Origin of the sequence: Halalkalibacter hemicellulosilyticusJCM 9152 (genome assembly GCF_000513115.1) — a bacterium.
GTDB classification, from domain to species: Bacteria; Bacillota; Bacilli; order Bacillales; family Bacillaceae_D; genus Halalkalibacter; species Halalkalibacter hemicellulosilyticus.
This window is the reverse complement of record NZ_BAUU01000024.1, coordinates 1-57,671: the sequence shown is the minus strand read 5'-3', so window position 1 is coordinate 57,671 and position 57,671 is coordinate 1. Positions and strand designations below refer to the sequence as shown.

Annotated in this window: 46 protein-coding genes and 3 pseudogenes (1 of these 49 running past the window's edge); 15 read left to right on the top strand and 34 right to left on the bottom strand. The window is 40.7% G+C overall.

Going from position 1 to position 57,671, the window contains the following annotated elements; all coding sequences use genetic code 11:
- The 3 genes from JCM9152_RS15020 to JCM9152_RS15010 all read right to left on the bottom strand — a co-directional run.
- Positions 1–9,104, bottom strand: the 5' portion of a protein-coding gene (locus JCM9152_RS15020; protein WP_035345917.1) for a Cna B-type domain-containing protein. Its footprint begins 751 nt before the window's first position; only the first 9,104 of its 9,855 coding nucleotides appear in the window; its start codon is at positions 9,102–9,104; its stop codon lies off the left edge, out of view.
- A gap of 821 nt (positions 9,105–9,925) precedes the next feature.
- Complete coding sequence (locus JCM9152_RS15015; protein ID WP_035345915.1) at positions 9,926–11,032, bottom strand: response regulator; 1,107 nt, start codon at positions 11,030–11,032, stop codon at positions 9,926–9,928.
- 432 nt (positions 11,033–11,464) lie between these two features.
- On the bottom strand, positions 11,465–12,604 hold the full coding sequence (locus JCM9152_RS15010) for a response regulator (protein ID WP_035345913.1): 1,140 nt from the start codon (positions 12,602–12,604) through the stop codon (positions 11,465–11,467).
- A gap of 329 nt (positions 12,605–12,933) precedes the next feature.
- On the opposite strand from JCM9152_RS15010, the gene JCM9152_RS15005 reads away from it, so the two are divergent.
- From JCM9152_RS15005 to JCM9152_RS14960, 10 genes and pseudogenes are all read left to right on the top strand, one after another.
- Entirely contained in the window at positions 12,934–14,721 is a 1,788-nt protein-coding gene (locus JCM9152_RS15005) for a sigma-54-dependent transcriptional regulator (RefSeq protein ID WP_035345911.1), read from the top strand.
- Between the two features lie 611 nt (positions 14,722–15,332).
- Positions 15,333–16,619 (top strand): four-carbon acid sugar kinase family protein, encoded by a 1,287-nt coding sequence (locus tag JCM9152_RS15000; RefSeq protein WP_035345909.1) that lies wholly within the window; start codon positions 15,333–15,335, stop codon positions 16,617–16,619.
- Complete coding sequence (gene dapA, locus JCM9152_RS14995) at positions 16,620–17,510, top strand: 4-hydroxy-tetrahydrodipicolinate synthase (protein WP_035345907.1); 891 nt, start codon at positions 16,620–16,622, stop codon at positions 17,508–17,510.
- A 12-nt stretch (positions 17,511–17,522) separates the two neighbouring features.
- Entirely contained in the window at positions 17,523–18,689 is a 1,167-nt protein-coding gene (locus JCM9152_RS14990; protein ID WP_035345905.1) for an iron-containing alcohol dehydrogenase, read from the top strand.
- Between the two features lie 15 nt (positions 18,690–18,704).
- Complete coding sequence (pdxA, locus tag JCM9152_RS14985; RefSeq protein WP_035345903.1) at positions 18,705–19,709, top strand: 4-hydroxythreonine-4-phosphate dehydrogenase PdxA; 1,005 nt, start codon at positions 18,705–18,707, stop codon at positions 19,707–19,709.
- 14 nt (positions 19,710–19,723) lie between these two features.
- On the top strand, positions 19,724–20,467 hold the full coding sequence (locus JCM9152_RS14980; RefSeq protein WP_035345901.1) for an SDR family NAD(P)-dependent oxidoreductase: 744 nt from the start codon (positions 19,724–19,726) through the stop codon (positions 20,465–20,467).
- Between the two features lie 25 nt (positions 20,468–20,492).
- A complete protein-coding gene (locus tag JCM9152_RS14975) occupies positions 20,493–21,581 on the top strand; it encodes a sialidase family protein (protein WP_035345899.1) in 1,089 nt (362 codons plus the stop codon).
- A gap of 25 nt (positions 21,582–21,606) precedes the next feature.
- The gene (locus JCM9152_RS14970) at positions 21,607–22,665 is read left to right on the top strand and encodes a TRAP transporter substrate-binding protein (protein ID WP_035345897.1); all 1,059 of its coding nucleotides are present in this window, start codon (positions 21,607–21,609) and stop codon (positions 22,663–22,665) included.
- Between the two features lie 193 nt (positions 22,666–22,858).
- A complete protein-coding gene (locus JCM9152_RS14965) occupies positions 22,859–23,356 on the top strand; it encodes a TRAP transporter small permease (RefSeq protein WP_035345896.1) in 498 nt (165 codons plus the stop codon).
- A pseudogene (locus JCM9152_RS14960) lies at positions 23,353–24,653 on the top strand (TRAP transporter large permease). Before JCM9152_RS14965 ends, JCM9152_RS14960 begins: the two are co-directional and overlap by 4 nt.
- A 334-nt stretch (positions 24,654–24,987) precedes the next feature.
- On the opposite strand, the gene JCM9152_RS14950 reads toward JCM9152_RS14960, so the two are convergent.
- The 24 genes and pseudogenes from JCM9152_RS14950 to JCM9152_RS22680 form a co-directional block, all read right to left on the bottom strand.
- On the bottom strand, positions 24,988–25,635 hold the full coding sequence (locus tag JCM9152_RS14950; protein ID WP_035345889.1) for an HAD-IIB family hydrolase: 648 nt from the start codon (positions 25,633–25,635) through the stop codon (positions 24,988–24,990).
- Positions 25,629–25,772: an HAD family hydrolase gene (locus JCM9152_RS23760; RefSeq protein WP_162232049.1), complete on the bottom strand. Its 144-nt coding sequence runs from the start codon at positions 25,770–25,772 to the stop codon at positions 25,629–25,631. Before JCM9152_RS23760 ends, JCM9152_RS14950 begins: the two co-directional genes overlap by 7 nt.
- A complete protein-coding gene (locus JCM9152_RS14945; protein ID WP_035345887.1) occupies positions 25,765–27,240 on the bottom strand; it encodes a bifunctional metallophosphatase/5'-nucleotidase in 1,476 nt (491 codons plus the stop codon). The genes JCM9152_RS23760 and JCM9152_RS14945 overlap by 8 nt, the downstream gene beginning before the upstream one ends.
- The gene (locus JCM9152_RS14940; protein WP_035345885.1) at positions 27,237–27,797 is read right to left on the bottom strand and encodes a glycerol-3-phosphate responsive antiterminator; all 561 of its coding nucleotides are present in this window, start codon (positions 27,795–27,797) and stop codon (positions 27,237–27,239) included. The genes JCM9152_RS14945 and JCM9152_RS14940 overlap by 4 nt, the downstream gene beginning before the upstream one ends.
- Positions 27,766–28,950, bottom strand: coding sequence for an MFS transporter (locus tag JCM9152_RS14935; RefSeq protein ID WP_035345883.1), 1,185 nt, complete (start codon positions 28,948–28,950; stop codon positions 27,766–27,768). Before JCM9152_RS14935 ends, JCM9152_RS14940 begins: the two co-directional genes overlap by 32 nt.
- A complete protein-coding gene (locus JCM9152_RS14930) occupies positions 28,944–30,278 on the bottom strand; it encodes an ABC transporter substrate-binding protein (protein ID WP_052015996.1) in 1,335 nt (444 codons plus the stop codon). The genes JCM9152_RS14935 and JCM9152_RS14930 overlap by 7 nt, the downstream gene beginning before the upstream one ends.
- Positions 30,279–30,291: 13 nt before the next feature.
- Positions 30,292–31,113: a carbohydrate ABC transporter permease gene (locus JCM9152_RS14925; protein ID WP_035345880.1), complete on the bottom strand. Its 822-nt coding sequence runs from the start codon at positions 31,111–31,113 to the stop codon at positions 30,292–30,294.
- A gap of 21 nt (positions 31,114–31,134) precedes the next feature.
- Positions 31,135–32,013, bottom strand: a complete 879-nt coding sequence (locus JCM9152_RS14920) for a carbohydrate ABC transporter permease (RefSeq protein WP_201768795.1) — start codon at positions 32,011–32,013, stop codon at positions 31,135–31,137.
- A 670-nt stretch (positions 32,014–32,683) separates the two neighbouring features.
- Entirely contained in the window at positions 32,684–34,471 is a 1,788-nt protein-coding gene (locus tag JCM9152_RS14915; RefSeq protein ID WP_052015994.1) for an L-fucose isomerase, read from the bottom strand.
- Between the two features lie 33 nt (positions 34,472–34,504).
- Positions 34,505–35,469, bottom strand: a pseudogene (locus JCM9152_RS14910) (phosphoglycerate dehydrogenase).
- Between the two features lie 18 nt (positions 35,470–35,487).
- A pseudogene (locus tag JCM9152_RS14905) lies at positions 35,488–36,716 on the bottom strand (TRAP transporter large permease).
- A 55-nt stretch (positions 36,717–36,771) separates the two neighbouring features.
- Positions 36,772–37,275, bottom strand: coding sequence for a TRAP transporter small permease (locus JCM9152_RS14900; RefSeq protein ID WP_035345878.1), 504 nt, complete (start codon positions 37,273–37,275; stop codon positions 36,772–36,774).
- Between the two features lie 77 nt (positions 37,276–37,352).
- Positions 37,353–38,387 carry a TRAP transporter substrate-binding protein gene (locus JCM9152_RS14895; RefSeq protein ID WP_035345876.1) on the bottom strand — a complete coding sequence of 345 codons (1,035 nt, stop codon included), beginning with the start codon at positions 38,385–38,387 and terminating at the stop codon, positions 37,353–37,355.
- A gap of 24 nt (positions 38,388–38,411) precedes the next feature.
- Positions 38,412–39,323: a dihydrodipicolinate synthase family protein gene (locus JCM9152_RS14890; protein WP_035345874.1), complete on the bottom strand. Its 912-nt coding sequence runs from the start codon at positions 39,321–39,323 to the stop codon at positions 38,412–38,414.
- Between the two features lie 142 nt (positions 39,324–39,465).
- Complete coding sequence (locus JCM9152_RS14885) at positions 39,466–40,467, bottom strand: LacI family DNA-binding transcriptional regulator (RefSeq protein ID WP_035345872.1); 1,002 nt, start codon at positions 40,465–40,467, stop codon at positions 39,466–39,468.
- Between the two features lie 180 nt (positions 40,468–40,647).
- On the bottom strand, positions 40,648–40,833 hold the full coding sequence (locus JCM9152_RS14880; protein WP_035345870.1) for an aspartyl-phosphate phosphatase Spo0E family protein: 186 nt from the start codon (positions 40,831–40,833) through the stop codon (positions 40,648–40,650).
- A 202-nt stretch (positions 40,834–41,035) separates the two neighbouring features.
- Entirely contained in the window at positions 41,036–41,371 is a 336-nt protein-coding gene (locus JCM9152_RS14875) for a LytTR family transcriptional regulator DNA-binding domain-containing protein (RefSeq protein ID WP_035345868.1), read from the bottom strand.
- Positions 41,372–41,551: 180 nt separating this feature from the next.
- Positions 41,552–41,713 (bottom strand): hypothetical protein, encoded by a 162-nt coding sequence (locus JCM9152_RS22685; protein ID WP_156314999.1) that lies wholly within the window; start codon positions 41,711–41,713, stop codon positions 41,552–41,554.
- A 762-nt stretch (positions 41,714–42,475) separates the two neighbouring features.
- Positions 42,476–42,778: a hypothetical protein gene (locus tag JCM9152_RS14870; RefSeq protein ID WP_035345866.1), complete on the bottom strand. Its 303-nt coding sequence runs from the start codon at positions 42,776–42,778 to the stop codon at positions 42,476–42,478.
- 134 nt (positions 42,779–42,912) lie between these two features.
- Complete coding sequence (locus JCM9152_RS14865) at positions 42,913–43,560, bottom strand: plasmid pRiA4b ORF-3 family protein (RefSeq protein ID WP_235715731.1); 648 nt, start codon at positions 43,558–43,560, stop codon at positions 42,913–42,915.
- Positions 43,561–44,038: 478 nt separating this feature from the next.
- Complete coding sequence (locus tag JCM9152_RS14860; RefSeq protein WP_035345864.1) at positions 44,039–44,911, bottom strand: Rpn/YhgA-type helix-turn-helix domain-containing protein; 873 nt, start codon at positions 44,909–44,911, stop codon at positions 44,039–44,041.
- Between the two features lie 309 nt (positions 44,912–45,220).
- Positions 45,221–45,355 (bottom strand): hypothetical protein, encoded by a 135-nt coding sequence (locus tag JCM9152_RS23755; protein WP_268870743.1) that lies wholly within the window; start codon positions 45,353–45,355, stop codon positions 45,221–45,223.
- Between the two features lie 52 nt (positions 45,356–45,407).
- Positions 45,408–45,566: an HTH domain-containing protein gene (locus tag JCM9152_RS24145; RefSeq protein WP_081728069.1), complete on the bottom strand. Its 159-nt coding sequence runs from the start codon at positions 45,564–45,566 to the stop codon at positions 45,408–45,410.
- Positions 45,567–45,928: 362 nt separating this feature from the next.
- Positions 45,929–46,123 carry an LPXTG cell wall anchor domain-containing protein gene (locus JCM9152_RS22680; RefSeq protein ID WP_158318445.1) on the bottom strand — a complete coding sequence of 65 codons (195 nt, stop codon included), beginning with the start codon at positions 46,121–46,123 and terminating at the stop codon, positions 45,929–45,931.
- A gap of 697 nt (positions 46,124–46,820) precedes the next feature.
- Between JCM9152_RS22680 and JCM9152_RS14855 the strand changes: the two genes are divergently transcribed.
- The 5 genes from JCM9152_RS14855 (at position 46,821) to dnaB (ending at position 50,329) form a co-directional block, all read left to right on the top strand.
- Positions 46,821–47,096 (top strand): helix-turn-helix domain-containing protein, encoded by a 276-nt coding sequence (locus JCM9152_RS14855; protein ID WP_052015992.1) that lies wholly within the window; start codon positions 46,821–46,823, stop codon positions 47,094–47,096.
- Positions 47,097–47,384: 288 nt separating this feature from the next.
- Positions 47,385–47,864, top strand: a complete 480-nt coding sequence (locus tag JCM9152_RS14850; RefSeq protein ID WP_235715730.1) for a competence protein ComK — start codon at positions 47,385–47,387, stop codon at positions 47,862–47,864.
- Positions 47,865–47,920: 56 nt separating this feature from the next.
- A complete protein-coding gene (locus JCM9152_RS14845; protein ID WP_052015991.1) occupies positions 47,921–48,715 on the top strand; it encodes a DnaD domain-containing protein in 795 nt (264 codons plus the stop codon).
- A complete protein-coding gene (locus JCM9152_RS14840; RefSeq protein WP_035345862.1) occupies positions 48,712–49,047 on the top strand; it encodes a replicative helicase loader/inhibitor in 336 nt (111 codons plus the stop codon). Before JCM9152_RS14845 ends, JCM9152_RS14840 begins: the two co-directional genes overlap by 4 nt.
- Positions 49,040–50,329 (top strand): replicative DNA helicase, encoded by a 1,290-nt coding sequence (dnaB, locus tag JCM9152_RS14835; protein WP_035345860.1) that lies wholly within the window; start codon positions 49,040–49,042, stop codon positions 50,327–50,329. The genes JCM9152_RS14840 and dnaB overlap by 8 nt, the downstream gene beginning before the upstream one ends.
- A gap of 73 nt (positions 50,330–50,402) precedes the next feature.
- Here dnaB and JCM9152_RS21465 read toward each other — a convergent pair whose 3' ends face one another.
- The 7 genes from JCM9152_RS21465 to JCM9152_RS23405 form a co-directional block, all read right to left on the bottom strand.
- Positions 50,403–52,448, bottom strand: coding sequence for a DUF6792 domain-containing protein (locus JCM9152_RS21465; RefSeq protein ID WP_052015989.1), 2,046 nt, complete (start codon positions 52,446–52,448; stop codon positions 50,403–50,405).
- A 27-nt stretch (positions 52,449–52,475) separates the two neighbouring features.
- Positions 52,476–53,090, bottom strand: coding sequence for a YvcA-related protein (locus JCM9152_RS14825; protein WP_052015988.1), 615 nt, complete (start codon positions 53,088–53,090; stop codon positions 52,476–52,478).
- A 245-nt stretch (positions 53,091–53,335) separates the two neighbouring features.
- Positions 53,336–53,956 carry a YvcA-related protein gene (locus JCM9152_RS14820; RefSeq protein WP_052015986.1) on the bottom strand — a complete coding sequence of 207 codons (621 nt, stop codon included), beginning with the start codon at positions 53,954–53,956 and terminating at the stop codon, positions 53,336–53,338.
- 787 nt (positions 53,957–54,743) lie between these two features.
- On the bottom strand, positions 54,744–56,021 hold the full coding sequence (locus JCM9152_RS14815) for an IS110 family RNA-guided transposase (RefSeq protein ID WP_035345858.1): 1,278 nt from the start codon (positions 56,019–56,021) through the stop codon (positions 54,744–54,746).
- A 108-nt stretch (positions 56,022–56,129) separates the two neighbouring features.
- A complete protein-coding gene (locus JCM9152_RS14810; RefSeq protein ID WP_035345931.1) occupies positions 56,130–57,068 on the bottom strand; it encodes an IS3 family transposase in 939 nt (312 codons plus the stop codon).
- A complete protein-coding gene (locus tag JCM9152_RS23410) occupies positions 57,065–57,202 on the bottom strand; it encodes a hypothetical protein (RefSeq protein ID WP_235715729.1) in 138 nt (45 codons plus the stop codon). The genes JCM9152_RS14810 and JCM9152_RS23410 overlap by 4 nt, the downstream gene beginning before the upstream one ends.
- Entirely contained in the window at positions 57,177–57,578 is a 402-nt protein-coding gene (locus JCM9152_RS23405) for a transposase (RefSeq protein ID WP_173402080.1), read from the bottom strand. Before JCM9152_RS23405 ends, JCM9152_RS23410 begins: the two co-directional genes overlap by 26 nt.
- Between the last annotated feature and the right edge of the window lie 93 nt (positions 57,579–57,671).

Here is a 57,671-nt window from a genome sequence, read left to right as displayed (position 1 = left end):
TCTGAATGATAGCCTGGAACATCGTGCTCTGTCACAGTGTATTCATACGCTATACCTTCACGATCAAACTTAGCTAGATCCGTAAACGTATGCTCCCAATCCGTCTGAGCAGTGATTTCTGCTGTATCGACGACAACACCATTTCGTAGTAAGTTCACAAAGATTTCTTCTGGACGATCCCCTGGATGATCATCACGCCATGTCTTTGCTACCTCTACATCAATTGTGCCAACTCGTAAATTCGTAATCTCATAGCCGTCAATCGAAGCCTCATAGCCAGCTACTTCTTCCTCTTCTACTGTGTACGTATACTCCACACCTTGATCATCGTATTTCGCCAAGTTCGTAAATGTATACGCCCAATCATCAGCTGCTGTTATCGTTGCTTCAGTTACTACTTCTCCATTTTGCAGCAAGTAGACCGTAATCGATTCTGGACGATCTTCACCTTCACCATCAATCCACTCTTTCGTCACCTCAACAGACGTTGTGCCGACTCGGAGGTTCGTGATGTCGTAACCGTCTACTGTCGCTTCATAACCGTCTACTGGCTCTTCTTCTACCGTATAGACGTAAGCTACCCCTTCGTCATCAAACTGATCTAAATCTGTGAAGCTGTACTGCCAATTCGTATCCCCCGATACCTCTTGAACAGCTATCACCTCACCATTTTGCAAAAGATTTACTTCAATGGTTGCTGGTCTCTCATCTGAGTTGTCATCGAGCCATGTTTTCGTTCCTTCCACATCAATCGTTCCAACACGGAGATTTGTAATCTCAAAACCGTCGATCGACGTTTCGTATCCAGCTACTGGCTCTTCTTCGATCGTGTACGTATATTCAACACCCTGATCATCGTACAATGGTACATCCGTAAATGTATACGCCCAATCATCAGCGGTTGTTATCGTTGCTTCAGATACTGCTTCTCCATTTTGCAGCAAGTACACCGTTATCGATTCTGGACGATCTTCACCCTCACCATCAATCCACTCTTTCGTCACTTCAATCGACGTTGTGCCAACTCGGACGTTCGTGATGTCATAGCCGTCTAATGGCTCCTCTTCCACTGTATAAGAGTAAGCAACTCCTTCGTCATCAAACTGATCTAAATCTGTGAAGCTATACTGCCAATCCGTATCCCCCGATACCTCTTGAACAGCTATGACCTCACCATTTTGTAGAAGATTCACTTCAATCGTTGCTGGTCTCTCATCTGAGTTGTCATCGAGCCATGTTTTCGTTCCTTCGACATCGATCGTTCCTACTCGAAGATTTGTAATCTCAAAGCCGTCGATCGACGTTTCGTAGCCTGCTACTGGCTCTTCTTCTACCGTGTACGTATATTCTACACCCTGGTCATCGTACAATGGTACATCCGTAAATGTATACGCCCAACCAGCTTCTGCTGTTACTTGAGCTACATCGAATTCCTCACCATCCTGTAGAAGGTAAACGGTAATCGATTCTGGACGGTCAGTCTCAACACCATCTAACCATGCTTTCGTCACTTCAATCGATGTTGTCCCCGCTCGGAGGTTCGTAATATCATAGCCAGCGATTGTCGTTTCATAACCGTCTACCGGCTCTTCTTCGATCGTGTACTCAATTGCTTGACCCGCATCATCATACGCAGCTAAATTCTCAAATTCATAGGTCCAGTCTTCCTCTTCTGTAATATCAACTGTTTCATACACATTGCCATTTTGCAGAAGGTTCACAGTGATCGATTCCGGGCGGTCTTCTGAATCATCATCTAACCAACCCTTTGTCACGGCAATCGACTTTTCCTCTGATCGTGTATTCGTAATCTCATAGCCATCTACTTCTGAATTGTAGCCTGGAACATCGTGCTCAGTCACAGTGTATTCATACGCAACACCTTCGCTATCAAACTCAGGTAGGTCGGTAAACGTATGCTCCCAATCCGTATCAGCTGTGATGTCCTCTGTTTCCAACACAATCCCATTTTGTAGTACGTTCACGGTGATCGATTCTGGACGATCAGCTAGGTTATCATCACGCCATGTCTTTGTTACCTCGACATCAATCGTACCCACTCGAAGGTTCGTGATGTCATAGCCGTCGATCGACGTTTCGTATCCTGCTACTTCCTCTTCTACAATTGTGTACGTATATTCTACACCTTGATCATCGTACACGGGTACATTCGTAAAGGTATACGTCCAACCATCTTCTAAGCTTACTTGTGCCTCATCGAATGGTAATAACTCATCATTCTGTACAAGATATACCGTAATCTCTTCTGGACGATCTTCACCCTCACCATCAAGCCACTCTTTCGTTACCTCAATATCTGTCGTGCCAACTCGAACATTCGTCATCACAAAGCCATCTTCCATATTTCCTGTAAGTGACTGTTGCTCGTAACCATCAACTGGCTCTTCTTCGATCGTATATTCATACATTTGACCTTCCTCATCAAAAGCTGGTAGATCCTCAAATGTATAGAACCAATGACCACCATCACCCGGATTTACCACAATGGCGACTTCCTCTTCCAACTCCTCGCCATTTTGGAAGAGCTTTAACGTAATCTCATCTGGACGTTCAGATACTTGGTTATCATCTAACCATACTTTTTCTACTTCAATATCTGTCGTACCTGTGAGCGTGTTAATAATCGTATAACCATCAACTTCTGCCTCATAGCCTGCTGGAACGGAAGCTTCCGCTACTGAGTATGTGTATGGAAGACCGTCAGCATCCACGGCATCCAAATCAGCAAACGTGTATGACCATACATGATCATCGTCATCCTGAACATTTGCCTCTGTCAATGTGACTGACTCAACGAAATCTTCTGTACCACCTTCTATTTGTCGATACAATTCAATGGCTATACCAGAATCGTTTGGACGATCCCCTGTTGCATTATGATCATCTTGCCATACTTTTGTCACTTCGATATCGACAAGTTCATAGTTGATTACTTCACCAAAATCAATAGCAGTGTCACCGTCAACTGGATCAATAGTAAATGTTAAGTCTTCCCCTGTGTAATGCTGGTAACCATCTGGATATATTTCAGTAAATGTATATGTCCCTGGACGCAAATCTTCGACAAGCATGATGCCATCCTCGTCCGTGTAATGCGTTACCGAATAAGCATCGTCCACATCATTAACCAATTCCGTACTGTCTAACAGAAATTCTATGCCTGCCAATGTTTCGTTCTCATCATTTAGCTTCGTAAACGTAACAGAGCCTCTAGTAATTTCGTTGTCAAAGTCAGCTAACTCTATTAATTCTGTATCTGCGTCCGCTGATACAGTAAATTCAACTTCTTCCGTACTTAATTCGTATCCTGTCGGTGCTGCTGTTTCAACAAGCTTATAATCTCCGACTGGTAAGCCTGTAATGCTAAGCGTGCCATCGCTTTCTACTGAAAGATCAGTAAATCCTTCAACATCCTCACCATCTGCATCAATAACTTTAAATTCCGCACCTGTAAGAACCACTTCGGTTTCGGCGTCTACTTTAGTAAAAGTTACATTCGCAAACGGGGCATTGGTAATCGTTCTTGTAATAACCGTTTCACCTTCTACATCATCCAGTGATACGGTAATCTCAATTGATGTACTGTTTGCAATATACCCCTCTGGTGCTGTTGTTTCGGTTAACGTATATACACCCGGTTGTAAATTTTCAAACGTTAATGTACCATCTTCCTCTGTCGTTCCTTGAGTGGTCGTACCATTTGGATACTCTAAAGTAAATTCAGCTCCACTTAAGAGTTGACCATTAATGGAATCTTGCTTTGTCAATTCTAGACTTGTCGTTTTCGCTGTATTCGTAATAACAAATCCGTCCTCAACTGAACCTTCGATCTCTGATTCGTATCCACTCTCATCTAGTTCCTCGATTGTGTACTCATACGGATCACCCTCAGAATCAACTGCATCTAAACCTGTAAATTCATGTGTCCAGTTAGACTCTTCATCGATTTCCTGAGTGTCAAGCTCTGATCCATTTTGTAGGAGTATGACTGTAATCGAATCTGGACGTTCAGCATCGTTCTCATCATCAATCCAATTGTCATTCCATTGCTTTGTTACGTCAATGTCGACTAACTGATAGTTTTCAACAGTAAGCTCATGTTCATGACTAACACCATCTTCATCAGCTAAGTCAATTGTAAATTCAATTGGTTGCTGCCAGTGTAATTGATAACCATCGTGTGCGGTTGTTTCCGTCAATTGGTATGTTCCTGGACGAAGGTCATCAATGACTAGTTTCCCATCAGCATCTGTTGTCAAACCAGTCTCTAAAACAGGATCCCCACCATTAACTAAATCGACACTTTCTAACGTAAATGCGACACCTTCAAGTAGAATATCATTATCTTCAGCATCTACTTTAGTAATTTCTACAGAGCCTGTAATAATATCGTTAGAGAATGGAATTGGCTCTAATTCAGTCTCTGTTTCGCTACCTGTAACGCTAAACGTTCCGTCATTATCAGTTCCCATATTATAACCTAATGGAGCTCGAGTCTCGACAAACGTATACTCCCCTGGCGCAAGCCCTGTAATACGAATTTCACCTTGAGCGTTTGTTTCTAAATCCTCTCTGATCATGTTACCTTCTTCATCTAATAGATTGAAGAGCGCTCCTGCTAAAGACGTACCAGATTCACTATCCACCTTTGTTAAAACAACCTCTTTGAAAGGGTCGTTTGTAACTGTATGCACAACATCTATCTCATCATGAACATCATCAATCGTTACAGTTACTTGAATAGGATCACTATGTTGAATGTAACCATAATCATCTGGTACAGCCGTTTCGATTAAATGATACTCTCCTGGCTTCAAGTCTTCAAAAGTGATTTCGCCATTTGAATCCGTTTCGTCGACTTGATCAGCAATCACGTAGTCATCACCGACATAGCTTAACGTAAACTCAACACCTGCTAAAGTTATGCTACTATCTATAGCATCCACCTTCGTCAAAGTTAGATTCGTTGTTTTGACCTCATTACCAAATTGACCTAAATCTATTGCAGTTGTCTGACTTTCCACAATCTCAAACTCTTCCTCTATATCAGCTGAAAATTCATAGCCACGTGGAGGTGTTTGTTCGGTCAGTCTGTAATTCCCTGGTCTTAGATCATCTACTTCCACTCTTCCATCATCGTCTGTCGTCAGTGTTCTGCTTGTATCATAGTCATTTCCATCATAATCAAGATATTCTAAGGTAAATACCGCACCTTCTAAATGTTCACCTGATTCACTATCTACTTTTTCAAAAATTAGACTTCCTGGCGTCAGTGAATTTTCTACTGTTTCAGTAGTAACTACCGTCTGATCCTGATTAATCGTAAAGATGATCGGATTTGTTGAAAGTTCGTAATGTTCTTTCGCTGCCGTTTCAATTAAATAATAATCCCCTGCTGGCAAGCCTTCATCAGCATTTCCACCTGGTAAATGTTCAATCAGAATTTCACCTTCTGAATTCGTTATATACGTTTCAGCAACCAAAGTTCCATCAGGATATGAACCTTGATACAGTTCAAACTCAACGCCTTCTAATGGCGTCCCATCAACATCATCAACCTTAGTAAGCTCAAAATGTTGTTTGATCTTTTCATTTTCGATCGTTATGCCATCTGCTACAGTTTCATCATTGACCGTAACCTGTTGTTGATCTTCAATGCCAACAACATAAAATTCTGGTGCTTCTGTTTCTTTTAACTGATAGTCCGCATACAGTAAATTCGTAAACGTAGCAATCCCGTCTTCATCTGTCTCAGCTGTCTTTAATAACACTTCACCAAATTCATCCCACAGTTCAAACACAGCACCTTCGAGTGTTACATTCTCATCTTCCGCATCTACTTTCGTAATTTGCAATGAGCCAACCTCACCAGTAATACTACCTGATATATTATTGAAGGAAATGCTCGTGTCTACATTATCACTTGTTTGCGTCTCATCACCAGGGATCTCTCCGCTTACATTGGCTGAGTTCCTATAGTTTCCATCGCCTTCATACAAGATATAACTGTCATATTCTAACATATACGCTTCTTCAATTTCACGCGTAAATATGAGTGTAAAAGATTCCTGTCCTGTATCCTCATCCTCTGTAAACTCTACCTCGTAATCGGTACCTTCTTCTAATACTGTAGATTCATCTTTAACGATACTATTACCATTCACCGTTGTTCCATATACAGTAAATGTCTCTTGTCTAATCGTTTGGTTTGCACTTAGCATATCAACAATTTCATAGTCTATCACTCTCGATTGACTAAAGTTTAGATCAATCGACCAATTGACAATTCGACCGTTATCAGTGTTTTGCTGACCTCTCTTGTTAACGTACTCTCCACCGTAAGTTGGATTCACAGTAGCTCCCAACTCTATGGGATCTTTGTTGTCACTTGAAACGACCGCTTCATTATTGTATGTCGCTGCAACATGTTCACCCACAAGATTTGTTGTATATTCAATGATATACGGTCCTGTAATATCACCTAAAGAAACCGTAAAGCCATCTTCATCCTCAGGGCCACTTGCTGGGTTAATATCAAAATCACCCGTTACATCAGCACCAACCCCATAGTCATTCTCACCTTCTGTTAACTCCATTTCATAAATTCGCACATCACTAATATCAAAGTTCTGATCACCTAAAATAAAGTCTTCAATAACCACACCATCAAGTGTTTCGTTGTTATAGTTCACACCAATCGTCCACGTAATCTCTTTCGTTTCTAAATTGTAAGAACCATGTTTAAAGCCATTATCCTGCGTATAATCATCAGGCGTAAACGTTGCTGTAGCTGTCCGCTCCACAGTGTCTTCCTCGCCTTCAGGAATCCACTCCAAATGGGCGTTATTCGTATGGTTGCTACTTCTATCTGCAACATCAAAATCGATTGAAGTCGTATAATGAATAGTTACTTGCTCTGTAATCGTGCCATTAAACGTAATGACTATTTCTCTAGTCCCTTCATTATAATCATAGTCATAATCTCCATGATTCACGTCAATATCCTCTAAAGTGAACCCTACTGGCAATGTATCTCTGAACACGACATTTTCCATCACATGCTCATCACGATTAATCACAATCGACCAATTCGTTTCCTTTGATGCATAATCGGTAGAGTCGTGAGATTTAATGAAGATCCCTTGGCTAATCGATTGTTCAGCGCTTGAATCATTTTCGAATTCATCTGATATGGTATTCATAACATTAACATTTTCTGCTACACGATCAATCGCTGTCGTTTGATAAACAATTCTATAAGCTTGGTTAATGTCATTATTAAATTGAAGTTCAAATCCTTCTGATGTTTCGGTAATTTCATAATCACTTGGACTAACCACCGATTCCCCTATTTCATCTCCTGTATCTGGATCAATTTCAACAGCGATAACCTCAAAGCTACCCTCAATTAACTGTTGATTGTCATCACCAAACACATCGGTCAGCTTCGCATCACCTTGTGATATAGCCTTCTCATCAAAATTATATCTCACTTCCCACGTGATCGTTTGGGAAACATTATCATAATCGATCGAATCTTTCTCAAGTGGTTGACCACGAGTAACAACCACTGATGCGTTTGTAGTAGAGGGAAGATCCATATGATCCCCATCTAATGTTGCGTTATTTCGATACGTAGTACCAGTATCATCATTGATTTCCGTTTCATAGACAAAGCGGTAGGCAGAATCGATAAACCCTAGCTCTAACTCTGGAAACGCCGATACTTCAAAATCGTGATCCATCGTTATTTCGATCGCCTCGTCCACTGTCCCATTCGCATTCATCACTAACTCATACACTCGTAATGAACCATCAACAAATGAATGATCCCCTTCTTCAATCACATCAGTCAAGGTCGCATTCTCAATCTCTTGTAAATTTTTGTTAACATCTACGGTCCATGTAATCGTTTCAGTATTGTAACCTCTATTACCCACACCTTGTTTATCAATCGCATTCGCATGTCGAATAAACTTAATCGGGAACTCTAACGTATCTTCCCCTCCAATCGGAAAAGTAATGACATCTCCATCAGCTACCCCATCATAATCAGCGTCGAAATTAGAGCTAAGCTCTATCTCACCTCTAATATCAGAGCGCTCTTCGATATTTTCATTAAATGTAATGATCACGTTATTACCGTCCGTATGGAATTTACCAAAAACAACTCCATCCACACGCGCTAAATCTATAGCCTCATCTACATGTATTTGCGGAATCTCAAACATCTCCGGTACTTCAATTGTGTATATCGCACCAGCACCATATCCATGATTATTCGGTAACTCAAACTCATATACTAACTCATATTTTTTTTCTTCATATGGATATTTAACAACAATCAAGTCTCCATCCTCAAGTGGTTCTAATTCTTCACCTTCACCTATACTTAACGTAACACCCGTAATAATGTTCTCCGTAATTTCTCCTGCACCACTCATCGTAGACATCGAAGAGCTATGTAAGTCACTTTCTGACTCGTCACCCTCAGCTTCCTCTTTCGGCGCTTCTGCTTCATCCGCGTCTTCTGTTACCTCTTCTGAATGTTCCACTTCCTCAGCGTCTTCTTCAGTCATTTCTTCGTCTTCTGCTAATTCACTTTCTAAAGATTCCTCAACTTCCTCATCGATTGTTTCTACGTCTTCTGTTGTTGCTGGAACAAAGACAGCCTCGAAATCAAACGACCCTTCCGCTCCAGGCATTTCTTCAATCACTTCATGGAATGTCACTGTAACCGTTTGATCGTCACTCACATGAACGATACCGACTTCTTGCTCTTCAAAGATCAATTCAACGGTCTGATCATGTGCTATGACAAGCTCGTCTGGTAAGCTTAATGCTTCTTGATACCCTTCACTCACTTCTAGACCTTGAATAGACCAATCAACATGCACGATGACATCCTGCTCGCTTGATTCATCTACACCGATTTCATTACCGTCCACATCCGTTATTGTCACTGCCTGAAAGATCGTTTCCTCATCGTCATTAGCCGCAGCAAATGACGGCAACATAATACTACCAGTCATTGTCTGCAGTACTAATACAACAATCAGCAGCACGTTTAAGATTTTTTTCATTATGATCCTATCCCTCTCTTCAATCATTTTTCTCGTACTATGTAGACCAACACTTCTCAAAGAGACCACTAAAATGTGATGTTCATTGTTTAGTGGTCTTTAAATAACAAGTGCAGTCTTTGCCCTGTTTTGACTTGCAATGAGTGGAGCCACTGTTACATTTTCAATGGCCTCGACAATCATGTAAGGTGATCCAAATCTCCATCCCCTTTAAGCACCCTAGATTGTCTTACACTTCAGAATGTTCTATCCTCATCCAAACAGTAAGTCACCGGTCATGTTTAGTTGTTGTCTTTTCCATGGTGCACCATCTTCACTCATACGTATCATTCAATCGCTACCTTCGATAACCGCATAAGCATGGACGTTGATCACCACCTATTCTTTTATTTTTTTACTCACCTACTTTATCAACGGACGCTTAAAAATCACTTAAACCTGATATGTGAATTCACAATCTATCACTATTTGATCGTTCTTAACCACGAAAAACCTTTCCATGTCATTACTATGGAAAGGTTTCTTAAGTCCTTATTTCATGAAATTCTATACAAATCATACATTCTTCTATAAGATCCCTAGTACGATAGATTCATTATTAGGAATTTTGTGTTTATCTATTATACAAGCGTCCTCATTCGCCATTTCTACATAAATAGGTCATCCTTCTAAAGTGTGATCTCCGATTCCATGGAAAATGTCATTCATGAATCTCGCGCCTATTCTCAGCACAAAGCATGCATTAGAAACGCCAATAGGGTTATCCTAAAAGCGTAACAACCTTTTAGAATAACCCTATTAATTTCAGTCACACGTCTTACCTAAATCCCTTTAGAAAAAGCCCTCAATCTAGCAGACGGCTTAAGCTGCAGGTCGGTCTGCAGGCGCTCCGCAAATGCCTCGTACAGCGAAACCGCATCTGCCCGCCGTCCCATTCGTCTGAGAATGCCCATCATTTCTTGAACCAACTCCTCAGAATAAGGGTCTTCTTTCATCAGAACATTCAAGCATTGACTCGTTTCCTCCAATTGCTCTCTATCAGAGTAATAGTTCTTCATCTTCACCATCACGCTTATCATTTGAAAGTGATGAGCCTGCATACGCTCCTTCGCCCACTCATAATCATCACGCTCCAAATATTTCCCCGTATACAAGGTTAATACACGATTAAATGGTTCAACCGAATCCGGTTGTTCATGTAAATCGTTCATTGCCTTTTTCCATTCATCAACGTCAGTAGACGTCTCTATCTGAAGTAAATAACGTTTATCCAAAAACGTAACCGCATGATCAAAGCCGATCGATTTGAGTTTTTTTCTCAAGTGATACATACACGTATGTAAATGCCTTTTAGACTTTTGATAATCTTCGCCAGGCCATAGTGCTTCAATGATCATATCTCGTTCAACATATTGATTGTGATACGTAAGTAAATAGGCAAATAATTCCTTTACTTTGCTCGTTTTCCAATGAACTAGCTTCTTTTCGTAATAGACGGAAAACTCTTGAAAAAGGTTAATTTGTATTGAATGAGCTTTTTCCTCCATAGCCTTTAACCCACGTAGCTCCAGCTCATTATGTATCCGTTCAGTCGTTGTCTTAAGTCGATTTGTTGAGACGGGTTTCAATAAATAATCAAGGACATTGATTTCAAATGCGTTCACCGCATACTCCTCATACGCCGTCACAAAGATGCATAATGACTCCTTATTTGTAGCTTGCATCTCCCTAACGAGGTTAAGTCCGTTACTGCCAACCAATTGAATATCAACAAAGGCCACATCGTACTGCAGATCATCTATGCTTCCCTTCCATTCCAGTTCTGATTGAAAGGTCGCCACAATTTCATATTCTCCTGTCTCTTCAAGCTTTCTTTCTAACACTTGAATCGCAAGTGGCTCATCATCTATTAGAATCGCTCTTATCATTATTACCCCACCTACCTGTAAGCCTCTTAGTCGTTATGTAATCATTGTGTCTGTGCCCATTCTATTCCTTATCGTTTATTTCGGAATCTGTGTTGGTAGATAACAGTGTCGAAAGGTCCAATTCGAAAGGGCCTGCCTTTTACCAAAGTGAGCATTCATCTAAGAACATCATCACGAAAGAGACTAGGACTTAACTAAAGTGTCTATCTGGGAAACCCGAACAAAAGATACACGTAGCGGATGAAATATACGCAGACTCCTGCGGGATGGAAAGCCAAGAATGAGACCCCGCAGTGCGAGCACTAGGAGGCTCACCGGCTTCCCGCGGAAAGCGAAGTATATTTCAGGAGCGGTTTACGTCCACCATCTATCATTGCCCGGCTTTTCTTTTAGTTAAACCACTTTTGTCCTAGCCTCTCGTTCATTGTTTCATCATTGAAAATATGTGCGGTAATAACTCATTAGAGAGTCAGAAGTCTCAAGACCAAGGTCACTCCTTAACCTCAAACTAAATTCATGGTATCTCGCTTTCGCTTCTGCTACTTGACCCATTGCCCGCAAATGATCAAGCTCTTCCTTCAGCAACTCCTCCGAATATGGGTCTTCTTCAGAAAGAAGCATTATACATTTTAATGCTCTTTCGTGCTGCTCCTTGTATTTCTTCTTCATGACGTTTAAAAACTGGTCCATCTTATACTGATACGTAAAAGATCGATCTCTCGCCCAATCATAATCATTCCGCTCTAAGTATTTCCCTCTGTACAAGTGTAGAACACGGTCAAATTGGTGAATCGAAAACCTATCCGGGTCACGGTCAAATTCACTCATTAAAGCTTGCCATTCATCAACATCATTTTGAACGTTAATGAGAGACAGTGAATAACATTTATCCGAGAAGGAAATCGCCTGATGAAACCCTAATGACTGCAGAAGCTTCCGCAAATGGTACACACACGTATGCAAATGGATCTTAGACTTCTTATAATCTTCATCTGGCCATAATGCTTCAATTATCAAATCACGATCCACATATTGCTCATGATACGTAAACAAATAAGCAAACAATTCCTTCACCTTGCCCGTCTTCCAATTCACAAGCTCCTTATGACGATACACCATTAATTCTAGAAAACTGTAAATGCGAACAGGTTCGTGCACCACCTCACGAGCTTCAGAATGGAGGAGGACCATCGCCTCCTTCAATCGTTTCGTCGTCTTAATTAATCGTTCATCCAATACTGGCTTCAATAAATAATCAACCGCATGCAGTTCAAACGCTCTCACCGCATACTCTTCATAGGATGTCACAAATACGACTTGTAGGTTATCCATTTTCGAAAGCAGAAATTCAGCAAGATCCATCCCACTCGTCACCTTTAAATTAATGTCAATAAATGCAACATCAAAATCTAGATCGTCTACTTTCGCTCGTAACTCACTTTCTGAAGCATATGTGCCAACAATTTCATATTCCTTGGTCGCTTCCAACTTACTTTGAAGTAGCTGAATTGCCAACGGTTCATCATCTATTAGTACAGCACGTATCATCGCATTCACCCATAATCTATTCATTCTATATTAGCAATATCCTACCATTTTTTCTATCGAAGGTATAGGTGAATCTATACATCAATAATTTCTTTCTTCAAGAGAGGGGACAAGCACTGGCGTTAGATGAATCGACACTACCTAGGTTGTAATGAATTGACTGTATTCTTAACACTTGAAGAAAAAGGAAGATAGTAGCCATGATCATACCCGCCTTTCATTATGAGATAGAAATTTCATTATGTCGCGAACTATTAACCGCTTTCACTATATTTTAAAACATCTTTTATGTATAATTGAAATTATCTATATATAAAACAATAATTGCCTAAATATGCAACAGGAGGTCTGAAATGAAAACAAAAGTACTTCTTATCGCACCTTACAAGGGGCTTGCAGAGCTTATTCAATCTATGCAACAGCAATTAAGTGATTTTACCATAAAAAGCCACATTGCTGATTTAGATCAAAGTAAATCATTGCTCGATGATTACGCAAAAGCAGGTGAAGACTTCGACGTTATTATTAGTAGAGGAGGAACTGCCAACCTTCTCAGAAAAAATACAAACATACCTGTCATTGATATTAGTATCTCAGGCTATGACATCTTACGAATCTTAACATTATTAAAAAGCTACAATGTAAAAATCGGAATGGTCGGCTTTGAAAACGTCATTCATAGCTTTAAAGCTGTATCCTCCGTTATCCAAATTGACGTAGAATATCGTGTCGTTCAGAAAGAAGCTGACGTGATGGACACGCTAAAGGAGCTACAAAAACTCGGAATATACATTATCGTAGGTGACGCAGTAACAATCAGGCTCGCAACTTCGCTAGGGTTGCAAGGCGTTCTGATTACTTCAGGGAAAGAATCTGTTGAAGAAGCCTTCCAAAAGGCAAGAACATTAAAATCGGAAATCAAAAAACACTCTTCACAAGCCGAGGTATATCATCATTTACTGAATCAACTAACTAACCCTGTGGCTCTTATTAAGCTAAATGGACAGCTACATTTCGCAAACACAGCATTGAAAAGGCAGCTCGACTCACACATAAAAAAGCTCAACTTTTTCACCATTTATCATCCATCCTCCATTGTTTTTGAGGATGATTTTCAAGGTGTTCCCGTCCACTTCTTCATTGAGGACAATCAATTTAAACCGCCTTATCTTATGAACATTGGGAGAGTGAGCGATTCAGATTTAACACCCTACCATTATGTTGAACTTAGCCGTTACCATTCTAATGGCGATGCTGAAGTGGACATTATTTTCTCTGATCCGAATATGGAGAGTGTCCCACAGCTCATTTCAATCGACCCTATGTATACGACAGCACTGGAAGAGATCATAAACCGCGGTACACGTTCTCCCTTCACGATTTTAGGTGAGCGTGGTACAGGCAAACGAATGTTTCTCAAAATCCTTTTAGATAAAGCGGCCGAATCCTTTGAAACCATTACAGAAATTCGGTTTCACCAACCCCAAACGAGTACGTTTAATCGCGTAATCAAATTACTTAAAACCTTTCAAGAGAGAAATATTGTTCATTTCTGCAACATAGAAAAACTGTCGAAAAACCAGCAAAAAAGATTGTCCGAAGCGATAGCCGGTGCCTCTTTCCAAACAGTCTTTTCTTTCGTTGGTGATCGCGATTTATTAGAAAAAGAACAATCAGGCTTAGATACACAGCTTGCAGAACAAGTACGAAATCAACTCTTTTACTTTCTACCTTTAAGAAAACGAACGGAAAGGTTAGCTCACTTTGTTCGTACATTTATTCTGTACTTTAATGAGCAATATGGGAAACAAGTAATTGGTGTTGATGATAAAGCGATGGAGCGATTAGAGAACCATCCTTGGTATGAAAACATGGTTGAACTTAGACTAGCTATCAAACAATTAGTCAAACAAACAAACGACGTCTACATTCATGATGTAGAGCACACCCTAAAAACGATTCAGAAAGAACGCGCATATGGCAATCAATCGTTTTTCCCCGTTAATATACATCAACCGATGGAGAAAATTGAAAAGGATATCATCTCGGAAGTATATCTCCAAGAAAACAATAATCAATCCAAAGCAGCTAAGAGATTAGGACTTAATCGGTCAACATTATGGAGAAAAATGAACAGTTAATACAGAAAATCATGAAGCAAGGCCACTGAAAAAGTGTGATTTTCACTTTTTCAGTGGCCTGTAAGTAATGCGCGTAGCCGTTGCCCGATTTTGAAAGCCTTGCTATGAGTGGGGTTCTCATAGCAAAGCGCGCAACGAGCGGAGCCATTACTCTCCTTTGAGTTACTAGAAAGAACTTTTTCAGCGGCCTCCTCGTAACCTAAATTCACCCTCATCGACGGAACCTCATTCCGTTATTTCCTTCATAAAGCTCTTTTTCTCTGTCCTTTCGGAACCTCATTCCGCTATTTGACCTTCCACGTTACGTTTGTCTCTTCTTTTGAGCTATTAACGGAATGACGTTCCACTTTTTACACATAAACGCTGCCATTCCCTTAATTAACGGAATGACGTTCCGTTCCGCGAACGCAAAAGCCCGCCCCCTCATCATTTGATACAGAAGATCGTACGTAATAAGTCTTTCATACGAATGATAATTGTTTTATTTTGCAACATTTTAGTTAATAAAATAATTTAATTAAATTATTTTTATTTTTTTGTTGAAATGATCGTAGTAGCTATTTTATAGTATGAATAACTTGAAAGCGCTTAACTGACTAGGAGGTGAAAAGATGAAAGCACTAATTATAGCTGATGATTTCACTGGAGCCAATGACGCAGGTGTTCAATTTGCCAAAAAACAGTTAACGACATCTGTACTGATGCATGAAAACGTGAGCTTATCCAAGCATATTGAAGTATTAGTGACCGACACAGATAGTCGTTCATCACAAAGGCATGTAGCTTATCAGAAAGTACAATCAGCTTTAAAACTAGCAAAACAATACGAGTTTGATACGATTTATAAAAAAATCGATTCAACCATGAGAGGAAATGTTGGTTCAGAGCTTGATGCTCTTTTAGATAATAGCGATGCAAAATTCATCATTATTGCCCCATCATATCCAGATAATCATCGTTTTGTAAAAAATGGGCATATTTTCGTTGAAGATACACCTCTCGAAGAAACCTATTTTGCCAGAGATGTGAGTACGCCTATTCATAGCTCTTCTATTAAAGCGTTAATCGAACATTCATCTAATCGTTTAGCTGATATGATCACGCTTGAAGACTTATATCTAGATAAAGAAGCTTTTCATAAAAAGCTAGCATTATTACGAGAGAACGGTGTCGAGTTCATGATTTGTGATGCAGAAACCAATGCCCATCTAAAAACATTGTTTCAGTACATGAATCATTACGCCGAACCATTTATATGGTGTGGTTCAGCTGGTATGGCAGAACAGCTAGCAGATCATTTAGCGACTGAAAAGGTAAGCGACTTAGCGAAGGAAGGACGCCGTGACGAACGGATTTTATTGGCAGTTGGTAGCGTTCATGAAAGGACTAGAGATCAACTGGAACACCTTTTAGCCCATTCCAATATAAAGGGGATTGAACTTAACACAACAAGTCTTCTCCACTCAAAAGAACTGAAACAACAGACGCTCCACCAAGCATATAAAGAAGCGATTCGCCTATTGCAGGAGCATGCGAACATCGTCCTATACACATCAGCAGCACCAGAAGATATTCAATCCTCCCGTGAGATCGGGAAGAAACGTAACCTTTCATCCGTACAAGTGAGTGATTATATTTCAAGCTCTATCGGCGAGCTCGTCCGTATGATCATCGAAGACATTTCAATAGAACGAGCATTATTTACAGGTGGTGATACAGCAAAAAAAGTGGCGGAGCATATCGAATCAAACCAATTCCACCTATTAGATGAAGTAGAGGAAGGTATACCAATCGGAATATTAACGGGAAAGTACAACATATTAACAGTGACAAAAGCAGGAGGATTTGGAAAGATAGATTCCTTGCTTAGATCCTATTACGTTTTAGGAGGTGCATAAATGAATATCCATGGCATCATACCGGCAATGATTACACCATTAGACAAAGAACAACGATTACATCGAACTGCAACGATTTCACTTACACGCTACTTACTGCAACAATCGATTCACGGCTTATTCATTCTAGGAACCAATGGAGAGTTCCATATGCTTTCTGAAGAAGAGAAAATAGCGTTCACTGAAATGGTTTCTCATGAGGCTAATAGTAAAGTCCCATTAATCGTCGGAGCTGGAGGCAATAGTACAGAAGAAGTGATTCGACTTAGCCACAAATTAGAACAAGCTGGCGCCGATGTTCTTTCTGTTATTACACCTTACTTTATTCAGCCTTCTCAGAAAGAATTGATTGATCATTATAAAACGATTGCAGCAAACACAACATTACCGATTCTAATCTATAACATCCCCTCCAAAACAGGGGTATCCATAGAGCCTGAAGCTGTGAAGGAACTGGCTTCCATCGAAAATATTGTAGGGATTAAAGATAGTAGCGGTAACTTTGAAAACATTAACCAATACATTCAAATGACAAATGACCAAGACTTTGTCGTCTTAGCCGGAACGGATTCATTAATTCTGCAAACTCTTCAAGCAGGTGGTACAGGTGCTGTAGCTGCAACAGCCAATATCATTCCTGAACAGATTGCTTCTATTTATAAGCATTGGAAATCAGGCAATATAGAGGCAGCGGAACGAGCACAAGAAAGTGTCAATCCACTACGAGATTTGTTTAAGCTAGGTACCATTCCTTCTGTTGTGAAAAAGGCAGTTGAAGTAAACGGATATGAAGCAGGTCCTCCGAAATCACCTGTTGCTGCAGCTGATTCAACCATTGCACAGAAGCTATCAAACGTCTTACGCGAGCTAAAGTCAGAAAGGAACGAATAACGAAGGAGGAAGATGAGTATGACTTATCAATTTATTACAGCAGATATGATTGTTTCAGGGCAACGCTCTATTTATTCAGTAAAAGAGAAGGTTGCTTCCTTTACACCGTCATTAACGTCCGTATTAATCGTGACACAGGATACGATCAAAAATCTAGGGTTTATTGATATTCTTCAAGAACAGTTAGCTTCACCCGAAACAACCATTGAAGTGAATACGAACATCTTACCTGAGCCGACTCTTGAAAATATTGAAGCTGTTTATCATGATGTTTCTGCAAAAGCTTACGACCTTATAATCGGAATCGGTGGTGGAAGTGTATTAGACGCCACAAAGATTCTCTCTGTTTTAATGACAAATAACCAATCGATCTCAGACATGCTCGGAACAGATCTTGTCAAAGAGCCAGGTATTCCAACCGTACTCATTCCAACCACCTCTGGTACAGGATCGGAAGTGACACCTAATGCGATTGTCACTCTTCCAGAAGAAGAATTAAAGGTTGGTATTGTCAGTAGGCACTTATTACCGAGTTTAGTCATTTTGGATCCTGAACTAACGTTAGGGTTGCCTAAGCCTATTACAGCTGCAACTGGTATGGATGCCTTTACACATTCACTAGAATCATTCATTTCAAACAAAGCCAATCCTTTTAGCGATATGTTTGCACTTGAGTCGATTCGCCTTATTTCTTCAAGCATTGTGGAAGCGTATGAGAACGGTTCATCTGTTCAAGCAAGAGAAAACATGTTAGTCGGCTCCATGTATGGAGGAATGGCATTAACTGCCGCAGGAACAGCCGCGGTACACGCACTAGCTTATCCACTAGGGGGGAAATATCACATTCCGCATGGAGAAGCTAATTCAATGCTACTCCCCCACGTCATGAATGTTAATATGGATGCGATAATTGATCGTCTATATTTAGTCGCTGAACCGATGGGCATCTCGATTACGAATAAGAGCAAGGAAACCATCGCCAAAGAAGTGATTACAGTGATTGAGGAATGGACAGCTACATTAAACATCCCTCAAAACCTATCAGACTATGGAGTGAAAGAAGAAGACCTTAAAGAGCTTGCCGTCTCCGCTTCTAAAGTAACAAGGTTATTAAACAATAACCCCAAGGAGCTTTCATTAGAAGATATGGAGAATATCTACAGGAAATTACTACCTTAAAATGGAGGTGATTACATGAAACCGATCATCGCAATTACAATGGGGGATTGCGCTGGTGTTGGGCCAGAAATTATATGCAAAGCTTTAAATAATCAAACCATCTATGACGTATGTCGCCCATTTGTTATCGGCGATAAAAAAATACTTGAACGAGAAATGAAGCAGTTAAATGGTACTCAAGCCATCCATACGATTCAAGATGTCAATGAGGCCACTTTCTCTTTTGGTACGATTGATTGCCTAGACTTAGACCTCCTTCCAAGTGATTTACCTTATGGAGAAGTATCCGCAGTCGCCGGAGATGCTGCTTTTCAATTTTTACAAAAAGCGATCGACTTGGCCAAAAAGAAGCACATCCAAGGAATTTCGACCGCACCTCTAAATAAAGAAGCGTTACACAAGGGCGGTCACATCTACCCTGGTCACACTGAAATATTAGCTGAACTGACCGAAACGAAAAATTATTCGATGATGTTAAGCTCACCAAATTTAAAGGTCATTCATTTAACGACACATGTCGGCTTAATCGAGGCGATTCGTTCTATTACACCAGAACGAACCTATCAAGTCATTATGCTTGCTGAGCAAGTGTTACGTTCAGCAGGCTACGCTCAGCCACGAATCGCTGTTTGCGGGATTAACCCACATGCTGGGGAAAATGGTCTATTCGGCAACGGTGAAGAGGAAGAGAAACTTATCCCAGGTATTGACCGTGCCTCAAGGGAAGGGATCGACGTAACCGGTCCTTACCCCGCCGATACCTTATTCTACCGAGCCGCAAAAGGCGATTTCGACATCGTTATCGCTTGCTACCACGACCAAGGGCACGTTCCAATTAAGGTATTAGGATTAGAAGAAGGCGTGAATATTACCGTAGGGTTAAAAAGTGGCGTCATTCGGACTTCTGTTGATCATGGAACAGCATTTGATATAGCCGGCAAACAGATAGCAGATGAGCGAAGTATGATATCCGCCTTATTATCAGCAGCCGAAATGGCTCCGAAGGAAAATCTGAACTAAGAGGTTGTGATGTCATGTTAGCAAATAAAACCGTGATTATTACTGGCGCCAGTAGAGGAATTGGCAAGGAAATCGCCCTAACCTTCGCTTCACATGGTGCCAACCTTGTCCTAAACGGTACAAATAAAGACCTATTAGAAGACGTAGAGAGAGAAGCATTACAACATACAGCATCCTGCATTTCAATAGCAGGAGACGTATCCAACCCCAAAACCGCTAAGTTAATCGTGGAAGAGGCAATCCATCGATATTCACACATCGATGTCCTCGTTAATAATGCTGGAGTGAATGCTCGATCTAGCACGTTAGACATGGACATAGAAGAGTGGCAGAGAACAATCGACATTAATTTAAACGGAAATTTGTATTTTTCAAAGGCCGTGCTCCCTCACATGATCGATAGAGGCGCAGGCAAAATCATTAACATCAGCTCATCTACAGCGAAATCTGGCCATAGAAATGCTTCCCCATCATACGGCGCTTCAAAAGCAGCTGTTGATTATTTGACGAAGCACCTTGCCTTAGAAATGGCCCCATATAACATTACTGTTAATGGGCTTTCACCAGGTCCAATTGAAACCGATATGGTTGGTCAATGGACAAGCGACTACCGAGATAAAGTACTAGCAAATGTCCCTCTCAAACGATTAGGGAAAGCTAGTGATGTTGCCGGAGCTGCTCTATTTCTCGCATCAGATTTATCAAGCTTTATAACAGGTGAAACGATCAATATTAACGGTGGTACGTATATTAACTAAACTATGACGATAAGGAGGAAGAAGAATGCTCAGTCACCTTATTAAAGAGGAGTACAATCTCCCAACATTATTTCCTCACAATCATGCATCCAATTTGATGGTATTAGAAAACAATGACTTGTTATGTGCATGGTTTGGAGGGTCAAGAGAAGGAAAGGCGGATATTTCAGTCATGGTGTCGCGCTTTTCACAACAAGAGAAAGAATGGAGTAAGCCGATTGTCGTATCCGATGATCCAACGCGCTCTGAACAAAACCCAATTCTATTCAGGAACCCTAACGGTGAGCTTTGGTTAATCTATACTGCTCAATATGCTGTCCATCAAGACTCCTCTGTTGTTCGTTATTCGACATCTACCGATGATGGCCAAACATGGAGCAGCATAAAATCGTTATTTGATACAAGTGGTACGTTCGTCAGGCACCCTCCGATCATTTCAGAGAGCGGTGAAATAATCCTTCCTGCTTATTATTGCCTTAAATCGACGGATGGGTTCTTGAATAATGATTTCAGTGTTGTGATGATTTCAAAGGATTCTGGTGCAACATGGACCGAACACAAAATTGAAGGTAGTGTTGGACTCGTTCACTTATCTATCGTCCCTACCGAAGGACAGCGACTTGTTGGACTATTCCGCAGTCGAAAAGCCGATGCAATTTACCGAACGGTTTCGGAAGATTTCGGTCGTAGCTGGAGTCGACCAGCACCGATTCACTTGCCAAATAATAATGCGTCTATCCAAGCTGTGAAATTAACGAGCGGACGACTGGCTCTCGTTTTCAACAACATCAATGCCGCGCAGAGTCCACCAGAAGAAAACCGTCCTCCTTGGTTTGACCCAAGTGACATGGACAAGGTTGGTGTTTCTGCTACTAAGCAATCAGAGGCGATTTGGGGAGTGATCCGTAACCCATTATCTATTGCTATTTCTCAAGACGACGGGCAAACTTGGGGGCCTGTGCATTCGATTGTAGATAGTAAAGAGTTAGAGCACAAGCCTGAATTCTCCTACCCTTCGATCAAGCAAGACCACAACGGAGACATTCATGTGACATTCACTTATTTACGTCAATACATTAAGCATGTTGTTCTATCTGAAGAAGATCTAATTTAATTAAACCATTTGGAGGGGATTTACAATGAAAAAAGGGTTAAATGTCAAACATATAATGTTAGCTGTCACTTTCGTTCTCGTTTCTATGATCATCGTCGCTTGTGGTGATAATTCAAATGAAAGCGCTACAAATGATAACTCAGATGGTCAAGACACAGATACTACTGCATCTGGTGAAACGGTTGAATTAGTCGCTGCCACAATCAATCCACAGGATGCTCTATTAGCACAAACATTGATTGCATTTTCTGAAGAGATTGAGGAGCAAAGCAATGGAGAAATTACCTTCACCGTTCATACTGGCGGTACAGTTGGAAATGCATCTAGCCTTTACCAATCTGTCATAACAGGTGATATCGACATGATCTATTCAGATACGGGTTGGTTTGCTGAACAGAACCCCGTCTTCGATATATTAAGTACGAATTACCTTTTCGAAGATCAAGAGCATTATGAATCAATTGTCAACACTCCAGGAAGTCTTGCCTACTTTGAAGACTTACTAGTTGAAAATCCTGGACTAAAGACTGTCATGTATGCAGGCGGCCTAGAACGAAACATTATTAGCACGTTCCCAATCGAATCGGCGGCTGACTTAGAAGGTCGTGCCATGCGAAGTGGCGGAGGAACAGCAGAAATGACTTGGTGGAGAAACCTAGGTGCTAACCCGACAACCATTGATTTTAATGAAGTATATTCTGCCCTTCAAACAGGTGTAGCAGAAGGTTCTCAGAATAGCCTCGATGCCATGATTGAGCAACGTTTCGGTGAAGTAGGTGATTACGTAGCTAGAACACAACACAACTTAACATTAGGGTTTATCGTCATGAACAATGATCGATACGAATCATTAAGTGAAGAACATAAAGAAGCGATACAGCGGGCTGCAGAAATTGTTCAACCTGAGTATATCGCTAAAGCCTTTGAACAAGCAGATGAAGATGCACTCACATTAGAGGAGGAATTCGGAGTCACGTTCACAGATCCAGATCGTGAAGAGTTGATCGAAATCTCTAGAATTCAAATGAATGACTTGGCCGAAGAATTCGGTGTTGTCGACGTCATTAATGATATTTTCAATTAAGTAATAGGAGGCTGGGATAGAAGTGTTTAGTGGGACTCGGCAGTGGTAGCCACGAAAGCCACTGAAAAAGGATCAATCAACGTTTTCGGTGCTCGCAGCGAGTACGACCATGTATGCATGAGTATCCTCTTCCACTACAACACGTTATTCCAGCCTACACCATTATTCTCTCTTTCAAGGAGGTGTGGAGGTCATGAAGAAACTGAGCTCTATCATTACGAAAGCAGCAGGCGCGATCAGCATTGTTATGCTTATTACCTTAACACTATCTCTTTTTACCGGTGTACTTGCTAGGTATGTCTTTTCTTATTCTATACCTGAAATTGAAGTAGTAAGAAAGTTTTCTATTATGTGGCTTGTGTTTATGGGATCGGCCTTAGCAGTCAAAGAAAAACTACATTTAGAAATCGATATTCTCTCGGATTATATGAGTGAAAATAAAATAAGAATTAAAAACATCATCGTCTACGTTTTAACTTTAATCGGAATTGTTATCTTAATCCTTGTCGGTATAGCTGCATTCAGATCAGGCTTGATGCGAACAGAGCTAGTATCTATTCGCTTCTTATCATCGCCTCCATCGTTAATCTATTACTATTCAGCCTTTTTAGTAGGCTCCATTTTCATGCTGTATTTTCACCTTGCCAACCTCAAAGACCTATTTAAGAGAAAAGAGGTGAAAAAGAAATGATTCTTTTGATGATTATTTTAATATTCTTTATTTGCTTGTTATTAGGGGTTCCTGTCGCTTTTAGTATTATCATTGCTGCATCGATTCCTATTATCTTTGAGCCATTAATTAGCTTCACACAAATTAGCTCAGTCATGATTGAATCATTCTCAAGCTTCACACTACTGGCCATTCCACTGTTCATTTTTTGTGGTGCCTTAATGAATCTAACTAAAGTAACAGATGATTTAATTTATATTTCAAAAGCATTAGTCGGGAAATTCAAAGGCAGTTTAGCTCATATGAACATCGTAACGAGTATTTTCTTCGGGGCTATTTCTGGTTCTTCTGTAGCTGACGTGGCGTCACTTGGCCGAATTCTAATTCCTGCGATGATCAAGGCAGGCTACAGTAGAGAATTTGCTGCGACGGTCACAGCCGCTTCTTCTACAATTGGATCGATTATCCCACCAAGTATCTTATTAATTGTTTACGGAGCCTTAGCCCAAACATCTGTCGCCGCCCTTTTTATCGCAGGAATCATTCCTGGTATCTTAATTGGACTCACACAAATGGTCTATGCTTACATCTACGCTTCCAAAAATGATATCGGTTCAATTGATAATAAGGAGCTCGGTCTAACAGAGGATGAGCAACTTTCTAAAGTCGTTGCTCTTAGAAAAAGCGTGTTCCCTTTAAGTCTATTTCTCATTGTCATTGTTGGTATTATGTCTGGTGTTTTCACTGCAACAGAAGCAGCAAGTATTGCTGTTGTCTATGTATTTATCGTCGCTTTCTTTTTCAGAAAGGAACGTAATTTCGGTGAATATATGAAGGTCACATGGAAAGCCGTCATTGATTCTGCAACAATTTACATCCTTATTGCAGCTGCAGCCTTGCTCTCGTGGGTCCTCACCTATTACCAAGCCATGCAGCCATTAATTAACTTTCTATTAGAGAATAACTTTAATCCGCTTCTTTTCTTATTATTATTGACCGTACTATATGTTTTCTTAGGAACGTTCATGGAACCAAATTCAGCTATGCTCATTTTCGTTCCTTTGTTACTACCTGTCATGCAAGGACTTCAAATCGACCAGTCGTTGCAGGCATTGTAACCGTTATGGCCATCCGCTTAGGAACTGTAACCCCTCCGTATGGGCTATCTAGTTTACTAGCAGCAAAAGTGGCCGAAACGAATGTGCTGAAAATGATGAGACATATTTTAATGTTTGTGTTTATCTACCTTTTTGCCATTCTACTCATCATTTTCATTCCTGAAATCGTTACATTCTTACCGAATTTATTAATGGACTAACAAACAGAGGCCACTGAAAAAGTGAAAATACTTTCTCAGCGGCCTTCCATTATGCTCCTTTTATTTATAGATTGCTTTTGGCGCATCTGATTACTCTATGAATGAAGGATCCTTTTGTATTTCATAAAGGCACTTCTTACATAACTCCGTGTATCAAGAGAGCACTGAAAAAGTTCTTTCTAGTAACTCAAAGAAGAGTAATGGCTCCGCTCGTTGCGCGCCTTGCTATGAAAAAACCTCTCATATCAAAACTTTCTAAATCGGGCAACGGCTACGCACATTACTTAAAAGCCATTGAGAAAGTGCGATTTTCACTTTTTCATTGGCCTCTGCATCAATGGGCTCTCAACCGCTCCAACACCTTCGCTACCCCGTCCTCCGCATGGTGACTAGCCATATATGTAGCGACTTTCTTTGCTTCTGATATCCCATTCTCCATCGCATAAGACAAATCGAACATACTAAGCATCTCAATATCATTATAATCATCACCGAAAACGATCACTTCTGATGACGAGATACCCTCTTCTGTAATCACCTTCATGATGGCATCTCCCTTGTTAATTCCTTTTGGGATCACTTCAAGCAGCATTCCATTCTGTGTATAGGTGAAATCAAAGACATGGCGAAAGGTCTCCTGAAGCTCTTGGAGATCGCCCTTACGAGAGGTGGGTAATAACAATTTATAGCAATCGATTCCAGTGAGATCACCTATGATAGGGTAGGCTCCCTCTGTTAGGAATAAACCTTCCTTATATTTATCAGGGACGTCCATTGTTGCGAACGTTCCTTGCTTACTTTCAATAACAACAACTTGATGCGGGTGACTTTCTTGACATCGTAACAAAAATGACTTCACCGAATCTCGATCTAAAATGGTATCGACCTCCTTTTGTTTCCTTTGATCAACGATTTTTCCACCATTGTAATAAATCATAATGGGAAAGCGATGAAAAATAGGATCAATTGGCGCAACTAGCAAGGGGGTCGTGATGTTGCTACAGCTAGTAGGCAATGCTGCTCTAATAATTGGTTTAAAATCCGCTTTGTTCTTGGCGATAACTGCTTATATTGATTTAACAGTGTACCGTCTAAGTCGAACACAGCAAGCTTAATCATTTGTGACATCTTTAACGACCTTCCATTTTGGTTTTGGTACTGATTGGAGCGTTAATGTTTTGCGAGCATAGCTTTCTAGAAGTGCTGGCATAGTTACATCGACCTTATATACAGGCTTCCTTTTGGCAAAGAAGGGATGGTATTTTGTCGCACGCTGAACGAGAAAGGCCGTCACAGCAACCGTATAATTGTTCATAGGTGATAGCTTCAAGGTCACACGCTCTCCTACTGGCTTGGAAACATCAATCTCATAATCAGCTCCTCCAGCAATCGCAAATTGGTAATAGAGGGGATGAGGAGTACGCCATGATTGAGCGATTTCAAGTGTTGGATCATACATACTCGCACTAATCTCTAATAGATGCTTGATCTCCTCTCTACTTAACGAATAATAATAGAGTCGATCAGGATATGGGTACAGCTCAAATAATGTCTTTCGATCAATTACACGTGAAGGAATAGCTAGCTCCTGTGCAGACAATGAGAAGATCGTTACATCACCACCCGCTTCATGGCAAATGGCCTCATGAACCCAGCGTGATACGCACGTTTCTTCCATTTGTAAACGTGATAGCTTTTGCTCTTGGTAATGGTGCATAAAAAACGGGTGATTGAACCAGTCACTCACTTCGTCCTTTTCCTTTTTTTGAGTATAATGGATGTCATTTAATTCAGCACGATAGCCTGATTTTATATACTGACTCCCTCGCTTCACAAAATCAAAGGTAACACAGCCAACCTTCTCCCCACATTTCCCTGCTTGAATCACAATTGGCCCATCACCTTGATTATCATTGATGAGCTGATGTTGATGACCTGTAATCAACAAATCGATCTCATTCAACTGACTGAGCTGTTCCCCTACATTCCGTTCTCCTACTTGATCGTCCAGCCCACCGTGATAGCTAACAATAATCAGGTCAGGTTGAATCGATGCTTTTAGATGATCTAGCAATCGCTGAACGACGATCCATTCGTCTGCTATCAGCCAGCCCTCTTTTTCAAACAACGGATCTTCCCAAAATACTCTAAGTGTAATTCCAATGACAGCAACCTTCAATCCATGAATTTCCTTTATTATGTAAGGACGTATCCCATCTATCTTTCCTTCTTCTTTCATGATATTAGCACATACAAATGGGACAGTAGACTCCTTGTTAATCGACGCAAAAAAGGTCTTGCCATAGTCGAAATCATGATTACCTGGAACAAAACTATCATACTCTAACTCTTTCATATACAAATGAAAAGGGTGATTCTCTTTCGCATTCAGCGCATAATAATGTAGCCTTGAACTCCCTTGTAGCGTATCACCGTTATCAATGATCACCCACCCGTCACATTCTTCTGCATCCTTCATTCTCTTAAACTCCGATCTTAGCTCATCAACTGAAACGCTACCATCAAACAAGCCATGTGTATCAGAGGTACATAAGACACCGACCTTTACTACATGATCTACTCTCATAGCCAAAGCTCCGATTTACTCGTAGACAACGCCGTGGCCCCTGACGTAAACAAACGCTCGATATCCTCTTTTGTTTCGATGAGTCCACTAGCTATAACTGGAATATCAAATTGCTTCGATAGATTCTCAATCGATCGGTACACAATCCCAGGTGCAACATTAATCCCATCAGGATCAACGCCTTCAATCACTTTAATCCCTTGCTTTAATCCATAGCTATCTAATAAAAAGATCGTGAATATGCCAAATATCCCCTGACCCTTTGCTTCCCTAATCACATGAGCCTTATTTGATACGATCCCTTTGACATTGGGGCAAAGCTTCAACAAATGAGCAACCGCTTCTTTCTCTTGCGAAAAACCTTTAATCATATCAAAATATATAAATAAATCGATGGCTTCCTTCTCACAATAGGAAGCAAATTCCTCGACATTTTTCAAACTAGATCGTACGAGAAAAATGGTGGTGACAGCTGTACCCTTCAGCTTGTGTAGCTCTTCATAGGATCGAACAGATGCAATAACCTTATTGTGTTCTAGATATGTTCTTAGTTTCATATGTATCACCCTTTTCTTGTAATCCACCAAATACACTGATCGTAAATAACGTAAAGAAGAAGAGTAGGATGGTAAAAGCAACCTCAATGGAAATTCGATCAAAAAAGAAGCCGAATAACCATGAAGAAAAAGAGCCACCTAAAAAACCACAAGCAAATAAATAGCCCATCATCCTACTTGCATCCTCTCCAAAATAACGAACGGCAATCGACGTCATCGCTGGAAAAATAACAGCCACTGTCATAGCAAAAAGAAAGAAAAAGATAATCCCCCACGTCCCCATTCCTAAAAACGCACATACAATCATGACTAATGAAAGAACCGCACTCCATCGAATGAGTCGATGACCACCGATCCGTTCAATCATGCCTGCACCAAACAACCTCGTAAATGTGTATAGCGCGAAGATAATGGAGAAAAGGATGGATGCCGTTTGAACAGGAAGCTGATACGCCTCTCTGAAAATGGCCACTAACCAAACCGTAAAGACAATTTCAGAGCCCATATAAAAGAAAAATAACAAAGCAAACCCAGTAGCCCCGATCCCCTTCCATTCGCGCTGTACCCCATTTCGCTTAGAATGACTCATTTTCTGCTCAATCGGCCAACCTGTCAGCCAAACAGAAAAGACTAACAGAAAAGCCATCCCCGCAAAGCTGATTAATACCCATTGCCATTCATAATGGCTGCCATTAAAAAACAGCAGGAAAAAATACGGAGACGTCATCGTTCCGATTCCAAAGAAAAAATGGACGATGCTTAGCATCTTGCCTGATTTCAATGGATAGAGCGCTGGTGTTAGTACGTTCGCTAATAAACTGCCGAATCCATTGGAAAAACCGATAATAAATAATAGACTATACCAAGCTGGTGGCTCCTTTAGAAGTAGCGCCAACAATAAGCAGGCTGAAGCAAACACAAGTAAACTACTAAGATAGAGAAACCGAACCGTTACAAAACGAAGAATCGCTCCTCCTAACGCATTGGACAACACGAGAGCAAAGAAGCTCATTGAAAACAAGGCACCGACTTCAGATGCTGACAAGGAAAGAGCATCCTGCAAAAAGGCAGGCAGGAGCCCTTTCATGACCTCAATCGAGCTTGTCATCGCCATTAACAGCCATGTGTTGACCGTTAAAATCCTTTTTACCAACCTAACAGCCTTTCTACTTCAGAAGCAGCATCCTCTAATGCTTCTTCAGCTGTCTTTTGCCCCGTAAAAGCTGCTTCAAATTCTGATAACATCACAGAATTAACTCTTGGTCCGTGATCCTCTGGCCAATTAAACCATGGCACAATATCGTCTGCCTGCTCATATGACACCTTGGCTTGGGAAAATTCCGCAAGAAATTCACCAAGCAAGCCATCCTCTTCCAGCACCGATTCTCTAACAGCCATGTAACCTAATTTTTCGGCGATGATTGACGTTCCTTCCTCAGAAGTGACATAGTTCACAAATTCCCAAGCAGCCGCTTCCTTCTCCTCATCTGATTCCATCACGAAAATGTTCGCTCCACCAGCAGGAATCTTACGTTCTGTCCCACTTAATCCTTCTGGCAATAGCATAATGTCTAATTCAAACGGAACATTGCCTTTCAATCGACCAATTTGTCCATTAGTCGCAACCATCATCGATAAATTCCCTTGCTGAAACTCCTGCTGTGCCTGGTCACCATTCATGTACGGATAAGACTCATCCTGAAAAACCATCTCTGTCCAAAACTCTAATACATCTAGCCCTTTCTCCTGATGAAACTGAACCTGTTGTTGGTCAACATCGGCAAGTCGACCACCATTAGAATCTAGCATCATCTGAAACATCCACGTATCAAAATCCATTTGAAAGAAAATCCCGTACCGATCATCGACCTCAGATAACTGAGCTGCCCAATCGCGTACCTCCTGCCAGCTATCTGGTTGTGCTTTAAAGTCAATTCCTGCTTCATCAAAATGATCTTTATTCACATAAATAATCGGTGTACTAACCGCAAATGGCATTGAATGCAAATCCCCGTCATTAGTTCTCGCAAGATCGAGCATTTGCTCCGAAAAATCCGTCAAATCAAAACCCTGCTCATCAATAAACGTTTGTGCTGGGACAATCGGCATAAACGTTTGCATATAGTCATTAAAGGCAAAGCCACTAATCGTCACTTCTGGTAGCTGATCTGATAGTGAGAGTACTTGCAAACGCTCAATAACCCCATCATACCAGCCTTGTGCTTGCTCATCCTTAACAACAACCTCATCTTGTGATTCATTGAAATTCGCAACCAACTCTTTAATGACTTCACCTTGATCTCCACCAAACACGTGTAGAAACGTAATTTCAATCGCATCTCCCCCGTTTTCCGTCGAACTCACTTGACCACTATTATCGTTTTGCGATCCTTCTTGGGACTGAGCTGTCTCCTCTCCTCCACAAGCTGTTAACCATACTAGTAATAATAAACTCCCTACTAAGATTAGTGATTTCTTCATCGTCAATTCCTCCTTATTTAATTCCACTTTGAATAAATCCTTCTGTAAAATAGCGCTGACCTATCATATAAAGAATGAGAACAGGAATAATCGTTAACGTTGCAGCAGCCATTGTGGGGACCCACTCAATGAAAGATTCACTCCTAAACTGAATAATGGCTACTGGTAATGTCAATTTGCTTTCATCCATGAGAATAATAAGCGGCCAGTAATAGTCATTCCAATTGTTCACAAATAAAATAAGGAACAAGCCGACAACAATGGAGACGGACGAACGAATATAAATGTGATAGAGCGTTTTGACATGCCCAGCCCCATCAACGACTGCCGCTTCTACTAAATCCTTTGGAATTTGCATAAAGAATTGCCTTAGAACAAAGATCGCGTAGCCGCTTGCCAAATGTGGTACAATCACCCCCTTAAATGAGTTCACCCACTCAAGCTCATTGACAACGAGAAAGGTTGGCAGCATAATCGCTTGCGGTGGGACCATCATCGTACAAAGGACAAAATAAAATAGTAGCTGACTCCCTTTAAATTGATAATTCGAAAACGCATACGCTGCAAATACGCCGATGATGACTTGTCCAGTTGTTAAAAGTATTGCTACAAAGACACTATTTCCTAACCATAAAAAGAAAGGAGTCGTATGTAAGACATGAGCATACCCTTCTAAGCTAAAGACTGACGGGATAAAAAAAGCAAATCGTTGAAATGCTGAGCTCGTCGCTGAAATGGAAATACTAAACATCCATAAAAATGGAACGAGAACAAGAAACGCAGACATAATCAGTATGATATGTAGCATCCATTTATGGTGTGGTAACTGCTTCATAAATAACACCCTTTCCAATCTTTACTGGTAATGAACATATTTAACTAGTAGCTTTAATTGAATAACTGTAAGGATGAGAATAACAGCAAATAAGATCGTCGCTGCAGCACTTGCTGTCCCAGTGTTAAAGAACCGAAAGGCTTCCTGCCATATGTAGAACACGACAACATTTGTTGAATGATTCGGCCCACCCATCGTTATGATTTGCACGAGAGCAAACACTTGAAACGAATAGATCATCGTCATGACCGTCACAAACAGATGGACAGGTGATAGCAACGGAAGCGTTAAACGCCAAAACTGATACCACGGTGTTGCACCATCTACAGCCGCTGCTTCATAAAGGCTTTGATCAAGCTGCTTTAACCCTGAGATGTATAGCACGACATTGTATCCAAAGGATTGCCAAATCCCAATCACCATAATGGATAAGAGCGCGGTATTTGGATTGGCTAACCAGTTGACTCCATTGACCCCAATCATTTGTAAGAACTGATTCAACAGACCTGATTGTGGACTGTAAATTAACGAGAAGGAAAGCGATGCTGCCGCAACAGAGACGACAACCGGAATAAAGAAGAGAAACCGGTAAAAGGAACGAAACCTCCCTGCTTTCTCAATCAGCACGGCATACACTAAACCGAATAACACCGCAATCGGAACCGTCACAAACACATAGTAGAGTGTTTGAATAATCGACTTCCAAAAGACCCCATCACCAAACAAACCTTTATAATTATCCAATCCAACAAACGACATATCCCCATTCAATAAATTCCAATCAGAGAAGCTAATCGCAAATGAAAAGAAAAACGGAAACACAAAAAAGATTGCATATAATAAAAGAGCAGGAAACAAAAAATAATAAGGGACATATAACGACTTAAACTTTGACATCATCTTTCAGCAGCACCTCCGATAATGAGACATAAATCGTCTCCATTCGCACGAAAAACCCGTGACTCCTCATACGTATCCCCTTAAATAAAGGGATCATATGAAAAGCCACAGGTTATTCTCTCAGTTTTTAAACCTATCTTTTCTATTGAATTGTTACTTATACTTTAAACGGATAATGTTAAGGGCGTATTAATTTGGGGTTTGTTTTTTGTAAATGAGAGACTTATCGACGGAACCTCATTCCGCTATTTCCTTCATAAATGCTATTTTGATAGTCCTTCCGGAACCTCATTCCGCTATTTGGTCTTTTTCGCTTCATTTCTCTCTTCCTTATGAGTATTAGCGGAATGACGTTCACTTCGCATGCTATAAACGGCCTATTTCTCCCATTTAACGGATTGACGTTCCATTTGGCAGAAGATACAACTTCTTCAAATTCTAGATCCTCCAACGTACAAAGCGAGCGATAAAAAAAGTAGGTTATTCATAAGGAACAACCTACCTCACATTCATTTTGACGTGTTAACATCATCTTGAGGTACTTCAAAAAGTGATTTTCCGAGTCCGCTGAAAAAGTGCGATTTTCACTTTTCCATTGCTCTCGATTTCCCCCTTTTTAAATGCCCTAGAATGGTATTTCCTCAACATATGTTTCTACAAACAACACTTTTTATTTATACAATGGTCCAAAATTCTGGCATGCACGGAAATCAGCACTTGTTAAGTCTTCTGTACCAAAGGCACTCCATGCACTTGGTCGGAAAATACGATCATCGCTCACATTATGCATAGATACAGGAATTCGTAGCATGGATGCAGCAGTCAACAACTCACCACCGATATGACCATAACTGACGGCCCCGTGATTAGACCCCCAATTATTCATAACAGAGTATACATCTGCGAAAGCCCCTTTTCCCGTTAGAGTAGGAACAAACCAAGTCGTCGGCCATGTTGGATCAGTCCTCTCATCTAACACGTGATGAACATCCTCAGGTAGCTCAACGGTATATCCTTCAGCTAATTGCAGAACAGGGCCTAAGCCTTGTATAATATTAATTCTCGCCATCGTAACAGGCATGTCTCCTCTTGTCGTGAAATCTGTCGAAAAGCCCCCACCTCTGAAGAAATCAACAGCTTGGCACCATTCTGTTGCACGTAAGCATTTCTCAACCTCTTCTTCACTAATATCCCAAAACGGCTTCATAGCAGGCTTACCATCTACTTCTTGTTGTCCTGTCCCATCCAAAGCTGCTGGTCCAGAGTTAATAAGATGAATAATCCCATTAGACGCTCTACCAGTTAGAGTATGATTTGTTACCCGTTGTACAGCTTCTGGACTCCAATACGTACGAACATCAGCGAATATTTGCGCAGCGTTTGTTATGAGATGACCAAGTAGCATCGTCGCCCCATTCAACGTATCATTTTCTGTTGCCACGATGTACGGCTCTCGTATACCATTCCAATCAAATGATGAAGAAAGAATCGCTTCACTAACATCACCATTAGGCATAAAATCAGTCCATGCCCGTTGACCTTGAAAGCCGGCAGCAATCGCATTATGGCCCTTCGCTTCTTCAAGGAATCCTTTTTGTGCAAGCTTTTCATTTCCAACCATGAGATCCCTTATAATGAGCGTCATCTTCACGACCGTTTCCCAATCATCTTCTTGCTGCTTATCCGAACGCTTTAGCTCGGGTGGATTGACATTTCTCCCAACTTTCAGATTTTCCTTTACCCATTTTAGCGCAAGTTCATATTCTTCTTCATCGTAAATGTTTAACTCTAACCGTCTCATACATTCACTCATATCAACATACTCATTTCTCATACCTAAATAATGCTGGAAGAAGCTTTCATCAGCAATACAACCCGCGATCCCCATAGATACTGTTCCAATAGATAAGTAAGATTTGCCACGAATAATGCTTACAGCTAGTGCTGATTTCGTAAATTGAATAAGCTTCTCTTGTACATCCAATGGAATGGACGTATCATCCATTTCTTGAACATCACGACCATAAATATTGAATACAGGTAACCCTTTCTGATTATGTGCAGCCGTTGCAGCAGCTAAATAGACCGCCCCTGGTCTTTCCGTCCCATTAAATCCCCAAATCGCCTTAATCGTATGAATATCTTGATCGATGGTTTCTGTTGGGTAGCACCATGAAGGCGTTACAGTAATCGTAATACCAACCCCTTCCCTCCTAAACTTCTCCGACGTTTGTGCTGCTTCTAACACTCCACCAATTGTTGTATCTGCAATCACACATTCAACAGGAGCACCATTAGGGTAATGCAATTGCTCCTGAAGAAATGTCAATACGGACTGGGCCATCCCCATAGTGACATCCTCTAATGATTCACGAATCCCACCTTGCCGACCATCGATAACTGGCCGTATCCCAATCTTCGGGAAATCTCCAACCCATCTTTTTTCATTTATATTCATAGCAAATCCCCCATTTCCAAATGTACAATTCGTTCACCCATTCAATAAATTATTAGGTTTCTTATTTTGAAAGACATCCACAATAGCCTGTGCTGTTAACAGTCCGACAAAATGATACGTTTCATAAGTCTCAGCAGCAGTATGTGGTGTCGTGATAATATTCTTGAGCTGAAACAACGGATTCGTAGACTTAGTCGGCTCTTTTTCATACACATCAATAGCAGCAGCTTGCAAATGGTCAGAATGTAGCGCTTCGTACAAAGCTTGTTCATCGACAAGTCCTCCACGTGATGTATTAATAAAGAAGGCCCCCTCTTTCATTTGCCTGAACCTCTCCTTGTTCATAAAGTGATGCGTCTCATCCATATGAGGAAGATGCATACTAACGATGTCGCACTTCTTTAAAATCTCTTCATAGGACAAAAAGGTCACGTTATATTTACCCGCTATTTCCTCATTAGGAAATTTATCATATGCATACATTTCGACATCAAACCCTTGTAGTTTCTTCGCTACATTTTGAGCGATATTACCAAATCCTAAGAGCCCGACCTTTTTCCCTTTGAGCTCAACACCTACAAAGCGGTCCCAATTCCCCTGCTGAGTCGTATGATGCAAATGAACCGTATTTCGTAAGCTATTTAAGATAAGATTAATCGTTAATTCTGCCACGGCATTCGAATTTAATCGAGGAGCGTTCGTTACGTGAATGCCATATTCCTTCGCCTTCTCTAAATCAATGTTGTCTACCCTACCCCAAACCTTGATATAACCTTTAGATGAGGGGCCAATTGAAACACCGCTTCATTCCAACTATCTACTCCTGCTACGACTCCATCAATATCTGATATGACCTCTCTCAACTCTTCGAATGTCATCGGCCGATCATGTGGATTTTCAATAACGTCTATTTGATTCTGTTCTAGCAAGGCTTTAGCCTCTTTGCATAACGTTGAATAGTTCGTTGCCGTTACTAGTACTTTCTTTCTTCCTTCCATCTCTAACCCCTCGCTTCTCTAAGGTAAAAACACATTAATTTGTGGTAAATACGTCACAATAAATAGAGCTAATATCATTAATAGGAACATTGGAACGATGGCTTTACTTATTTCCCAGACAGATAACCTCGATATTCCTATCCCAACAAATAAGGAACCACCTATAGGAGGTGTAATTAATGCAATTGCCAGATTAACGACAAGAATAATTCCAAAGTGAATTGGATCGACCCCAATCTCCAATGCTACTGGCAACAGAATCGGTGTTAAAATAATAATTGATGCAATTACATCCATAAATGTCCCCACTAATATCAAAAAGACATTTATTAATAACAAAAGTAGGATCCGGTTATCAGTCATACTCGTTAATGTCGTCGCAACCATATCTGGTATTCGTTCAATTGATAGAAGTCTTCCAAAGAAAGTAGCTGTCCCCGTAATAATTAAAATAACCGACGTCGTCAGTGCAGCGTTACTGAACACACGGAATAAATCCTTAAAGGCTAATTCCTTATAGACAAATAACCCTATAATGAGCCATATACTGTGGCTACAACAGCAGCCTCTGTCGGGGTAAACACACCCCCATAAATTCCTCCTAAAATAATGACTGGCATCATTAATGCCCATGAAGCACTTAGAAATTCTTTCGCTATCTCACTAGCAGATAGCTTCAAATTATCCTTAGGATAATTGTTCACCTTCGCATAAAAGTAGCTATACAAGATTAATATAAGCCCCACTAACAAACCTGGAATAATGCCAGATAAGAACAAGCTTCCAATCGATGCAGACGCCGAGACACCATAGATAACCATCGGAATACTTGGAGGAATAATCACTCCAATTGTTCCAGCGGCAACAATAATAGCCGTAGCAAATTTCTTATCATAGCCTTGCTGAACCATTAAAGGAATCACCATCCCTCCAATAGCAGCAACTGTCGCCGGGCCAGAACCAGATATAGCGGCAAAGAAAATACACGTTACAACCGTCGCAATCGCTAAACCACCTGTAATATTACCGACGAAAATCTTAGCAAAACCAAATAGCCTTTTTGAAATACCGCCTTTTCCCATTACTTCACCAGCTAAAATATAAAACGGTATCGCCATTAAAGGGAACGAGTCCGCAGATGTCACAAGCCCTTGTACTAAATAAATAGGAGAGACTGCACCACTATAAAAAATAGTAACAAGACACGCCAGCCCTAAAGCAAATCCGATCGGCACTTTGAGTAACATAAAAAGAAGAAATGAACCGAATAATATCGCAGCAACCATATCCTCACCCCTACCACTACATTTCTTTTAATTCTTCTGTCAAAATCGAATCCCAGTTTCGAATGACATGGACTAAGTTCTGAATTAGCCTCAGTAATGTGATCGCCATTCCGATTGGTACTGAGAGATACACATAAATCATATTAATTCTCATCGCTGCACTCGTTTGACTAAAGTTCGTTAGTTGCTCTATCAAAAACACACTATAGTAAATGACATAAAGAGCAAATAATCCTACTAATACGTTCGATATGAGTAGCATTACTTTCTTCCATGCATCAGGGACAATATCATACACCACATCTAAACAAATATGTCTCGAACGCTTCACACCATAAGCAATCCCAATATAGATCAGCCATATGAAGCAATATCGTGCAAGCTCTTCTGACCAAGCAAGCGAATTATCAAAAATAAACCTCATCGTAATTTGCATCGTAATAGAGGTTAATGACACAGCAAGTAACGAAACCAAGATCCATTCTTCAAGATGTTCATTTATTTTCTTCAAAATGCTCATTTCCATTCCTCCTAGAGGATAGTGTCTTATTAAGACTTGAAGGAAGGACTTGAATACCTTCCTTCAAGCAAACTACATTATTCCAGTGAAGCTTCTAAGAATAAATCAACGACCTCTTCTCCAATATCGTCTTTAAATTCTTCATACACTTCTAATGTAATATCTTGCATCTGCTGAAGATCTTCCTGCGAAAACTCATACACTTCCATGCCCTGCTCCTCTAGTTCAGCCCTTGCATCAATCTCTTCCTGCTGAGCAAGCTCCCGATTATGTTCAATAGCATCTCTAACAGCCTCATCGAATACTTGCTGTAAATCTGAAGGTAGCTCCTCATAGAAAGATGAGTTCGTTATAATTACATTGGGAGCGTATACATGATTGGTTACGGTTAAATAATCCTGAACTTCAAAAAATTTATTCGCTACGATTAACCCAAATGGATTCTCTTGCCCATCTACTGTTCCTTGCTGTAACGCAGTATATAATTCACCAAAAGCCATCGGAGTTGGATTAGCACCTAATAGCTCCCATGCTCTAATATGCGTTTGGTTTTGCATCGTACGAATCGAAAGCCCTTGAAAATCCTCAATCGATTCAATTGGTTTTGTATCATTTGTCACATTACGGAAACCGTTTTCAAAGTATCCTAATCCTTTTAACCCAGCGCCATCTAAGCCATCTAATATCATTTGCCCGGGCTCTCCATCTAGAACATCATAGGCAATATCACGACTCGTAAACAAAAATGGCATATCAAGAATAGCGACCCCTTTATTAAAACCACCTAATGCAGCAGGCGAAGGAGATGCCAAATGTACTTCCCCCATTTGCATTGCCTCAATAATTTCCCTATCTTCCCCGAGCTCACCGGCTACGCTTAAATCAACTTGAAAGCGGCCATCAGAGTTTTCCTCCAGCTGTTCCTTTAAGAAATGAAACGTCCTTGTCAGTGAGTGCTCCGGCCCTACCGCTCCTCCAGCAATACGAATCGTATATTGCTCTTGCTCTGATCCTCCATCATCACCATTCGTCGAAGTTGAACCATCATTTCCACACGCCACTACAAACAACAGTAAGCTCGCCATTAAGATACTTAGAATTCCTTGTTTCATCATAAATTCCCCCTACCTCTTTTTTTACTGCTCTACTATTACGTGTACTTCCTTTTCAATTTCTCCTAATTTCATTTTCAAATCAGCCATTTCATTTTCTGTTATATCTAAATGAGGCGCCTTCATATAACCGCCATTCAACCCACGCATTTTTAATGCTTCTTTAAAATAAGACATGTTACTACCGTTTTTTAATGCATCACAATACTTTGTCGCAATACGCTGTAGCTCTCTCGCTTTTTCAATATTTCCTTCTTCATACGCTTCATAGAGAGCAACGAACGGTTCTGGATACACAGAAGATACTCCTGATACCGTTCCCGTACAACCTAATGCTAGAGCGGGTAAAAACAAGTGATCCGGTCCAAATACGACATCGAAATCTCCATTATTCACATTTAAATATTTACTTGTTAGAGTGAAATCAGGAAAGCTATATTTAAGTCCGACAACGTTTTTGCATTTCTCAACTATTTTTTCAACCACATCAACAGGTAATTCGTTACTTGCACATTGAGGAATACTATACAAATACACCGGGAAATCCCCTGGCAAGCTCTTAGAAAGCTCGACATAATAATGTTCCATTTCTCTCTCATTTACACCAAAATAAACAGGTGTAACAGCTCCAATTCCATCCGCTCCAATAGTATGTGCGTGCTTTGCTAATTCAATAACGTTATCAAATACGATATCCCCTACGTGAATATAAACCGTTACTCTCTTATTCGCCGTCTTAACGACCGTTTCCGCAATAGCCTTTCGCTCTGAAACAGATAGCTTAAGCATTTCACCAGTCGTACCAAGTGGATATAAACAATGAACTCCTTTAGAAATCAAAAACTCCGTCAACTCTTCAACTGCTTTTAAATCTACTGTACCGTTCTTATGGAACGGGGTAACCATAGCTGTAGTAACTCCATACAATTTCTTCATTTGCTTCACCTACTTTAATAATTTCTCTCCACATTCCAAAGCTTGTTTCTAAATGGTTAACTACATTTTCGTCACCTCCCTATTTGCTAAAACGTTATAGCAAAAAGTAAAAATAGTTAGCCAGTAATGATACTGACTATATTCAACAACTACTTCTTTTCATTATTTCTGTCTTAAATCTAATTTCCTCTGGCTTCAAGATTTGATGATTCATCATTCTCAATAATTGATTCACACAAGCCGAAGCCATCTCTTCAACAGGCAAATGCACAGTCGTTAACGGCGGTGTCGTAAAAGCGGTCTGTACATCATTATCATGTCCTATAATTTCTAAATCCTCCGGTACACGTATACCATTCGCATGACAAGCTGCTAAAGCACCCATAGCCATCGGATCACTTAAAAAGAATAACGCTGAGGGCATCTTCTTCCCACTGCTTACTAGCTTGTGAATGACCTCATAACCACCTTCTTCAGTAAAATTACCTTCTAGAACGAACAGGTTCTCCATGTTACTTTTTTCGACACGATCTAAAAATCCCTCTTGTCTATGCCTAACAGCTTGTGACGAAATCTTCGGAGTTACGATAGCCACTCGCTCATGACCTTTACGTTCAAAATATTTAGCGACTTCTACCCCTGTCATAAAGCTATCCACATTGACAGTATTGTATTTATCTGAATATCTCTGATAGAGAACTACAGGAACCTTTAGATCATTTGTTTCTAAAAAATTCAAATCCTCGTCAGATGCATTCGCCACAATCGCACCATTAAATCGTGTTCCTGTTCTTAAACTTTCTACCTCATCCAATTTACCGTTTTCATATGGCTGAATTAATAATTCAAACATCCCATCCTTATAAATAGATTTTGACTGAATACCTTGTAGAAAGCGACTCATCAATGAGGCTCTTGCATCAAGTGTCCATAAAATAGTGAGAACAGGTATCTTACTTTTATCATTGTTTCTTAGTCTTCTTGCTGAAATACTCGGAAGGTAGCCTAGCTCACGAGCTATTTCTAATACTTTCTTTTGTGTCGCTTCGGAGATTCGCATTTTCTCTGCTTTTCCATTTAATATAAATGAAACCGTACCCGAAGACACTCCTGCCTTCTCAGCAATTTGTCTAATAGTAGCCATACATTCTCTCCAATAATTCATACTTATACCCTTGCTAAATCGTTATAGCATTTTCGTTAAATCCAGATTAATACGTATCATCCACTTTGTCAAGCGCTTTCATAAAATTCGTTACAATCAAACCCTCTTAGCCTTTAACAAAAAACCACACCAACAAGAGCAGGTGCGGACTATACAAGCCTATGATTCTATTTCTCTTTTTTTGTGTTTTCTGTTATCTGCTAGCAAACGATTTAAATACTTGTCTAATTCTTGACTATACATAAGAGTTTCAGGATGATCCAACCCTTTTGTTAACCCCGTGCGAATCATTATGGCGCGTAGCTTTTCAACCTCTATCCTAACGTGTGACGTCTTAGTGCCCATAACTCCCCCTACTTTTAGACTAACTCCATATTACAATATCAAATCATCATGGTTAAGGGATTCGACAAAAGATCCAATGAATAGACAACAATTTAAGTCGAATAGCATTGGTCCTTTGTTCTAGGAAATACGACATCATTCTTGCTATTTTCCGCGGTAACTACACATTTGATTCCTTCATCACTCATCTATGATAGGAATGTTACTTCACACTCTTTACCGTTGAACGAATGCGCGCTACCTTCTTTTGAAGACCCTTTACTTTTCGTGATGCGACGAGACACTCACGCTCATTTACCATTGTGACCTTGCGCTGCTTTGTATGGATCCCTTTAATGTTGTCGAGATTGATAAGATAGCTTTTATGGCAGCGGTAAAAGCGCTCATCGATAGCACAGCTGCTTGTCCCATAATTATTAGAAGTACTTACATTAAATCTAAAACTTGTATCCGCGTGATTTGAAGCAAGCGCTTGAGCTGGTAATATTGAAACAATCATGATCACAGTTAAAACAAGTGCACCATATTTTTTTAACATCTATCATTCTCCTTCATTTATTAGTCGCTCATGAGCATTTTCAATTAACCTATGAATATATTACCATCATTTTCAAATACTTGGTCATAATTGTCGTAAACGTTACAGACTCTACTTCAGCTGTTTTCCTATAAAAAAACCACCGATAGAGCATTTCCTCTTTTTCGGTGGTTTCCTTTTTTATTCACTTACCGGCGTTTTCGTTTGAAATTTTTCAATATATGTTGCTATCTCTTGCACAACGTCTTTTGCCTTTAAGTCATCGTTTGTCTTACCGTTTGCTTTCTCTCTTATCGTCACTAACAAATCTTTCAAATCTCGTTCTGTTAATTGCTCAGACATATGTAGAATACTCCTTATTCACTCAATCTCAGTAGATGATTCTCTCACATGTTTACTATCATACTGTCCGTTTATCGTTCTGACAAGCATTAAAAAAGTAGGATTTTTTCTAGTTTTGTAAGAGTTTGGCGAATAATGAACATATGTGGATGTCGAACGGTGATTCTTCTTGCTTTCAAACAATTGATTATTCGTCGATGGAGCCATCATTTTTACACGTAGTGACGATGATGATGGAGTGAACAAGCACGAAAAGCTATAAACATCATCCGCATACCGTCCTTCGCTTTCTTTTTTTAGGACATGCAGAAAAAGAAAGATATGAAAAGGCGAATCAGCCTGAATCCATTAATATTATGAGGTAACGAGCGAACCAAACGCCACCTGCCCATTCACCAACATCATCCTCGATTCTTCCCTAAGTGATATTCGCCTTGATGGAACCTCATTCCGCTATTTCCTTTATCAAATCGTTTTAGCCTGCCCTTTCGGAACGTCATTCCGCTATTCTCCCTTTCCTCGTGCATTTCCCGTTCATTTCAGCTGAATAACGGAATGAGGTTCCCCTTCATACGCTTAAACGACGTATTTCTTCGTTTTAACGGAATGACGTTCCGCTTGAAATCGAACCTATTCACCTTCATGGGATCTCTGATTTAATGGAGATTTGCGACTTTCCATACCGAATTCTCTTGCTAGAACCCTACTTATTCACCTGGCGTATTGGAACGACTACTACCTAATGGATCAGCGTAATGATGACTACTTTTCTTCAATGAGCTGTAGCAACATTTCTATCTCTTCGTAACCCTGATCATTGAATACAAACTTCCTTACTTCTCCATTCACTTTTGCAGTAATCAATCCCATCACTTGACCTTGTTCTTTTTGGAAAGTCATTGGAAGATCACCGAAGAACTCTGATCTATAAGAGGTTTCAATGAAATTTTGATTATTAAGATGAATCGTTCTGATGAAATTTAAGATGCTAGCTCTTATTTGTTCTTCCAAACTTAAGCCCTTTGCTTTCATCAGCTTATGTACTTCTACTTCTGAATACTTCATTGAACTTTCCCCTTTTCAAATATCATTTATGATACTGCACGAAATCATTCATCTCTTCCTATACTTATCTTCAATCACGATATACCTTTCGTGGTGAATCTTGTCCCACTCGGTCTTTTTATAGCTAATCGCTTTCAACCTCTCATTAATCTCATTAGGATCATATTGTCTGAAATCCAACCTTTCGCCCATGCTCTCATCTCTTCATGTTCAGGATGCTTTGGATCTTGATATGCCTCCCAGAACTCATAAAATTGATCGATCCCGCCGACATCTTCAGGCGGTGCTGTTTCTGCTCCATCAAGAAGCGTCGGAAATCCAAAATAATAATCATCCACCGTTTCTTCAAGCTTAATGGTAAATTGCCAATCATCACCAAAGTCATAGGTATATCTCAATTCACGATCGTTCTCTACGTAATCATCGATCTTTAACCCCGTCGGTTTACGAACTTCGACCTTTAACCTTTCCTGGTAACTCTTTTCAAACTTCAGCATATCTGATGGCATCTCTTTTAACCGCTGCGCAAACATCGCTTTATTCTTTTTATAGTTCTGGTGTTCAAGATAAGCCTCTTCGTTATTTGTAACTGATTTGTTGTCCTCTGGAAGATGAAATTCATAGAGGTGATAATCCATATGTGGATAACCACTCTGGAAATTAGTCACATTCTGAATTACATCATGAAGCCTTTTAAATGTTGCTCCTGCAGGCATAATGACTCGACGCCATATGAGTGGGTTCGATCCATCTAATTCGATTTTTAAGATGTATGATTTCAATTTGACATCATCCTTTTGGAGTTATGGTCCGAGTTTATTAACGATCCGGTTTAATCTAATAGGGTAAACAGCTAACCTTGCTATTTCACCCTACAAGTTTAACATGAAGACGCTCACAATGAAGGAGTCCCTATCAATCGTTTTCTTTCGTTCGTGATTGCTGCAAGTGTTTGTTTGACGTTTCCTTCTATACGCTTATGGTTCGACTTAGTGGACAGGGATTCCCTTTTTACAACTCATGCGGTCCCCCGTTCCTCTATTCACACCCCCTCAGGCCATTTTGCCACCCTTGGCGGTTCCTCATTCCTCTATTTTCCCATCTCCACAGCTCACACCGCTCTTTTGCATTAAATAGCGGAACATCGATTACACGATTCAACTTTCAACCCTGAATTCTCATCATTAGCGGAAGGAGGTGGACCTATCGAAAAAGAAAGCGGCGATTCCTTATCCCTCTACTCACTTCACTTTCCGACCTTCACGATTCCTTCCCTATTTCTAATACAAGCCGCTCCACATCTTCCCTCGACAACCCTGACACACGTACAACCATAGCAACATCCACACCTTCTCGCAGTAGATTCCGTGCCATTTCTAACTTTCCTTTCTCCATCCCTTTCTCTATTCCTTTCTCCATACCTCTCCGCTCATACGACACCATCACTTCCATGATCTGGTCTCCTTCCTTTCCTTTCATTTGTTTCACCTCGTTTATCAGTTGGGTTTCTTCGTCTTCAGTTAGTGGTAGGTACGTTTCGAAAAATCCTGTGAGGAGTGTTTGCTTTGCTTGGTCAATTTCCATTCTAACTAACATACGTAGAAATTCTTTCTTTACTTCGATTCTCTCTTCTTTAGTATACCCCATTTTTGCTAAAAAAGCCGCTGCTACTGGGTTCTCTGTACGAATATAATTGCGCCAGTTTTCTTTTTGCAGTTCTAGTTTTAAAAATTGAAATTGAAGAATATCAGCAAATGGGAGGTGGACGTGGAACGTATTCGGTTCCGCGCGGTTCGTATCATAGGTGAAAAGGGCAATCGGGAGAATCGGGCGGCGGTATTTCTCGTACAAACGGCTGAAATAAATAAACATCCGTTCATTGAATTGTTCTTGAACATAGCTTTGTGGTTCGATGTGGATTAAGATGAGGGCTTTCTCTTCCTTCAATGTCGTCTCAACTAACAGGTCAACGCGGTATTTCTCTCCGACAGTGACGTCTGTGTAGAGCTCCTCGGAGAGAAAGCGGACATCATCAAAACGGACAGCTTCGTACACTTGGGGGTAGAACAGCAGAATGAACTCTTCGAAAAAGGTCGTCAGCACTTCTTTAAACAATCGGTCATGGTCTATCATTTTCTCACCCTCTCATACTAGAACATACGTTCTATTTTATTATACAGCATTTTACAATATAAAGATAGGTGAGTAGAGAAAGGTTCACTAAAAATCTCTCCCCCGCTCTCTCTTTCTGCTGCTCTTGCCATTTTACAATTTTATTTTTAACCCAATCTCTATTTCACTTTTCCTACTGTCATTCCTTCAAATAGAGAATCGTCGAGTCCCTTCTTGGCACTACTATTCCCATTCCTCACACATAAAAAAATAAGGATTCCCTTTTGAGCGTATCAGTTACTCGTGCCTCTACTTCTCTCGTTCCAGACCCTATAATTCATACACGATTACCAGTATGCCACTCTCATTAATGGCGACATAGGTTAACCATGCCCTTATGATACATTCACCCTCCTCATTTGAGTCGACAACACGTTCAACAACACGATTGGCAGGCCTACTCATTTTTAAGTAGACCTGCTATTATCACGAGCCCTCTTATGAACAGACGAATAGCTCATTTTGTACATTTGTGAGGAAATCGTTTACTAATATCATTCCGAACTGTTCTTGACGAAACCTCTAATAGTAGGGCTATACTTTCACCTGTTTGATACCTGCTACTATTCCGTAACAAATGAAGAATTTCCACCTCTCTTTTACTCAGTAGGTTCATTTGCTTTCCTTGCTCCTTTCTAGCTCAAGTATATGCGAGCGCTTACAATTCCTTAAGTTACCTTTTTTCCGCTTTAGCGGAAAAGGAGTTCATTGTATCGAACACTTTGATTTTACCTGCATATTAGGAATGATGCTATCAATTTCCGATCGTTTGCCTTTACACATATTAGGAGGGCGCATAGGAAATCTACCAAGCTCGTATAGTAGGTTATACCTACCTTCTAACGATTTTTTCGTAGGTATCTTTAGACTGATCATGAGTATGCTAGCTCTACCTACCAACAAAAAAAGACTGTTTCTAAAAGCATGAATCCCCTTAAAGAAACAGTCCTGTAATGAACATGTTTGTGTATATATTTATTATTGTTGTAAATTCAACTGACGTCGTCGAATAACATAAGCGATGAACCCTATGACAACGAACATCATTCCTGCCACTAACAAATTATAGAAATTGGTTGCCGTATTAGGTAATGAATCGTTTGTTATAGAATTTATTTCCTTCTCCCTCACCTGATCCTGTTGGACTTGTAGGCTCTTTAACTGGATTCTCACCTTTTGGGCTTCCAGGATCTTGTTCGTGATGTTGGTGTGCATCTGCAGCAAACACCGCAAATTCAATCCCGATCGTTGATTACGCACGGATTTTCTACCACCATAAACGACGTCATATTGCATCGTGCGGTTTTCAGACTGTACCCATATTCAGATCATAGTGTATGCTGAAAAGAACGGAGGATCTGACTGGGCGCAGAACCTCATTCCGCTATTTGGTCAATAATGGCTAGTTTAGATACTTTTCCTGAACCTCATTCCGCTATCCTCCCTTTCCTCGTGCATTTCCTGTTCATTTCACCTGAATAGCGGAATGACGTTCCTCTTCATATGCTTTCTAAGCAGATTCCCTAACTTTAACGGAATGAGGTTCCGCTTGAAACCGAACCTATTCGCCTTCATGGGATCTCTGATTTAACAGAGCTTTGCGACTTTCCATACCTAATTCTTTAATTACCCATTAATTATTTTATACCATCCTACTTATTCACCTAGCGGAACGTCGATTACACAATTCACCTTCCAATCCAGATTTTACTTATTTAACGGAATGAGGATGATCGCGGCTCCTCACCTCTCAACCCTTCTCCCACTTACTTCTGCAACATTGATAGATCCTCCCTCACAACATCCACTATAATGTATGGTGACTCCCTTTAAGCGACTGCATAATGGTGAAAAAAAGGAAGACAACCGTATGGAAAAGGATCCATTTAAGGAGAAGCTCGAACGCCATATTGGTCAACGCGTTCGCTTGCTACGAACAGAACGTGGCTTCACTCTTGAAGAATTAGCGGAGTATGCCAATATGAGTCGCAATCACCTATCGAATATTGAACGAGGCAAAACAAGTATGACCAGCTACATGCAAATGAAAATTGCCAAAGGCCTAGATCTCTCACACCCACATGAGCTAACAAACGATGCATACAATCGAGTATTCCCTACTTTAAAAATCCATCAACAAGATTAGTACTTTATTCATTCTATCGAAACGCCGGGCTTCTTTTGCTGCCCATTCATCAACTTGAATTTCGGTCTACTCGTTTCCTCTCAAACTGCTCATTTCGACTAATGGTATAAAAGGTGACCACTTTCATCGATACGCAAACCCAATTTCATTATCCAAATCCTGTTAAATTTATTCAAACTACCTCACATCGAATAATCTCCGTCCCTTTCTCCAACCCCTGTTTCTAGAGCAGTTCACATAGATTAGCCACACTTTTTATTCCCTATCCCATATCTAGGAGTTGATAGAGTGATCTCGACAATTGTAACTCATTATGAAATTACGAAGGATACGATGGCCTTACTTCCCGCAAGAAAAATCGACTACCACACACTAGCGATAGAGCCCCATCAGCAACGGAAGGTTGATCAAGTCACCCTCTCCTTAATTAAAGATGCCTGCCTTCATGGAGGATCGACCTACGATGGCAGGCGTTTGGCCGTCATTTCCCAAACAGGAGCGCAAAATAAGGTTCCGATTCCGATTAACCCCAATGAATTCATTTACGCGTTCCCCACATCCTCACCTTCATCTCCAGATTGCATTTGGATCTTCTACCATCATGTGAAAACGATTCAACCACACCTGAAAAATCCTGACTATTCCCTGATTGTCTTTAAAAACTATGAAAAGTTAGAGGTGCCCATTTCTCTGCAAGTGTTACAGCGTCAAATGCAACGGACAAGCTATTGTATCGTGCGATTTTCGAAAGGCTGGGAAAAAGAGTAGTGCCTGTTCACGCTCACTTTCACACATAAACGATATTCGAATAGGAGGATCATGAGATGGCAAAGTTTCGTATGGTTCAAACGGGGTTCTGGCATGACCCAAAAGTGATAGAGGAGATGACACCAGAGGATAAATTCTTCTTTATCTATTTGCTTACGAACCCACAGGTGACACAAATCGGCATTTATCGCATCACAAAAAAATTGGTTGCTTTTGAAACAGGCTTCTCGATTGAAACGGTGCAGCTGTTGTTTGAGAGATTCATACACCAGCACGACCTCATTCGCTATAACGATAAGACGAGGGAGGTGGCGATTAAGAATTGGGGGAAGTATAACCTCAAGCGGGGTGGCAAGCCGATGTTAGATTGTATTCAGAAGGAGCTTGAAGATGTGAAGGATACGTCTTTCATTGATTTTGTCGGACGAGCAGTGGACAATCCGACGATTCACAGTCTATTTGCTTCTTTCTCCCAAGATCACGACGATACGTCAACGTTACGTGGACAAGAAGAAGAACAAGAACAAGACAAAGAACAACAACAAGACCTCACCGGTGCGGTGTTCACCTTTTACGAAGAGAACATCGGTGTTCTCAATCCGTTTATCGCCCAATCGCTTTCTCATTGGTTAGAGGAATTGGAGGCAGAGGTCATTATTCTTGCGATGAAGAAAGCATTAAGAAAGCAAAAGAAATGGGATTACGCTGAAGGTATTTTGAAAAGGTGGGTCAATGATAACCTGACATCCTTGCAGGCGATTGAAGCAAGAGACGTTCGTCAGCAGAAGCGACATCGAGATTCGAGTGCAACCGACTTACTGGATAGAGTGAGAAGAGGTGAGTTCTCATGACAAATGAAGAAGCAGCGGAAGTTCTTCTGACGATTCATGAAGTCTACCCTTCCTTTGAGCTAACAGAACGAAAAATGAACATGCTTGTGCCAGCCTTGTTGGATATGGATCTTGTGCGCGTGTTGAAGCGTTTGAATGAACATATTATGACGAATCCATGGCCGCCCACGATGGCCGATATCGCCGCTTTCCCCGATCGTCAAAACAAGACCTTGAAGAAGACGCAGGAATATGAAAAGGTCGCCTCTGAAAATCCGCCAACGAAAGAACAAATCGCTGAATTTCAAGCGCGCTTCCAGCAACTCGTTCTAGCGGAGAACGAAGATGAGTGAGGAGATATCCTTTGCCGAGCAGGCTGTGCTTGGAACCATTCTCATCGAGCCTGAACGAATCAAGGAATGTAGCTTACAGGCAGAGCACTTTTCCGAGAAGCGCCACGAACTCATTTTCCAGACGATGCGCACGTTAGAGCAGCGTGATACACCGCCTGATCTAGTGACGGTTGTGACCACGTTAGGAGATGTACTTGAACCGATTGGAGGCGTCGCTTACTTATCAGATGTGATGAACGCAGTCGCTTCCACGAGCAATGTTAAGCATTATGAAGAGCTAATTCTTGAGGCGTTCAGAAGGCGAGAAGCGATCCAACGCACGCAACAATTCCCTGACCAAGCAAGTGATGAAACGATCTCTAGCCTCATTACAGACTTGCAACACATTCAAGAGCAGACGATTAAGAAACAGCATCGAACGAAGCAGGAAATTCTAATTGACGTGGTCGAAGCGATGCACGATTCGACGGAAGGTCTGACAGGGAGGCCGAGTGGCATTCTCGATTTGGACAAAATGACAGGAGGATGGCAAAAGCAAGACCTCATCATAGTGGCCGCTCGACCGTCCGTCGGTAAAACGGCATTTGCCTTACATATGGGTGCGGTGAACTGTCGCAAAGGAGGGGTGACGACCTTTTTCTCATTGGAGATGTCCGATAAGCAATTGGCAATGAGATGGCTGAATGGAGAAGGTCGAATTGACGGCATGAAATGGAAGAACCCGACACGCTTATTTTCCGCAGCAGATTATAACCGAGCGGTACGGGCGATCGGGACAATTGAACAATGGGATTTTGAAATGATTGATAGCCCAACGTTGAATGTAGCAGAAATTCGTGCAAAGATAAGTGAAATCAAACGCAAATACCCTGACAAGGAACATCTCGTCTTCATCGATTATCTCCAACTCATTCAACCGACTATGAAGCGAAACGAAAATCGCCAGCAGGAAGTGTCTGAGATCTCAAGATCGTTAAAAGCGATAGCGAGAGAGCTCGACGTCCCGATCATTGCTTTATCTCAGCTTTCAAGAAAAGTAGAATCAAGACAAATGAAACGTCCGATGATGTCTGACATCCGCGAATCGGGAAGCATCGAACAGGACGCTGACATCATTTCATTTTTATACCGAGATGACTATTATGAGAAGGACTCCGAGCATCCGAACAAAATCGAGATCATCGTCGCCAAGCAACGAAATGGACCGACGGGAACGGTGGAGGCTATGTTTGAAAAGGAATATGGCCGGTATGTGAACATGAGTCGTGAGGAGAGGACGTAAGGGTGAGACACGGACACGAGGAGATGGGGTTCTACGGGACGCTATTTCCTCTTCCCCCGCGAGCGTATTTAAACTAAGCATATTTAAAAATGTTCGCAATATGTTCATCATGTTCAAACAACGTCTCGATGGCGACTCTCATTTCTTCAATCAATGCCATCGTTTGCCTTAAGTCTTTTCGATAGTAGTGAAAGAATTCCTCGAAAGGGTCTGTGATCGTTTGTGGTAAAGCGGGAATAAACTCTTGCACAGAAATTCGTTGTATCGAGTAGACGTGCGTCGCTTGTCCGAAGAATTGTCTTTGATACACATTCGGGTTCTGCTCCATTTGATGAATCTGCTGACGCAAACGCTGCTTCCTTCGCTCATCATCACCAAGCACGTCCCGTTCATACGTCTGCTGCATGCGCGTCAATTCCATTAATACGTTCGCGCAAGCCTCTTTCCCTTTTTGGAAAATCCGAATCGCCGAGGAAATATTCACATAAACTTCCTGTCCACCTGAGCGATTGGTTCGTCCAGTTCCACCTACTGCACCAAACAAATCAACATTCGCCAGCTTATCCAACAAAGCCTCCGACGTTAAGCCATCATGAACATAGATCATATCATTCGATTCAGGGTCATACACTTTGTAAATATCTGAACCCGACTCTTTCCCCAAATACTCAATGACATAATCCATCGTATGAGCCTCAGCACTTACATGAAAATAGTCAACGATAGTCGATAGATGTGTTCGGATGATCGCCCTATCTTCATTCATGCGATCTAAACGCATTTTAAATCGATCCACATTAGAAAAAAATTCATGAAGCAACACACCAATTGGCTTAAACATCACATGGTGTCTATTAAAATAACTATGCAGTTGTATGATATCTATGTGCGCATTGTTTAATTCGATCTCCAGCGATCGAACGGCTTGTACCAACTCTCGCCCTTCTTCAATCGTGATGATTTGCTGTTCCACCATCACATCAACAATGGCTGGTAGCTCCTTATATAGCATTCGAACAAAAGCAATGGCTTTGGGCAGCTTAGTAAGGGCATTCGTCAATGCAGGTAGGAACGATTGAATACCTGCATACACCGCTTTACTTGCCGATTCGCTAAACGTTTGAAATGAAAATGGAACCTCTCCTTCCCTCATGGCATTCAACTTCGCCAACTCATCGAACAGCTCCGGCTGAATCCCCGTCATCTCACGAAAGAAACCATCAAACCCTTCTTGATTGTAAACGGCCGCGTATTCAGACAGATACTCTTGAAACGCAAAGATCACCTCATCAGGAATCGCCGCAACCACCTCCTGTATCCCCTCATGACCATCGATCGTTGAAACGATCTCCGCTTCACCAATATCCATAAACCCCGGCATTTTCAGCATACCAAATAGCATTTCCTCTTTAATAATGAGACGCTGAATAGACGATTCGTCCATACGAGATTTGTAGTATTCCTCACCAAAGGCTACGAGTTCGTCTGGGGGGATGGTGTGGAGTTGGGAGAAGTCATGTTCAATTCCAAAATTCCTTGAAATATCAAGCATAAACTCCTCATCAAAATAAGCTAAATGATAGACACTCGATGGCGCTGGATTAAACACGTATATTTTATCAAAAATTAATTCTGTTAATTGAGCATTTACAGCATTATTACCGCCTAAGGAGTGAGCTAAACCTAAACTAATTAATGGTACTATATCAGGAGTTGATTGATTGATTTTTTTTACCACAATCTCCTTAAATTTTATTGTATCAGTATATTGACTATTACTTTGCCCAATACCAATCCCCATACCGTTGTATAACCAGTCCTTTGGCTTCCAGCTACCTTTTTCCTCTTTCTCACTCCCTCTTAGAATAGTATACATCTGATTAATACCTCTAGATTCGTCATAAAAATGAATGACAGTACCATCAAACCCTGAATAGACATCGTCTTTGTGTATTTCATCTATATCATTAGAATGATAGATTGTGATATTCTGTGGACTATCCTTTCCTGTTTCCTCAAGGATAACCCTTCTCACCTCTGATTCCGTCAATTCATCATATTCCATTTTAACAATTCTAGCCCTCAATAAGTTTGAATTGAGTACTTCTTGATTTTGCAAACCCATCACCTCCAGACTCAATTTCTATTAATGAAATTCTATTGATTTCATTAATTTTTGTGCATAAATCTCTTGTTGCTCAATTTCTACTGAACATGGATGCTGAAAATTTCTACACGTGGTCATAAAAATAAATGTAATGCCTTTCTCATATTTATCTGATTTTATATAGCTAAAAAAACGATAAGCCCTATCTCCATCACCAATGTCTAAAGTTGATGTACCATAATAGTAAGTATTATCTCCATGTTGAAACACTTCATATTCACCTTCGAAATCAGCCAATCTGGATAACACACTCAACTGAATATCAATATCTGTAGCTATAGGTCTACTATCGTAATCCAACCTTAATCGATACATGAGATTTTCTCCGTATTCTTCCATAATACTAATATTCTCTCGATGATCACCTAATTTCTCATAGTAAACAGACTCCATCACCGCATTCTCCGGAAACCAAATCGTATACCCACCTGTTTTCGATTCAAATAAATAAAACCCTTCCTCCACTGCCTTCGTCGACGTCATAAATTCTCGTGTAAACTCATCTTCAAACGCAGGTACGTCTGGTGCATTCATCATACATCCTCCTGTTACGATCATCACTAGTACTAAGGCGATTCCTTTCAGCTTTCGCAAAGAACCTCCTCCTTTCCTCGATGCTCTTCTCATTTTTGCATAAGCTATCCATTTTTTTCAATTAGCATTTGGGAGATTTTTCTTTTTGAGGCATTTGTACTATGGCTTTTTACGGGGATTTACGAGCAGTTCCTTGGTGTGGTTTACGATTTGTAGGAGTATTTTCTTGTTCTTATCAATCTTTGAGGCTATGACTTTTCTGAAGATTTAAATGATAGTAAGTCACTGTGTACGAACAAACGAGATTATTCTTGAAACTCTACTGATTTCATTAACTTGAGTGCATGTTTCTCTTGTTGTTCGACATCTATAGTGCATGGATCTTTAAAATTATTACATGAAGTTGTATAAGTAAACCTTATCCCTTTTTCATTCAAATTTGATTTAATATAACTAAAAAATCGATATACTTGATTTCCGCCATCAGTTTCATACACTGTTGTTGCGTAATAATATGTATTGTTTCCAAATTGAAATTCCTCATATTCCCCTTCATATCCACCCGCTGAACTAGAGAGGAGACTTAATTGTGGTTCAATCATTTCAGTTACAGATCTATCCTCATACCATAGCCTTGCTCGATAATAAAGGTTTTCACCATATACTTCCATTATACTTGTATTCTCTCTTTGATCGCCTGCTTTAACATAGTATTCAGATTCAGTCACCGCATTCTCCGGAAACCAAATCGTATACCCACCTGTTTTCGATTCAAATAAATAAAACCCTTCCTCCACTGCCTTCGTCGATTTCATAAATTCTCTCGTGAATTCATCTTCAAACGCAGGTACGTCTGGTGCATTCATCATACATCCTCCTGTTACGATCATCACTAGTACTAAGGCGATTCCTTTCAGCTTTCGCAAAGAACCTCCTCCCTTCCTCGATGCTCTTCTCATTCTGGCATAAGCTATCCATTTTTTTCAATTCATATTTGGGAGATTTTTCTTTTTGAGGCATTTATACTACGGCTTTTTGTGACTGCTAAACTAAAGTTAACAGTTTTCGCTTGACGGTGTTTGTCAATATAGTTGTCGCATTTAATTACTTTAGTGTTCAGTCAATGCTACCGCGCTACGCTTGCTGGCCTGGTGATTTGAATGGAAAGGAAATCCATTCAAATCACCAGGGAATAAAGTGTATGATGGCGGACTCAACATTTCCTCTTCCCGTCATCATGCATTGGATTAAGGGCTACTTTTTCAATTGGTGTCCAATTTCTTAGACTCCTTGCCCATCGTTCTGGATGCTTTGCTCTTGCTGCCTCGTATACCTCCCTCTATAAATATTGATATATCAACGGTTTTACGCGTTTTTGAGGTATCAAAAAAATATTTTTCGACACGACCTCTAACAGTAATTTGAATTTGATATTATGTGAAACTAAACCAATCTAAGGGTGCGCTACGCGGTCGCTACTGGATATTATTGTAAGTAGCGTTGTGAAATTATACGATGCACCATGGATCTCTGCGTAACTTATGATGACGTACCCTCCCATGTCTCTGGGCATCTGTGTGCTACATTCCTTCGTTCGGTCTAGTCATAAGGCAGAGGCTAGCGAAGCTCCTTTAGGGACTCTAGGTCGAATGGTGAAAATAGTGCCAGCTTCTCCGTGTCATCCTGTTGTCTAGGTCTAAAAAGGGTAGGGTTTTATATAGCCTCTACGAGACTAGGGATATCCCTCATCATTCGCTGTGCATCAAATGCTCTGTGCTTTGTACTAATTCCATGTAAGACCTTTAGTAGTTTTCCGCAAAGGACCACAATTGACTGCTTCTTACGTAAAGGATTGATCGAGCGATTCGTGTAATGTTCATGTAGTTTACGAAAAGCTTCATTATGACGAATCATCGGCATCATGACACGAAATAGGAGTGCTCGTAACTTCCTTCTTCCTCGTTTAGAAATACGTTTTTGGCCTTTGTGCTGCCCCGATGAATTTTCACGTAATGTGAGTCCCGCTAGTTTGATTAGTTGGCGTGGATCTTCATAATGTGAAAAGCTTCCGATTTCAGCTAGTAGGTCAACGATTGTTGTGTCACCGAGACCTGGGACTGTCTTAAGCCAATCGTATTCTACAGATGTTTGAACAAGTTCAACTAACTGCTGGGTGATGTCTTCAATATCCTGCTCCAATTGGTGGAAACGGCGAACGAGTGTGGTCATTTCATAACGTGCCATCTGACATCCTTCCGTAACTCCAATTGATTGTGCAGCTAGTTCAATTAGTTGAAGTGCTTTTGGTCTTTGAGGTGATTTGAGCCCATCTACATTGCGATAACGTTCTAATACTTCATCAGGGTCTTTTTCATGTAGATCCAATGGTAATGGCGTACATTCCAGGGCAGCCAGTGCCATTTTACCGAACGAAGGAAACACCTGTGTAAATTCAGGGAAATAGCGATCTAGCCAACGGATCATCCTGTTTTTAACAGCACCCAATTCTTCTGTTAATTTGGATCGAAATGTCGATCCTGCACGTAATTCTGCTTCAACCTCTTTGAGAATACGTGGATAACTAAAACGTCCATCTTTGACCAAGCGAGCGATAACTAATGCATCTTTGCGATCATGTTTGGTTGGAAGATTGTCGTCCAACTCTTTTGAACGTTTTACGTGCATCGGATTCGTCATGACAAGAGGAATACCTCGGTCCTCTAGATAATAGGCTAGATTCAGCCAGTAATGCCCTGTGGGTTCAACCCCAACGATGATTTCCGTTTTATCATGTTCTCTTAATGCCGCTAGAATTCGCTGGTATAATCGTTCGAATCCTTCTAGAGATTGAGAAACAGGAAATGATTTTTGGAGCACCCTCCCTCTGTCATCAGTGAAACAAGCGAAATGAGTGCGTTTGGCAATATCGATTCCAACGACAAGTGTTTTTTCAGAGACTTGATTTATTTTCTGATTTTGTTTAAAATCCATTATGAAGTCCTCCTTGGTTAACTCAGTTAGGGGTCATCTCGGTGCACGATTTGACACCCCGTATCATACCAAGAGGGCTCTTTTTATTTCAAGTCTCCGAACATTCTTCTAACAGGAATGCTCCTTTCTCTTTGTCAATATGGTTACGTGTTCTCCGGCATGACACTGTGCTGGTGTTACGTAATTCAGTCCACTATGCAGATGAATGTAATTATACCAATGGACAAATTGGTGTGCCCATTGTCGCGCTTCCTCAAGTGTTCCAAAACCTTTATGAGGATAATCAGGTCGATATTTAAGAGTCCGAAACATAGCTTCAGAATAAGGATTATCATTGCTTACACGCGGCCTTGAAAAGGAGCTTTGGATCCCTAATTTCTCTAGTAAACTCAAAAATGTCTCAGCTTTCATCGGACTTCCGTTATCTGAATGTAGCACGAGTGGTGCTCCTTGGATTTTTTCGTTGATGACTGCCCTTTTTACAAGCGTCTCAGCGTGTTTTGCCTCTTCTTTTTCCCAAACTTCCGATCCAACTACTTTTCTACTAAATAAATCGAGAATTAAATAGAGGCGATAATACAAGCCTTTCACAGGTCCACCAAGCCACGTAATATCCCATGTCCATACCTGGTTTGGCGATATGGCCAGATGACTCTCAGGAATTCTTCGTGTTGGCTTCTGACTACGACCACGATGGTGTTGCATCTTTCCTTCGCGTAACACACGATAGAACGTGGATTCTGACGCAATGTATGTTCCTTTATCGGCAAGCTTTGGAACAATTTGTGTCGGTGGTAAATCGGCATAATCTTCTTGTTTGACAACCTCGAGTATTTCCTTCTTTTCTTCCTCGGACAACTTATTTTTTGGCACAGGTCTTTTCGCAAAGGGACGCTGATCCACTTTTACATCGCCCTCTTCCACCCAACGCTCGTAGGTTCGTACGCTAATATGAAGTTCCTCACAAGCCTTCGCTAACCGCGCACCGTTTTGATTGGCTTCTTGGATGAGTTCTACAGCTAATGCGCGATTTGATGGGCTTATCATTCTTCCTCGTCTTCCCCCCAAATCGCTTGGGCCTTTTTTCTAAGCAAAAGTAAGGCAGCAGCTTCCGCTAATGCTTTTTCCTTCTTTTGAAGATCTTTTTCTAATTGCTTAGCACGCTTTTGTTCTTCCTTCAATGCACCATTTAATTGCTTTTGATTGGTCAAATACTTGTCCATTTGCTTGGAGGCAAGCTACTCTCCATGCCTCAATCTGTTCACTGTACAATCCCTTTTTACGACAATATTCAGCCAGTTCGGTTTCGTTCATCGTAAAGGTCTCCATCACGATCAAAAACTTATCTTGACTGCTCCATTTGTCACTGGTTTGTCCATTTCCAGGCGTTGCCACACCAGCTTCACGAGCTTCCTTACGCCACTTGTACAGCGTCACTTCTGAGATACCGGCTTCCTGTGAAATATTCGCCACTGATTCGTTATTTGGTGGCATCATCCGATTAACAATGACTTCTTTCTGTTCCTTCGAATATCGTACTCCGTTTTTTCCTTTCATATCGATCGACCTCCGTGTTATTTACTTAACTATAACACTAAAGTATCGTACGACATCTATCCTAACAGAGGGGGATATGGAAATTAAACAAAT

Excerpts from the sequence above, each read along its gene's own strand:
- JCM9152_RS15015 (WP_035345915.1), bottom strand. The coding sequence starts at position 11,032 with ATGATAAGAGCGATTCTAATAGATGATGAGCCACTTGCGATTCAAGTG.
- JCM9152_RS15010 (WP_035345913.1), bottom strand. The coding sequence starts at position 12,604 with ATGAATAGATTATGGGTGAATGCGATGATACGTGCTGTACTAATAGAT.
- JCM9152_RS15005 (WP_035345911.1), top strand. The coding sequence starts at position 12,934 with ATGAAAACAAAAGTACTTCTTATCGCACCTTACAAGGGGCTTGCAGAG.
- JCM9152_RS15000 (WP_035345909.1), top strand. The coding sequence starts at position 15,333 with ATGAAAGCACTAATTATAGCTGATGATTTCACTGGAGCCAATGACGCA.
- dapA (WP_035345907.1), top strand. The coding sequence starts at position 16,620 with ATGAATATCCATGGCATCATACCGGCAATGATTACACCATTAGACAAA.
- JCM9152_RS14990 (WP_035345905.1), top strand. The coding sequence starts at position 17,523 with ATGAGTATGACTTATCAATTTATTACAGCAGATATGATTGTTTCAGGG.
- pdxA (WP_035345903.1), top strand. The coding sequence starts at position 18,705 with ATGAAACCGATCATCGCAATTACAATGGGGGATTGCGCTGGTGTTGGG.
- JCM9152_RS14980 (WP_035345901.1), top strand. The coding sequence starts at position 19,724 with ATGTTAGCAAATAAAACCGTGATTATTACTGGCGCCAGTAGAGGAATT.
- JCM9152_RS14975 (WP_035345899.1), top strand. The coding sequence starts at position 20,493 with ATGCTCAGTCACCTTATTAAAGAGGAGTACAATCTCCCAACATTATTT.
- JCM9152_RS14970 (WP_035345897.1), top strand. The coding sequence starts at position 21,607 with ATGAAAAAAGGGTTAAATGTCAAACATATAATGTTAGCTGTCACTTTC.
- JCM9152_RS14965 (WP_035345896.1), top strand. The coding sequence starts at position 22,859 with ATGAAGAAACTGAGCTCTATCATTACGAAAGCAGCAGGCGCGATCAGC.
- JCM9152_RS23760 (WP_162232049.1), bottom strand. The coding sequence starts at position 25,772 with ATGATTAAGCTTGCTGTGTTCGACTTAGACGGTACACTGTTAAATCAA.
- JCM9152_RS14945 (WP_035345887.1), bottom strand. The coding sequence starts at position 27,240 with ATGAGAGTAGATCATGTAGTAAAGGTCGGTGTCTTATGTACCTCTGAT.
- JCM9152_RS14940 (WP_035345885.1), bottom strand. The coding sequence starts at position 27,797 with ATGAAACTAAGAACATATCTAGAACACAATAAGGTTATTGCATCTGTT.
- JCM9152_RS14930 (WP_052015996.1), bottom strand. The coding sequence starts at position 30,278 with ATGAAGAAATCACTAATCTTAGTAGGGAGTTTATTATTACTAGTATGG.
- JCM9152_RS14925 (WP_035345880.1), bottom strand. The coding sequence starts at position 31,113 with ATGAAGCAGTTACCACACCATAAATGGATGCTACATATCATACTGATT.
- JCM9152_RS14920 (WP_201768795.1), bottom strand. The coding sequence starts at position 32,013 with ATGATGTCAAAGTTTAAGTCGTTATATGTCCCTTATTATTTTTTGTTT.
- JCM9152_RS14915 (WP_052015994.1), bottom strand. The coding sequence starts at position 34,471 with ATGAATATAAATGAAAAAAGATGGGTTGGAGATTTCCCGAAGATTGGG.
- JCM9152_RS14900 (WP_035345878.1), bottom strand. The coding sequence starts at position 37,275 with ATGAGCATTTTGAAGAAAATAAATGAACATCTTGAAGAATGGATCTTG.
- JCM9152_RS14895 (WP_035345876.1), bottom strand. The coding sequence starts at position 38,387 with ATGAAACAAGGAATTCTAAGTATCTTAATGGCGAGCTTACTGTTGTTT.
- JCM9152_RS14890 (WP_035345874.1), bottom strand. The coding sequence starts at position 39,323 with ATGAAGAAATTGTATGGAGTTACTACAGCTATGGTTACCCCGTTCCAT.
- JCM9152_RS14885 (WP_035345872.1), bottom strand. The coding sequence starts at position 40,467 with ATGGCTACTATTAGACAAATTGCTGAGAAGGCAGGAGTGTCTTCGGGT.
- JCM9152_RS14880 (WP_035345870.1), bottom strand. The coding sequence starts at position 40,833 with ATGGGCACTAAGACGTCACACGTTAGGATAGAGGTTGAAAAGCTACGC.
- JCM9152_RS14875 (WP_035345868.1), bottom strand. The coding sequence starts at position 41,371 with ATGTTAAAAAAATATGGTGCACTTGTTTTAACTGTGATCATGATTGTT.
- JCM9152_RS22685 (WP_156314999.1), bottom strand. The coding sequence starts at position 41,713 with ATGTCTGAGCAATTAACAGAACGAGATTTGAAAGATTTGTTAGTGACG.
- JCM9152_RS14870 (WP_035345866.1), bottom strand. The coding sequence starts at position 42,778 with ATGAAGTATTCAGAAGTAGAAGTACATAAGCTGATGAAAGCAAAGGGC.
- JCM9152_RS14860 (WP_035345864.1), bottom strand. The coding sequence starts at position 44,911 with ATGATAGACCATGACCGATTGTTTAAAGAAGTGCTGACGACCTTTTTC.
- JCM9152_RS23755 (WP_268870743.1), bottom strand. The coding sequence starts at position 45,355 with ATGAGTAGGCCTGCCAATCGTGTTGTTGAACGTGTTGTCGACTCAAAT.
- JCM9152_RS24145 (WP_081728069.1), bottom strand. The coding sequence starts at position 45,566 with ATGAACCTACTGAGTAAAAGAGAGGTGGAAATTCTTCATTTGTTACGG.
- JCM9152_RS14855 (WP_052015992.1), top strand. The coding sequence starts at position 46,821 with ATGGAAAAGGATCCATTTAAGGAGAAGCTCGAACGCCATATTGGTCAA.
- JCM9152_RS14845 (WP_052015991.1), top strand. The coding sequence starts at position 47,921 with ATGGCAAAGTTTCGTATGGTTCAAACGGGGTTCTGGCATGACCCAAAA.
- JCM9152_RS14840 (WP_035345862.1), top strand. The coding sequence starts at position 48,712 with ATGACAAATGAAGAAGCAGCGGAAGTTCTTCTGACGATTCATGAAGTC.
- dnaB (WP_035345860.1), top strand. The coding sequence starts at position 49,040 with ATGAGTGAGGAGATATCCTTTGCCGAGCAGGCTGTGCTTGGAACCATT.
- JCM9152_RS14815 (WP_035345858.1), bottom strand. The coding sequence starts at position 56,021 with ATGGATTTTAAACAAAATCAGAAAATAAATCAAGTCTCTGAAAAAACA.
- JCM9152_RS14810 (WP_035345931.1), bottom strand. The coding sequence starts at position 57,068 with ATGATAAGCCCATCAAATCGCGCATTAGCTGTAGAACTCATCCAAGAA.
- JCM9152_RS23405 (WP_173402080.1), bottom strand. The coding sequence starts at position 57,578 with ATGAAAGGAAAAAACGGAGTACGATATTCGAAGGAACAGAAAGAAGTC.